The following is a 54309-nucleotide window of genomic DNA, read 5'->3' on the forward strand; positions in this document are numbered from 1 at the left end:
GACTGCCTGAAATTGCCGACTCCATTGAAAAGGAAACTACCTATGTCTAAGCGGTCGGAAAAAGCATATCTTCTGGATATTCAGGAGGCCATCAAAAGGACATTGAGCTATATTTCCGGCTTAGATTACTCTTCATTTGCCAGGGACTATAAAACCCAGGATGCTGTTATACGCAATCTGGAAATCATTGGTGAGGCAACCAAAAGCCTTAGCACAGACACACGCTTGCGCTATAGCGATGTACCCTGGAAAAGTATGGCTGGCATCAGAGATAAACTTATTCACGACTATTTTGGAGTGAACATTGATATCATTTGGTATGTATGTGTTGACGAGTTGCCAAAAGTTGCTGTTTCCATAGAAAAAATTCTGCAAAATGATCAAAATAATTGAAATGGTTAACCTTATGAAAGAAGAAATTCTAAAAGAAAAGCACCCGGGCCCAAAGCCTGACATCATGAAATACGCTGGCATGCTAAGTGACCTGAGTCCTGAAGACAGTGAGCTTTTTGAACAGGCTGTCCAGAGAAAGAGTATGTTTGGAGGCCGGGAAGTGGAGTTATGAACAAGGCGTTTTTTGATACAATCAAGGATAGTTCATGACAGACACAGGTCCGGCCCAGCTGTTCCATAACAGGCAGTGGGAGTACTCCTACAAAACTTCCTCCTTAAGACCAGACGGCAGTCCAGTCAGTATCCTTCACGATTTTTACATCCCTGTCCTTAAACGAAGTAAATCCTATGACCGGGTAGCAGGCTATTTCCGTTCATCATCTCTCGCTGTAGCCTCCCAGGGCTTTTCAGCATTTGCCGACTCCGGGGGCAGAGTGAGAATGATTGTGGGGGCAGACCTGGACCAGGAAGACGTTGCAGCCATTCTAAGAGGTGATGAACAACGGGCTATTCAGAAATTAAGCCATGAGCTTGATAGCCCACATAACTGGCCCGAAGATGTCAGGCGCGGAGTGGAGCTTTTGTGCTGGATGGTGGCCAGGGAGATACTTGAGGTGTGCGTTGCCTTCAGGGTGCATGGTCAAACAGGCAAGCCTGTTCCATTTGATTCAATTGAAGATGGCTATGTCCATGAGAAGTGGGCGGTTTTTACCGATGCCTCTGACAGCAGGATGTATATCTCAGGTTCTTTGAATGAATCCCGCAGGGCTCTCATGCATAACGCAGAGAACATCACCCTGCATACCGACTGGTGGGGACCTGCAGACCGGGAGCGTATTGACCAGGCGCAGAAATCATTCAACCAGCTCTGGAAGGATGAAAACCCGTTCATCAGGGTGTTTAAGCTGCCTGAAGCGGTCAGGCAGAAACTTATCCAGATAGGCCTGGATAATGACAAGCCGGTTGAAATTGATGGGTCCTCAGAGTCGGTTAGCGACACGCCCAGGCCTTCCTCAATGGAGCTCTTAAAGTGTGCCTTGATCAAAGACGGCCCCAGGCTTCCGGGTGGTCGATTTGTGGGCATGGAAACAGCGCCGGTCAAGCCCTGGCCGCATCAGGAAGTTGTTTCTAATCGGCTCATCAGCACCTGGCCTTACAGTTATCTTCTGTGTGATGAGGTCGGTCTTGGCAAGACCATTGAAGCTGGCCTGGCCATTCGCTCCCTTTATCTGTCCGGACTGGTCAAAAGGGTCCTGGTTGCTGCTCCTGCAAGTCTTACCCTGCAATGGCAAAGAGAGATGGCCGAGAAATTCTTTCTGCCGTTTGCCAGGGTCAAGGGTGGAAGTGGATTTAATCATGAGTGTATCTTCCCGGAAGAACAGGAGATGCAGTCCGCTCAAATGTATGGTCCAGACCTTTGTATTGTTTCCACAGGCTTGATGACCAGAACTGAACGTATAAACCAGCTCAAAAGAGCTGAGCCTTTTGATATTGTTCTTGTTGACGAAGCCCACTACGCCCGGAGGAAAAATCCCAGAGACGGAGAAAGGAGCTTTCCCCGTTTTGGCCGTCTTTATGAAACAATCAGGGGTGTTCTGAGTCCATCCGGCAAATGCCTGTGGCTGGCTACGGCCACGCCCATGCAGCTGGACTGGATAGAAGTTTTTGATCTCATCAGCCTTTCCAGGCGTATCGCACACTTTCAGAAAGATCCCGCCCTGACCTGGACATATTACAATGCCCTTGCCAGTCTTATTCATGAAGAGGAGCCTGATTCTCATGAGTGGGAGCTTTTACGTTCGTCCTTAAGCTCAGTCAAAAGGTATGATCCTCTTTTGTGGAGTTTTCTTGAAAATGCAGTCATAGACGGACGCATCAAGACATCAGTCAGGATCTGGCTGGAACACGGCCGCATCCCCCGCGGACTGGACCGCAAAAATATTCTTAAGGTGATTTTTGCCGCAGCTCCCCTGTCCAGAGTTATGCTTCGTCATACAAGGCCATTACTGGAAATCTACAGGCAGCAGGGAAAGCTTGAAGCCAACCTGGCCAGACGGGAGATTCTGCCTGTTCCTTCTCTGGTTTTGACTGGACCAGAAAAGGAAGTCTATGACGAACTGGAAAGTTACTGTCGTGAACTTACCAGAAAAATTTCATCCAATACCTCTCAAAAACAGTGGACAACCAGTCTTGGCTTTTACCTGAGCTTTCTTCGCCTGAGGCTTGCTTCGAGCACGTATGCCATCAAAGAAACCATCAGGCGCAGGCTGGATAAGGTCAGGACAACCCTGAGGAGCATTGATGCTAAGGATGTGCTTGCTGCTGATATTGAGGAGCATGACAATGTTTACGGGTACGGTGAAGACAGCGATGAAGTAATTGTGGAATCTCTTCTTAAAAACCGGACCAGTGATGATCTTATCTGGGAGGAAAAAAAGCTGGTCAAGCTGTTGGACTTGGCAGGCAATATATCAGACATGCCCCTGAAGATGGTAGAACTGCTCAGGGTGCTTGAGGGCAGACGCAGAAATGTCCCGGGCAGAATCAGGCAGACTGTAGTTTTTACCAGGTTTTACGACACCCTGACAGACATTGTAGGCAGACTGAGGGCCATCAATCCTGAAATGCGCATAGGTGAGTACTCCGGGCAGGGAGGCAGATATGTTCATCCCGAGTCATCCAGGTATACCGGCACAAATCGGGAGCATATCAAACATCTTTTTCTCAGGGATGAAATAGACATACTCATCTGCACAGATGCCGCAGCAGAAGGGCTCAATCTGCAGACAGCAGACCTGATCATTAACTATGACCTGCCATGGAACCCCATGAAAGTTGAGCAGCGCATAGGCCGCATCGACCGAATAGGACAGTCCCATCAGCGCATCTTTGTTCTCAACTTCTGTTATGCTGGTTCAGCAGAACAAATTGTTTATGACCGGCTGCTTAAAAGGCTGGCCCAGACAGTGGGAGTGGTGGGTCCACAACAGTTGTCCATGCTGCCGGTGACTGAAGACGAGTTTTCGCAGCTGGCCTCGGGAGAGCTGAAAGAGGATACACTGTTCAAAAGAGCGCTTAGACGCGCCAGAGAGCAACAGAGCAGGAGTGCCAATATAGAGGTGCCTGCCCAGGACCTTTATGAAATTTACCTGAGAATGAAGAGTATGCAGGACAAAGCAGCACTGCCGGTCAGCCTTGATGATATCTGGGATTTTCTTTCAGGTTCAGAATATCTACAGAGTCTTGGAGCCCGGATATCTAAAAAAAATATGCTCCATTTGGGTGGCGAGCATGGAGGTTATCCTGACACCATTCTGACTACTGACAGAAGCCTGTATGAAAAAGGGACACCGGACATTGAAGAGCCTATTCACTTTGCATCATATGGAGATCCGGTCTTTGATAAAGTAGTGACCTTGTTTGACAGCTTTGATTTGCCCCAGTGCGTTAAGAGGCTGGAACGACAGGTCCAGGATACAAACGCTAATCTTGTGGTGTATGTAGTCTGCTGCCTTAACAGCCAGGGGGAGCCGGAAACAAGGCTGGTAAAAAAATATTCAGACGTTAAAGACATGATTCTCCATGAAGGGGCCAGTCCTGATGATATCGCCCTGCAAAAGGCGCAGCATGAGCTGCATGGTATAATGCGCCAGGACTTTGATTCCACCCGCAGCATCGGCAATATTATTGAAGATAATGAAAGAGCAGGAACAGCGCATGAAGTTTTCAACCTGCTGGTGGCTGACAGCATGCTGCCTGGACTGAACTTCAGCATGAACGACAACTTCTGGCAGATGATAAGCTATATGGATGGCATTATTCCTGAAAGGGAAACACTGATTGCCCCGGATATATCCACGGATCTGCTTCGGATAATTCAAGACAGCCTGCTTTTTGATATTTCTGTTCCCAGAGCAGGCGACAAAGCTTCTCCGGTTCTGCCCTCATATTTGATAAAATCAGCTTTGGACCAGGCCTGCAGGGTGGCGGACAGCCTCAGGGAAAAGAAGTCTGAGCTGTCAATAGGTAAAGTCAAAACCAGAATTCAGGCAGAAATAAAAGATATCCTGCGAAAATAACCCTGATCAAAAGGCAAAAAAAATGACGACATTACTCATTATACTTATCACCCTCCTGTCCATGGCCGGACTCATGTACGCCTTTGTTAAAATACTGCCCATGTGCGGGCTCAAAGGCGGCTGAAATTTCGGCAGCTCTGAAGGTTCAGAGCGAGACGGGGATGAGGAAAAAATATGCCAGAACCGATCTGGTCAGGACCAGCGGCGAGATTAAGTGTTCAACGGGAATTAAGCCATTTTTAAGCTTCTTACCCGGGCGGCCCGGGACTGAACCAGTGAGTAACTTACACCCCTCGTTCCCAGGCTCCAGCCTGGGGACGTTTTGTTCTTGCGGCTCCAGCCGCTTCTTCAAAAAGTGGCTGGAGCCACAAAGAAAAGATGTAATAGCCTTAGCACGAGATTGCTTCGCTTCGCTCGCAACAAGGATTGCCGCGCTTGAAGACTCGCTCGCAATGACACCTGAGATGTCAGGGATGTAGTTGCTGAAAACCTGTCACCCACGAGGGAGCCTAAGCGAACGAAGCAATCTGTATGGCAAAAGCATAATGTCTTGATTTTATTGCCAAAACGACTGTAGTTACTTGTAAGCTCTTCACCCGGGCGGCCCGGGACCGAACCTGCGAGTAACTGAAAATGAGTCTCCTCTATGGACATTGGGACAGTCCCCGCGAGGAAACGTTAAAAAGTTTGATACTGCATTGGTTTTTGGCAAAAATCGGTTTTAATGAAAAAATTTACATAGCGAGGGACAGTCCCTGTGCCAAGCGCAAAGTTCCCATCTTTGACGGAATTTTTCAGGCAAATGTGCATCAATCATAAACAAAAATCGTAAAAATATGAAAATTGTAACCGTCTGATTTTATTATCAAAACGATTATAGTTACTTAGAAGTCTGATATTAGTCTTGAAGGTTGGAAATAGGGTTGGAAAATAAAAATGGGTTACTGCTGCATAGGCCGTAACCCATTGATTTTATTTGGCGTCCCCAAGGGGGTTTGAACCCCTGTTTCCGGCGTGAGAGGCCAGCGTCCTAGGCCACTAGACGATGGGGACTTGATGAAAAAATTATGATGGTCGAGCAGGGTTCAAATTAATTGCTGCAGCCCATATTAGCAAGGGGTTCATGTTGATTAAAAATTTTCCCTGACTCAAGAATTGACTCAATCAGATAAAAGCATAAACTTTTGGATGTCAAAATAAGAAAAAAGACTTTATGTTACCTGCAAAGAAAAAATTATCTCTTTTGACAAAGGATGTCAATAAAAATGTCAATGGAACATATGTGGCATGAACATGCGTTCTACTGCATCTTTATGGAAGTCAGGGGCCAGAAATCAGAGGTCAGAAGTCAGAGGTAAAACACCCCAAAGGGGATTCCGGGTTCTCCTGGTAATCATTCCAGTATCAACAATCCCAGCATTCCAGCTCGGACAGGGATAAAATCCACATAGTCCAATTGTCAATTATAACCCTATTTTTTCCAAGGTCGTCTGAATCTTAGCTGGTTCCGAGGCATTGTGTTTTCATGTGAGCCGATTAGGACATTTAATCGGCTCACAATTACTATTGATAGTGAGCCATTTGAATGATAAATTTGGTTCATGAGACATTAAGTAAGTTCTCGTTTCAGAAGTTGTTGCTTTCAGCGACAGACTAATTTACTCCAAAAGCAGGCATCAAGCCTTGTTTTTTTCTTCCAAAGGAATTTAAATCTTTTCGGAGTTGACCATGTCCGGACCATCCAAAAATAAAGATGAGCCTGCCCAAACCGTCTTTTCTGACCCTCACGACATCCTGATGAACGTCCCTATAGGTACCATCACCACCACTCCCGACGGCCGGCTTCTGTCAACAAACCCTGCCACGGCCAGGATGTACGGGTATGAATCACCAAATGAGCTGATTGAGTCTGTAAGTGGCATTACCACTCAGTTGTATGCTGACTCCTCTGACAGAGAAGAGCTCATGCGCCTTCTGAATTAAAATTGTGAAGTCTGGGCTGCTTTATAGTTAACAACTTGAAAGGAGGGGTTATGGCCAAAGACAAAAGAACCATCGATGACCTGACCATTTGGGACGATGCCAAAATGATGATCCGTAAGGCTCAAAAGGATGGGGTCGAAACCGTCTGGGACCGTCTGGAACAGCAGGAACCCCATTGTCCTTTTTGTGAGAAGGGACTGACCTGCAAGAAATGCGTCATGGGACCATGTCGAATCAGCAGTAAAAAGCCGCGAGGAGTCTGCGGAGCTGATGCTGATTTGACCGTGGCCAGAAATTTCGGCCGCTTTGTGGCTGCAGGTGCTGCCTCACATTCGGATCATGGTCGGGACCTGGTGGAGACTCTGCACGCCATTGGCAGAGGACAGACCAGTGATTACGAGGTGCGTGACCAGGCCAAGCTCAAACGCATTGCCCAGGAGATCGGGGTAGAGGCTGCGGACAAGAGTATACAGGAACTGGCCCTGGCCGTGGCCGAGTCCATGATCCAGGACTTTGGCTTTCAACACAATCACCTGGGCTTTCTGTCCCGAGTTCCCCAAAAAAGAAAAGACCTCTGGAAAAAACTTGGCATTACTCCCAGGGGCATTGATCGTGATATTGTGGAAATGATGCACCGCACCCACATGGGTGTGGATTCCGATGCCGTCAGCCTGTGTCTGAACTCGGCCCGATTATGTCTGGGCGATGGCTGGGGTGGTTCCATGATTGGCACGGAAGTTTCGGACATCATTTTTGGAACACCCACTCCAAGGGCAGGCAAAGTCAACCTGGGCGTGCTCAAGACCGACCAGATAAACATCCTCGTCCACGGCCATTCGCCCATTGTCTCGGAAATGCTTTTGAGCGCGGTCAATGACCCGGAGATAAAAAAAGAGGTGCAAGCGGCCGGAGCCGGGGGCATCAATGTGGCAGGGCTCTGCTGTACAGGCAATGAGGTGCTCATGCGCCAGGGAATTCCCATGGCCGGCAACCATTTGATGACCGAACTGGCAATCATCACCGGAGCAGTAGAGCTAATCCTGGTGGATTACCAGTGCATCATGCCCAGCCTGGTCCAGGTGGCTGACTGTTACCATACCAGATTTGTGTCCACATCGGACAAGGCCAGGTTTACCGGAGCCGAGCACGTGGAGTTCAACTATACCAACGCCAGGAGCCAAGCCCTTAAGCTGGTGCGCATGGCCATCGAGAACTATGGTCGACGCAATCAGGCCAGGGTGGACATTCCCCAGGGATCGGTAGAACTTATGACAGGCTTTTCCAATGAAGCGATTCTGGGCGCATTGGGCGGCACGCCCGGACCGCTCATCGAGGCCATCAAGGCCGGACAGGTGCGCGGCGCTGTTGGCATTGTTGGTTGCAATAATCCCAAGCTGAAGCATGACTATGTACATACTACTCTGGCCGAAGAGCTGATCAAAAAGGATATCCTGGTTCTGGTTACTGGCTGCGCCACGGTAGCCATGGGCAAGGCCGGCCTGATGATGCCTGCTTCCGCGGATAAGGCCGGACAGGGGCTTAAGGCTGTGTGTCAGTCTCTAAGCATCCCACCAGTACTGCATGTAGGTTCCTGTGTGGACAACTCGCGTATTCTGCATCTTTGCTCTGTACTGGCTAACGCCCTGGGTGTAGACATCTCAGACTTGCCCGTGGCTGCCAGCGCCCCGGAATGGTACTCTGAAAAAGCCGCTGCCATCGGTCTTTACGCAGTGGCTTCCGGAGTCTACACCCATCTTGGTCTGCCGCCAAATATTACCGGATCCGAGACTGTTACCAATCTGGCCCTGGGCGGACTGGAGGAATTGGTTGGGGCGTGCTTTGCAGTCGAACCAGATCCATTTAAAGCGGCTCAGCTCATCGATGCCCGCATCAGTGTCAAACGCAAAGCTCTGGGGCTTGGAGACTAACCTGTATTGCAGGTTTTACTTCTGTCCGGGGCAGGCCTAAGGTCTGCCCCGGTAAAACATATCTGAAAAAATGAGGCAAAGATGAAACTGGCATTTGCCGGCAAAGGCGGGGTGGGCAAGACAACCATCAGCGCCTGGCTTGGTGACTATCTGGCCAGAAAGGGCCATGATGTCTGGATGGTTGATGCCGACACTGCATTGTCCCTTGGTCAGGCCTGCGGGCTCCCGGCAGATGACCTGCCCGAACCCCTGGTGAGGCGCAAGGACCTCATCCGTGAGCGTATTGGTACGGGCATGATAAATTTGAACCCCGAGGTGGGTGATCTGCCCGCTGAACTGGCGGTTGATCTACCCCTGGGGAGTGAAGGGCAGTCCGGAGTCCGACCGGGCCGCAAGCGATTGCTGGTAATGGGCACGGTGTCGGCCACCGGAGGCGGCTGTGCCTGCGAGGCAAATACACTTTTAAAGGCTCTCTTACGCCATCTGGTTGTTGAGACCGGGGGATGGGTCCTGGTTGATCTGGAGGCCGGGGTGGAACATCTTGGCCGGGGTACGGTTGCCCATGTGGACGGCATGGTGGTGATCAGCGAACCGAGTATGCGCGGTTTGCAGGCCGCGGCCTGTATTGGAAGTCTGGCCAATGATCTTAAACTTGTCCGTCAAGTCCTGGTTCTGAACCGCTTCCTTAATGAAGAATCCATACCAAAGCTGGAGGGTTTGCCGGAATTGGCAGCAGCGATTCCTCCCTTGCCTGGACTCGTTGACAGACAGCTCCATTCGGCCTCGGTCCTGGGCCTGCCCGAACAGACACAGATAGATGGATTGCTCAAAAGGCTGCTGCTCTGTTTGCCAGCATAGGGAATTCATGAGTATCTATATTCATATCGCCTTGTGCTGTTCGTGTTCAACGTGAGGCTTGGCAGTTCAAAGCTGGACAGTTCAGGCATGTTTGGATTTATGTCAGAACATGCATAAAGTCTTGACCCTTTGTAATCAATAGAACGTCAATACACCCTGGCTAAAGGCAAATAAGGAAGCCTTTACCACTGGGCTGAGTTCATAAAGCTTGATTGTAATGGGGTGCGGGACAATGTAGGATGTTATGAAAATGTTTGGTGGTGGGCCGTGCAGGGATCGAACCTGCGACTCTCTGCTTAAAAGGCAGATACTCTACCGGCTGAGTTAACGGCCCACTGTCTGAAAAGACAATATCTATATGCAGATGAAAAAATATTGTCAACCAAAAATATTTTGGTTTTTTATCTTGAGCTTAAAGCATCCTGATTAACTCTGGCAAGCTTATCACGTTTTTCGAGAGAAGCAAAAAGGGTCTGGATATTTTCTTTAGCTGCAAGAAACTTTTCAAGCTCCTGTCCTTCAAGAGTTCGTCCGGGAGGTGTATCCACCGTGGCTGGGTTCACATGGCTTCCTCTGTGGTGAACTTCATAGTGTAAGTGTGGGCCTGTAGACAGACCAGTTGTTCCTACATAACCGATAATTTGCCCCTGGGTCACTCTGGCCCCCTGTCGGATGCCGGAAGCAAATCTGCTAAGATGAGCATACAGTGTTTGATACTCATTGGGATGCCTGAGTCTTATCAGATTGCCGTAATTTCCTCTTCTTCCTGCAAATTCAACCACTCCGTCCCCTGCTGCCATGATAGGTGTACCGGTAGGCGCTGCAAAATCAAGCCCCTGGTGCATCCTGCTGTATCCCAGAATGGGGTGTCGTCTCATGCCGTAGCCTGAACTGAGCCTTGCCCCGTCAATGGGGGTGACCATCAGAGTTTTACGGACGGATTCACCCTTACTGTTGAAAAAGTCCACCTCGCCATCCGAAGTTTCGTAGCGATAAATGGGCAATGTCCGTCCCCGTGTATTCAGATTGGCATAGAGGACATCTCCTCCCCTGATAAAGTTTCCGTCTTCATCAAGTTGTTCATTGAAAAGAACTTCAAAACTGTCTCCATGACGGATATCACGCTGGAAATCCACATCAAAAGAATAAGCCCGAATCATCTGCATGAGGACTTCCACAGGCATTCCAGCACTTACGGCAGCATTGTAGAGGCTGGAGTTGATTTCAGCATCAGCTCTGACTGGCCTTGTTTGCAGTTCTCGAACTATTTCCTGGGCAACAAAGCCGTTTTCTGGGCAGCGTTCTACCTGAACTTCTTTTGTGACTCCAAGCTTGAGGTTCATACTTTGAAACATGGGGTCGTATTGATCCATAGTTTCAAATGCAAGAGTGATCTCCTGTCCCTGTCTGATTCTTCTTGGATTAAAAACATCCTGCAGGGTGGAGATTATTGTATGGGCTTCTGCTCTTGGCAGTCCCTGTGCAGTTAAAAGCCCCATCAATGTGTCGCCTGATGATATGGAGACTATCTTTTCCTGAATGGAAGGTGATGAAGCGGCAACGGACTGAGTGTCTCTTTCCTGACTTAACGTGTCTTTAGCACTGTCCGAGGTGTCATCATCTGAACTGGGTTGCTGCGTTGCAACATGTTGAGAAACAGCATCAGGACGAGGGGTTTGATTGCTTTTTTCACTATCTGTGCTTTGATGTGATTCTGTTGGGACTTCTGCACCTGGTTGAAGCTCTGCTACGGTTTCAGTTTCTTGTGATTTTGAACTGAAGCCCATGAGCATATACGATAGTGCTAAGATAGAAAGAATAGATATGATCCACAGATGTTTTTTGGATTTTTTTCTTTTAAGACAAATACGGGAATTGTTTTTGTAAGAAGGAACATAATAATTCATAATTATCCTCACTGAAGTTGATAATGTCTTTCAGTGCTCAAGTACATACTGGAAATAAAAAAAAATTCAAGTACAAAATTGTCGCATTACGAGCAAAAAATTTGACAACGCAGACTTGGGACCGAAACTGCGAGTAGCTTATATCTCTCGTTCCCAGGCTCCTGCCTGGGGACGTTTTTCTCTTGCGGCTCCAGCCGCTTCTTCAAAATGTGGCTGGAGCCACAAAAAAAAAGTGTAATAGCCTTAGCGCGAGATTGCTTCGCTTCGCTCGCAACAAGGATTGCCGCGCTCGAAGACTCGCTCGCAATGACACCTGAACTGTCAGGGATGTAGTTTCTGAAAACCTGTCACCCACGAGGGAGCCTAAGCAACCGAAGCAATCTGTATGGTAAAATCATAATGCTCTGAATTTATTTCTAATTTGGTTTTAGCTACTTAGAAGCTCTTCACCCGGGCGGCCCGGGACCGAACTTGTGAGTAACTGTTTTTAAAGTGGAGCCTGCATCCTGCAGGCTATTTAACTCCGGGCGGCTGGAAGCCGCCTCCACCTTGAAGAACAGTCCCATATTTGGAAATTGGGACAATCCCCGCAAGGTACTATAAAAAAATGAGACCTGCTCTTACTCCACGACCCTGTTCTGACCTGTTCTGAAAAGAGGCCCTTTACATATTTTGGTCTTTAAAGCCTTCTCTGATTATTTTAAATTTCCCAGTTTCCAGATCAAGGTCGTAAATATTAAAATTTTTACGCATGTCAATGCCAGGATAGTGAACAGCAAAGTTGAGAGATGCTGATCCTTCCTCTCCACTTTGGATTCTATGAAAAACAAATTTTGGCCAGACCAGCATGGCTGGACCATCATATAGCAATTCACCTTGTTTTAAAATTTTTTGGGGTGTTACTGTGAAGCTGAGCATCCCGTGTTCTTTAATATATATATCAACATGCCTGGTGCCGTAAAGAACAATCAGATTGTCAGCCTGATGGGGATGCATGTACCATGGTCTCTTCACATCGTCCACCGGCCCTGGGGAGATTGCGGACTGATCGTGTAAAACCCTGTCCATGGCATCTATTTTAGGTAAATACTCCATGGGCACATTGTCAAAAAAGACACCCGGGGTATGCCTGAATTTAATTAAGGGAATGATTGTGTAAAAATTTTCCACTTCTTCAATTATTTCAACCTTAGACATACGACCTCCCGTAAATCATTGTTTATGCGTAATATTCAGAAAAGACGAATAAGAAGACCTTGAGCCCGGATCGAGACTGGGGTGAGGGTTAAATCAGACGGTTCTCCTTTTCCGCCATTCCGGCGAAAGCCGGAAGACTGGGTATTGCAAGAGCCTTATTGTAAATGTTGTGACTATTGCGTTTAAGCTTGTCTTGAAATCACAACATTAAAATTATGAACTTGTCAACTACCAGTGTATCTGATTGGGTGTTGGAATCATGAATCATGAAACAGGAAGCAGGAGGCATTAGTAGAATCATAGATGTTTAGAGGCGGTTTTCCTGGTTATTATTATCCCTTGTTATTTCCAGGTACATCTGCTCAATATTCTTAATAAAGCAGTCCTGTATCTTGTTGACTTGCATTACGGGACTGCTTAATTTGTGCTGCATGCTTTGCTGGCAATGTTCGCCTCAGGCGGGATGTGCCATTAAACCAGCTGTCATTTGTTACCCTTAAAAAATAACTGATAATTTTTCAACTCGCAAGCAAGGAGTTTTAAGTTGCATATTGTTACTGGAGGAGCAGGCTTTATTGGAAGCGGTTTTGTATACCAGCTGAACCGAATGGGCATTACTGATATTATTGTGGTTGATAATCTTGGGCTGACAGAAAAATGGAAAAATCTGGTTAACCTTAAGTTCAAGGACTATATTCACAAGGATGACTTTATCCCCCGTCTTGAACGTAAAGAGTTTGATAATGTGGAATCAGTGATTCATATGGGTGCGTGCTCGTCAACAACAGAGAGAAATGCTGATTATCTTATGATGAACAACCTAAATTATTCTAAAAGCCTGGCCCGTTTCTGCTTAAATGCCAACGCCAGATTCATTAATGCGAGCAGTGCAGCTACATATGGTGACGGCTCACTGGGCTTTTCTGATTCTCATGAGCACATATCTAAGCTAAAACCTTTAAACATGTATGGATTCTCCAAACAGCTTTTTGATTTATGGCTGCAGAGAAAAGGTTTGTTGAGCAAGGTAGTCAGTTTAAAGTTTTTCAATGTGTATGGTCCTAATGAGTATCACAAGGAAGACATGCAAAGTGTTGTGCGCAAGGCCTTCAGGCAAATCCAGGGAGAAGGCAAGGTTCGTTTGTTTAAGTCTTACCATCCTGAGTATGATCATGGAGAACAAAAAAGAGATTTTGTTTACCTTAAGGACTGTCTAAAGGTCATGGCCTGGTTTTTAGAAACAAGGGAGATCAATGGGATTTTCAATCTGGGATATGGAAAGGCCAAAACATGGAATGAACTGGTGCTGGCAGTCTTCAATGCTATGGGAATGAAACCTGAGATAGAGTACATTGAAATGCCCGAACATCTGCGCGGAAAATATCAGTATTATACTTGCGCTCCCATGGATAAGCTAAACAGCAGCGGTTGCGGGATCAGATTTCATTCTCTCCAGGAAGGGATCAAAGATTATGTTCAGAATTATCTTATGCATCATGATCCATATCTTGATGGTGGGAACTGATTGGTGAATTGAGGATTTGTGGATGTTCACAAGATCCATCTTAATTTCTTGTCATGCCTTTGGGGAATTGAAGCGTTTCACCCGGGCGGCCGGGTCCGAACCTGTGAGTAACTTATACCCCTCGTTCCCAGGCTCAAGTCTGGGGAAAAAACCTGGATTCCGGCTTTCGTCGGAATGATGACAAGAGTAATAGTTTGTTCTAACCGTCACCCCGGACTTGATCCGGGGTCCAGTTTTTTTGAAGTTACTTGTAAGCTCCTCACCCTGAAGTACTCAGACATACTCAGGGTCAATGGCTGCCTGTCCGTTATTCAGGATCAGCTTGATATACTGAGTGGTTGTGTTGTCAATGGGCACAACAGGAAACTGGCGTCCACAGGAATCGCAGTCACCCATGGCCGGTTCTGTAGGGGCCAGCAAAGGAACATTTCTCTGGCAGTAAGGGCATGGGTAAAACATCACCAGTTCCATGCCCACAGGCCTGACTGGAGAAACAAATTTTCTTTCTCCCATCTATTAATCCTCCAGCAGACTTTTACCGGTCATCTGCTCGGGTATTTTAATTTTAAGAATGTCCAGGATAGTTGGAGCAATATCCGCCAGGATGCCCTCAGGGCGCAATGTTTTTGTTTTACCATTGTTGCTTATAAAACATAGGGGTACTGGGTTCATGCTGTGTGATGTTTTTGTTTTACCATTGTCAGTTAACATGTCTTCAGCATTACCGTGGTCAGCAGTGAGCAGCATTGTTCCATCCTGTTCCAGAATCGCCTGAACCACCTTGCCAACACATTGGTCTACAACTTCGCAGGCCTTAATAGTGGCCGGAATGCTGCCGGAGTGTCCAACCATGTCCAGGTTGGCAAAGTTACATATATAGAGATTATGGGCTTTGCTGCTTATTTTTTTAGTTAAAATGCTGGTGACTTCAAGGACGCTCATTTCCGGCTTCTGGTCATAAGTACTTACTTCTCTCGGAGATGGTACCAGAATTCTGTCTTCTCCTGGAAAAGGATCTTCTGTTCCACCATTAAAAAAATATGTAACATGAGCATATTTTTCTGTTTCAGCCAATCGTAATTGCGTCAGCTTTTTTTCAGCCACGGCTTCAGCAAGTATGCCTTGCATCTCTTGCGGAGGAAATAAAACCGGAAGGTTAAAGTCCTTTTCATATCTTGTCATGGTCAGCATATGAATGTCAGGAGCTTTTTTCCGATTAAAGTTTTGAAAATTGCTGTCAGTAAGGGCCTGAGTCATTTGCCTGGCTCTGTCGGCCCGGAAATTGAAAAAGACAACCCCGTCACCATCCTGAATTGTAGCAACAGGGGTTCCGTCACTTTGCACCAGAACATGGGGTTTTACAAATTCATCGGTTTCACCTCTGGCATAAGATTCTTTAATCAGCTCAACCGGATCATTTGCAGTTGGCCCGGATCCCAGGGTCAAAGCATCGTAAGCCTGTTCAGTTCTTTCCCATCTTTTATCTCTGTCCATGGCATAGTACCTGCCTGCTACTGTGGCGATGCGTCCTGATCCCACTTTTTGTATATGGTCCTGCAGGTTCTGGACAAAATTTGCACCACTGTTGGGAGTAGTGTCACGACCATCTAAGATGCAGTGTACAAAAATACTGGTTATGCCTTTCTGGACAGCAATATCAAGTAAACTGTGCAAGTGGTCCTGAAGGCTGTGAACGCCTCCATCTGAAACCAGGCCCATAAGATGCAGTCGTCCGCCTGCTTCTATGCTGTTAAAGAGCTGGAGCAGTTCTGGATTTTGAGAAAGTTCATTTTTTTCAATACTCAAATTGATACGCATAATATCCTGATAAACAACTCTGCCTGCACCAATGTTCAGATGACCAACCTCGGAATTACCCATCTGTCCATCTGGAAGGCCGACATGAGAGCCGGAACACCGCAGCTGATTTGAAGGAAATGTTTTGAATATGTTGTCGAGGTTGGGAGTTGTGGCCTGGGATATAGCATTTCCTGGACCTTTCGGGGCAATCCCCCAACCGTCAAGGATTAATAAGAGGACAGGCCTGATTGAGGAGTTTTGCATTTTGTGCTCCATTAGTGCTTTAGCGATAGTTTGTGAGCATTATTGCCCGAGCCTCCGGAGGCTGGGGCTTTGTATTTATTTTTCCTGCACTGAATTTTCAGATTTTAGAAAAATAAATACGAGAGCCAGCCTTCTAAAAGGAAGTTTGGATAGCGTATCGCTGTCTTGTTAATTATGTTTTGATGCCTGCAGTGTTTGCACAGAGCGAGAATGAAAACTGTTTCTGAGTTGCAAATCTACGAATTAGTTCCAGGCGTTTCAGTTAGTTCAATTTTAGAACCTTTGGTCCAGAAACCTTCAAGGTTATAGAAGAGTCTGGTTTCCTCGGTAAAAAGGTGGATAATAATTTCATTCAGATCAAGAAGTATCCATTCACCTTCCTGATATCCTTCCATACCAAGGTACTCAAGGTTTTGCTTTTTGATCTCATCCAGAAGATGATCAGCAAGAGCTCTGCAATGTCTATTGCCGTGGGCTGTTGCCACAATAATACCTTCAAAGACACTGGAGTAGTTGCTGACGTTAAAGAGCAGGATGTCCCGGGCCTTTTTGTCAGAAAGCAAACCTCCAAGCATTTTCAGCTTATTGTTCAGTATGATGTTCACCTTTTTGAGGGATTCAGGTTTATCGTTCATTTTATCCTTTCTTGTATCTGTTTAAGGTTTTAAGCACCACACCCGGGCGGCCCGGGACCGAACCTGCGAGTAACTGTCTTCAAACGTGGAGCCTGCATCCTGCAGGCTATTAAAGACCAGGCGGCTGGAAGCCGCCTCCACCTTGAAGAACAGTCCCAATATTTGGAAATTGGGACAGTCCCCGCGAGGTACTATAAAACAGATTGATGCTGCATTGGTTCCTGAAAGAAATATGCTTTGATGAAAAAATCTACACAGCGAGGGACAGTCCCCCTCCGGGCAGGAAGCTGTGCCAGGCGCAAAGCTCCCATCTTTGACGGAACTTTTCTGGTAATTGAGAATCAAACATATGTAAAAATCATAAAAATGTGATAGCTGTAACTGTCTGAATTTATTAGCAAAATAATTATAGTTGCTTGTAAGCTCCTCCCCCGGGCGGCCCGGGACCGAACCTGTGAGTAACTAAAAAATCAGCCTTAGCACGTTTGAGATTGCCGCGCTCGAAGACTCGCTCGCAATGACACCTGAGCTGACAGGGATGTGGTAGCTGAAAACCTGTCATTGCGAGGGAGCCTAAGCGACCGAAGCAATCTGTATCGTAAAACCTTAATGCTTTGAATTTATTGCATATACGTTTGTAGTTACTTAGAAGCTCATTTTCTCGTGTCATATGTAAATCGCCTGGGCATATACCTTTCTTAAACCAGCATGGAATCAGGTGTTGATAATATTTCTCGAGCCAGGAAGCAATCTTTCTCAATCTGCTGTTTTAGCTCCTGGATACCGGAAAATTTTATTTCCGATCTCAGCCTTTGCACAAAATGAACCTTGAATGGTTGCTCATATATGTCCTGATTAAAGTCAAAGATATGGACTTCCACTGAAAGATAGTCATTGCTGAAGGTTGGGTTGTACCCGATATTAGCTACTGCCGGCCGGACCCTTCCCTTAACTTCAGACCATACAGCATACACTCCTGTTTTAGGAAAGAGTTCGTCCTTGAGGAGGATATTAGCTGTGGGAAAACCAAGCAGTGCCCCACCTCTTTGTTGCCCTGTTATTACCTTGCCTTCAGCGTTGTAAAATCTGCCCAGAAGAGGCCGTACCTCCCAAACCCGTCCTTCCTCTACAAGGTCCCGGATTCGGGTTGAACTGACAATGGCACCATCTACCATAACCGGCGGAAACTGATCAACAGAAAAGCCATATTTAAGCCCTAATTCGCGCAACAAGGCAAAATTTCCCTTACGTCCTTTGCCAAAAGCGTAATCATAGCCGATAATCAGCTCTTTGACCTTGAGATTATCCACCAGAAAAGTGCGGACAAAGTCTTCCGGTTCCAAAGCGGCAAGCTTGCGGTTGAAATGAATGCACAATGTATGATCAACCCCGATTTCATCTATCAGCTTGAGCTTTTGGTCCGTCAGAGTAATAAAGGGCGGGCTTTTCTTATCAACCAGCACCCGCATGGGGTGGGGATCGAAAGTCATGACAACACTGGACAAACCCATGAGCCTGGCTCTTTTTTTGACTTTGGTGATTAACTGATAATGTCCAACATGCACCCCGTCAAAGTTTCCAATAGTGAGGCAGGATGCATCAATTTTTCTTTCCAGAATGTTTATGTCATGAGCTATCATTAAGTATTTCAGCCGTTTGTTGAGGTTTAGGAAAGTCCAAGAGTCAATGCGGGCTGTGCCCACAACCCAAAAAAGATATTTTTACCGCCCGTTCGAAGACTCACTCAAGACGCAAAGGGCGCAAAGGAAGAAAGAAGTTTTTTCATTTGCCGGGGAACCCAGTTAAACCCGACTGCGACAGTGACTTCGTCTGTTTAACAAGGCAGGCGGCAAATGAAAAGGCAGCCTTTTTGAAAACCGATGCCCGGTTTTCAAAAAAATATCTTCTTTATTGTCTTTAACTTTGAGTCCTTTGCTGTTCAAATTTTCTTGTTTTTTTATGACAGGGTTTCAGGAGCAAGCTACTAAATCCAAGGGCCAAGGTCTAAGGTCCAGGTTTATCACTCTTAAGCCTTCAGTCTGTAGATTTTTATAATCACCATGACTTAATGATATTCTACATATTGTATAAAGAGTGAAACATGTTTCAGACCAGCTTTGCGTTTGAAAACAGCAACGCAACGACCTGAAGGTCAATTAATTATATTAAATTACGCTCCTCATCAAGCACTTGCACGCTTAGAATTTTTTGAAGTTTGGAAAAAAAAGCTTGTCAAGAAAATAGGTTTGGTATAATTTCTCCTTTTACGTGCCGAAGTGGTGGAATTGGTAGACACGCTAGGTTCAGGGTCTAGTGGGGGTTCCCCCGTGGGAGTTCGAGTCTCCCCTTCGGCACCATCAACAAATCCAGTCCAGTCAGACTGAACAAATAAAGTAAATAAATTCAAAGCTTAAGCCCGGGCAAGTTGTCCGGGCTTATCTTTTTTGTGCGTCTGCTTTCCTTAATACAGAGGCAGGTAAAAAGAAAAGGTTGTTCCCTTGCCCAGCTTGCTGTCCATCCTGATCTCTCCTTGGTGATCTTGAATAATCCTGTAAGTTACCGCCAGTCCAAGCCCAGTACCTTTGTCCTTTGTGGTGAAGAAGGGGTTGAATATTTCTTTTTGTTTATCTTTGGATATCCCTGCCCCGGTGTCTTCTACAGTCACTTGGATACGGTTGTTTACAAGGTTTGAGCTAATGGTGATGGACCCGCCTCCTGGAGTGGCTTCCCACGCATTTTTTACCAGGTTTATAAGCACCTGTTTTATCTGGGACTGATCAACTTTTGCTTCAGGAAGTTCAGGAGAAAGGTTGAGGCTAAGGTTAACATTGACAAGATCCAGTTCTTCCTTGACCAGCTTGACTGTTTCCTGGATAAGGTTGTTTATTTGAGATTTGGTTTTGCTGGGAGATTGAGGCCTGGTGAAATCTCTGACCTGGTTGAGCATTTTTTCCAGTCGTTTTGCTTCCTGGGAAACGATCTGCAGTTTTTCGCGGCCTGGATCATTCTCCTGTAGAGTGCGCATGACCTGCGTTGCAAAGCCGGACATAAGCATTAGAGGATTTTTTATTTCGTGGGAAAGATGAGAGGCAGCCTCCCCTATGGCTGCAAACCTTTCAGAACGTACAAGTTCCTGCTGGGTTTCCAGCAGGGCCTGAAGGCTGAGTTCCACCTTTTCCTTTTCCTTGCGTAATAAAGTTTCTGAAGTCATAAGATGCCGTGTTTTTTCTTCAACCTTTCCAGCAAGGTCCTGGTTCCAGCGCAGTGATATCAGGTAAAGCACCATAAGGCCGGCAACAAAAGTGAACATAAAGATTCCAGCAACTATCCACTGTCTGATGACAACAGGCTGAATCAGCCCGTAAACTTCACTCTCAGGAACTGCCAGGCCGACTGACCACAATACTGCATTGGACTCATCATTTTCTGCAGGTACAATTAACGCGGGACTGTAAGCAAAAAGCTTTTTCATCTCCCTTTTCATATTCCAGTGCCACCCGGAAATATACCAGTCAGTACCTTCCTTTCCCTTAAGCAGCTTGTCTGCAACCAGCGTGTTTATTCTCTGATATGATATGTCGGGGTTCCTTTCGCTGCGAACATTAAAAGAATTATTGCCGACAAAATCCTTCTCCACATGATACATGAAATAGCCCTTGTTATCTATAACCCATGGATATCCGGTGAGTCCTGAAACCACTCCGTGTGCGTAACGGTGGGCTATGCCCATGGCATCCACGAGGATAAAAGAAGCTGCAGATCCTAACGGAGGGTCTGCATTGACAGGAGCGCTCATCCCGGGTTGTGATACAGCAGCAATAAACTGGACATGGGTATGGGCAAATGGTCCATTTTCAGGCTTGATGGTCTGACTGTGAAAAAAAGGGCTGTGTGGGCCTGAAGACATGTGCTCCTTGAATTCATCCCAGGGAAATTTAAGACCCAGATCCTGCAAAGAATCAATTTCCGGGCTGGAAATCAAAAGTCCCTGATCTCCGGGGACAGCCAGTTTGCCAAGAGCCAATACCTGCCAACTCTTAAGTATCTGATATGAACTACGGGTTTTTGCCTGAAGATCGTAGTTGTCAGAACTCATATAGGTTGTCAGAGCTGTTTCAATGAACTCAAAATGGGTTTCAATGTCCAGAGCAATGTTGCGAGCTAAAAGAAGCTGCTGTGTATTGAACTGTGAAGTAACAATGTCCTGCAGTTCAGTATTGGCTCTGTATGCAATAAAAAAAACAGTAGATGTCAATAGAATTAAAAGAGCAATTCCAGCAAGTATCTGTTTGTGAATCATTGTGTGATTTTCCTGTAAATATAAGCGCTTAGCAGCACTACAGCGACATTTGGAATTAATTGTTACCTCGCCCACCGGAGACAGGCATTTTTGCCGATCTCAAACCGTAAACCAGCCGAAAGATCAGGCGTCAAAACGGCCAATACCCAGCTTGCGTTTAAATGAGCTTATCGGAAAAAGTTTTTTTGGGGTTTCGTCAACATATATAAAGATAGGCATCAGCTCTGTCCAGGGGATAAAATCTTATTGATTCTTTTCTGAATATTTGCAAGGTTGCATGTCTAATGTGGGCTGTCAGTCTAATGCGGGCTGTGCCCACAACCCTACTTAAACAACGGACGTTAAGTTAGGGGAGAGCTGTACTTTTGAAAGCTGAAAGCTGAAGGCTGAAGGCTGAAGGCTGAAGACTGAAGATTTACGATCTTGGACCTTATTGCTCTTATCAGTGTCAAATTTTTTTGTTTTTTACGACTCCGGAAAAAACTTGCTTTGCAGGAAATCCTTGGGATCTGCATCTTGGGGCAGGCAGGATTAAAGTGGTAAGTCTTAGATGGACCGGCCAGGTAAACTTAATATTTAAATTAATTATCGCTGTTATGCTTTATCAAAAATGAAACCATTTTTTTCAGTTATAATTCCAGTATATAACAAAGGCCGGTATTTGGACCGTGCAGTAAAGTCCGCCCTTAATCAGAGTTATGCTGATCTGGAGTTGATTCTTATTGATGATGCTTCAAGTGATGAGAGTTCTGATATTTCCCGAGGGTATAAGGATGAAAGGGTCAGGCGTTTTCGGCGCATGAGACCAGGCCCTGGTGGGTATGCAGCAAGAAATCTCGGTATCAGCCTGGCAAGGGGGAAGTGGGTTTGTTTTCTTGACGCAGATGATGAATGGCTGCAGGATCATTTAGCTATTGTCAGAAAAGCTGTTAAGGAACACCCCGGTTGCCAGGGAGTGTCTACGGGTTCTTATCTGCAAAAGGAGCAGAGCTGGGTTGCTGACAATTATGTCCGAAAACATTTTGAGAGCCATGTTTTTGAGCTATGCGAGTATTTACAGGCACGGCTTAAAGGGCTTGAGTTAATCACAACCAATACTATTGCTTTGAAAAGGAATTTTCTGACTGAAGGCAGTTTATTTCCTGAGGGCAGCGCTTTAAGAGGTGGAGATGAGGCAACATGGCTCAAACTGTTTCTGCAAGGTATGAAAATGGTCAGGCTGCCTGTGCCTACAGCTGTCTATCATCTTGATGCAGACAACATGGTTACAGCAAAGATATCCAATGCAACAGGCAAGCATCCGGTTTTAAGCAGGGTTGAGTCCGTCCTGCCTCAATTAGATGATCGTGAGGTTAAGAGACTATTATGCAGATTTGCCAATCGCAAAACCATAGCCTGGGCAAGGGTAATTAAAGAGTCAAAAGGTATTCCGCTGGCTCAGTTAAAAAGATTGAATTTTCAAGGCTTAGATATGTATTGTGTTTTTGCAGCTATGGCGATGCTATTTTTGCCTGGTCTGGTGTTTAAACAACTTATTGGTGGAGTAAAATCTCAGTTCTGGACCAGAAGATTTTTTTAGACTGATTTATCCCTGATGAGTAGACAACAGTCCTCTTGCAGAATGAAAAGGACTGAACTAACAGCCTCGGGGCAAACTTCAAGAGAGGTAAGATGAAAGCAATAATTTTAGCAGGTGGTAGTGGTACCAGGCTTTACCCGCTTACCAGGGGGGTAAGTAAACAATTAATTCCTGTTTATGACAAGCCCATGATATATTATCCCCTGTCGGTTCTCATGCTGGCCGGCATCCGGGAAGTACTTATTATCTCTACTCCGCGTGATCTGGCTCTGTTTGAAGATCTGCTGGGTGATGGCCATGATATTGGTATGAGTTTTTCGTACGCTGTCCAGCCTGCCCCTGATGGCCTGGCACAAGCTTTTATTATTGGGCGGGAATTTATTGGTGACGACGATGTCTGCTTAGTTCTCGGAGACAATTTATTTTATGGTCATAACTTGACCAGTATTTTGCGAAATTCTGTGCAGACTGTCACCAATGAGCGAAAATCAGTAATATTTGGTTACAGGGTAAGCGATCCACGCAGGTATGGGGTTGTGGAATTTGACAAAGATATGAATGCTTTGTCCATTGAAGAAAAACCAGAAACACCCAAGTCTGACTTTGCAGTTGTCGGGTTATACTTTTATACCAATGATGTGGTGCAGGTGGCAGAATCTGTGCAGCCTTCAGAACGTGGCGAGCTGGAGATTACTTCTGTTAATCAGGCTTTTCTGGATCAGGAACGGCTCAAGGTAGAACTTCTTGGTCGTGGCTATGCCTGGTTAGACACAGGAACCCATGAGAGCCTGCTGGAGGCCAGTAACTTTATTGAAGTTATTGAAAAAAGGCAGGGACTTAAAGTTGCCTGTATTGAAGAGATAGCTTTTGAGATGGGTTATATAACCAAAGATGAATTAATTGCTCTTGCTGCGCCGTTGAGCAAAAATCAATATGGACAATATCTGCTGCGCAGGGCAGGGCTGAGATAATCTGAAAAAAATTTAAGATGCACAACATATCATGACAGGTGAATTATGCCTTTAAATATAGCTGTATTATTATCAGGAAGCGGGTCCAACCTGCAGTCAATAATTGACAAGATCGAGCAGGGAGTCCTGGATGCCAGGATCAGGTTAGTGCTCAGTAATAAAAATGGAGTCTATGGCTTAGAGCGGGCAGAAAAACACGGTTTGCCTACAAAAGTAGTGAAGCATACAGCTTACGATTCAAGAGAAGACTTTGACGCCGCTCTTGTGCAGTTGATCAGAGAGTCAGGTGCTGAGGCAGTCATTCTTGCCGGGTTCATGCGTATTTTGACTCCTCATTTTATAAACAGTTTTCCTGATAAAATTCTTAATATCCATCCAGCTGTTCTACCCTGTTTTCCTGGAGTTAACGGCCAGCAACAGGCGGTTGACTATGGGGTTAAGATATCCGGCTGCAGTGTTCACTTTGTGGACGAAAAAATGGATCATGGACCTGTTGTCATTCAGGCTGCTGTGCCTGGTCTACACAGGGATGACGCCAAAACTCTTGGTGCCAGGATTCTGAAAATGGAACACCGTATTTTTCCCCAGGCGATTCAGTGGCTGGCTCAGGGAAGGCTTAGTATTGAAGGTAGAAAAGTGGACGTAAAAGACTGCCCGGCACCTATGGTTATCAACAGTCAGGAGGATAGCGCGCTTGTAAATCCTGGCCTTGAAAATGGGTTTTAATTGTATCTATTTACCATGCTGTGATGGCAGCCTGTACGGAAAAGTGAAAAATGTGGTGAACTGTTACTTTTAATTTACCTCAACGAAGGGGGAGGGAGCCTATGCCTTACGTAAATATCAGGATCACAAAAGAAGGGGCTACTGCAGAACAAAAAAAGAAATTGATGGAAGGGGTTACAGATCTTTTGCGTGATGTTCTGGGAAAAAATCCTAAAACCACTTTTGTAATTATTGATGAGGTGGATACAGATAATTGGGGTATAGGCGGTGAGACTGTGACAGAGCTTAGAAAAAAAGCATGAGCTTAAATAAGATTTACCTGTTTTAAAACAAGGCGCCCTGCTTTAATGCTTGAGCCTGATAAAGCAGGGCGCTGAATAAGTAAGTTTATTCAGGACTTTGGATTTCAAAAAGTTCAATTTCAAAAATCAGAGTGGAGCCTGGCCCGATAACAGGTCCGGCCTGCTGATCGCCATACGCGAGGTCTGGTGGAATGACCACTTCCCATTTGGATCCTTCAGGCATCAGCTGCAGAATCTCTGTCCACCCTGATATGACCTGATTCAGGGGAAAGGTGGCTGGTTCGCCTCTTTCCACAGAACTGTCAAATACAGTACCGTCAACTGTTCTTCCTGTATAATGCACAGTGACGATATCTGTTGCTGCCGGCCTTTCTCCATCGCCTTCAGTCAGAATACGATAAAGAATCCCTGAGTCGGTTTCCATTACATCATCCTGATCTCTATAATCGTCCATAAAGGTGGCACCAAGGTCAAGATTGTGCTGGGCCTGCTGCTGAGCTTTTTCCTGTTGAGCCTGCATGAACTCCTGCTGCAGAGCCATGAGGGCTTCAAACTGTTCTTCTTCAGTCATAAGGGGCTGCCTGTCTTCAAGAGCGTCCTGCAGTCCGCGGACAAGGATGCGGGTGTCAATGTCCATTTCACCCTGGGCAATGTTATTGCCTATATCAAGGCCGAGGGCATAGCTGGCCTTATCTTTGGATGTTTCCAGGGTGATGGGCGCTTCCTGCTGCTGTCCTGCCTGGGGTTCAGGGCTTGATTGATCGCAGGCAAAAAGAAACAGACAAAGACCTGCGAGAAATGCTGATTTTAATAATTTCATAAACTCTCCTTTATAATGTTGTTAATCTGTGCATAGATATTACTTATTCAACCGGAATGACTGTGGTGAACTCGTAAAAAAAATGCTTGCAAAAAAAACCAATACCTCCATACCGAGTAAAGCTGTTAATATTAATTCAGGTTGCCGCAACTGTCCAGCCATGAATATAGTTATCAGTTCAGACCATGGATTGACATATCAGTTCAGGGGGGCTAAATACCTGTGGTCAAGAGGTTTAATATGACAGACAGTATGCTTCCCCGTTACTCTCGAAATGAGGAAATAGCCAACAGCATAACACATGGACTGGGAATAGTCCTGTCTATTGCCGGGTTGGCAGTCTTAACTGCGTTTGCCGGGATTCTGGGCAGTGCATGGCACATTGTAAGCTGCAGCATTTACGGAGCCACCCTCATTATTCTTTACACGGCTTCAACTCTTTACCACACTGTGCAGGATCCAGCCAGGAAGCAGCTTTGCAGAATTCTTGATCACTCAGCTATTTTTATCTTAATCGCCGGAACATATACTCCCTTTACTCTTGTAAATCTGCGCGGCCCCTGGGGGTGGACTCTTTTCGGTCTGATCTGGGGGTTGGCCGTGCTGGGAATTATATTAAGCGCAGTATCGCAATGCAGAAAAACTGCCATTTCATTAGTCCTTTATGTGGGCATGGGCTGGGTAATAGTAGTTGCGGCCAAGCCATTGCTGGACTCAGTGCAACCGGGGGGCATTATCCTGCTTTTGGCCGGTGGCCTGTGCTATACTTCTGGTCTGGCTTTTTATGCATGGAAGAGATTGAAGTACCACCATGCTCTCTGGCATGTAATGGTTCTTCTCGGCAGTGTGTTTCATTTTTTTGCTGTACTTTTTTATGTTATACCCATTGCGTATTGAGGCTTATGCACCGAAGCGGGCTGTACCCGCAACGCCTATTGTGAAGGCTGAAGGTTGAAGGCTGAAGGCTGGAAGGTTAGAAGGCTGGAAGGCTGAAGGTTAGAAGGCTTAAGGCTGGAAGGCTGAAGGTTGAAGGTTGAAGAGTTCTGATTTTGGACATTATTGGTCTTGTCAGTGTTGAAAAATTTATTGTTTTTTACTAAAGGGTTGTAGTGGTAAGTTACTAAGGGTTTATTGGAAATTCATTTTAAAAGGAGCAAGTATGACCAAGACTCAGAAAAATTTAGAGGAAGCTTTTGCCGGTGAGTCCCAGGCAAACAGGCGATACCTGGCTTACGCCCGTCAGGCCGAGAAAGAAGGATTTACGCAAGTGGCAAAGTTGTTTAGAGCAGTAGCTGAAGCTGAGACAGTGCACGCCTTCACTCACTTAAAGCATTTGGGTGGAATCAAGAGCACTGCAGAAAATTTGAAAGATGCCATTGCAGGTGAAACACACGAGTTCAAGAGCATGTACCCACAGATGATAGAAGAGGCAGGTGAAGAAGGCAAAAACGCTGTTAAGAGGTCATTTGAATTTGCCAATGCCGTGGAAGAAATTCATGCAGGTCTTTACAAGGAAGCTTTGGATGGTCTGGACAATCAGCAGGATGTTGACTATCATGTTTGTTCTGTTTGCGGTTATACAGGCGCAGGCGATCCGCCTGACAAGTGTCCAGTATGCAATGCAGCCAAAAAAGCTTTTTTCATGGTAGATTAGTTTTCATCCAAAAGTTTTTTTGACATACTTTACTGTTCATTAAAAAAATGCTTGTGCAACTTCATGGATTTACTGCATTTTCCTAACCTTCTAAGTAACTGGAATCGTTTTGCTAACAAAATCAGACGGTTACAATTCTCATATTTTTACTATTTTTGCTTATGATTGATGCACATTTGCCTGAAAAATTCCGTCAAAGATGGGAACTTTGCACTTGGCACAGGGACTGTCCCTCGCTGTGTAGATTTTTTCATCAAAGCAAATTTCTTCCAGGAACCAATGCAGCATCAATCTTTTTTATAGTACCTCGCGGGGACTGTCCCAATTTCCAGAAAAGTGACAGTATCCTAAAGTTACTCGCAGGTTTGGTCCCGGGCCGCCCGGGGGAGGAGCTTACAAGTAACTACAATAGTATATGTAATAAATTCAGAGCATTACGGTTTTACTATACAGATTGCTTCGGTCGCTTAGCTTCCCTCGTGGGTGACAGGTTTTCAGCAACCACATCCTTGACACCTCATGTGTCATTGCGAGCGAGTCTTCGAGCGCGGCAATCTCTAACGTGCTAAGGCTATTACATCTTTTCTTTGTTGCTCCAGACACATTTTATTGAAGCGGCTGGAGCCGCAAGAGAAAAACGTTCCCAGGCTGGAGCCTGGGAACGAGGGGTATAAGTTACTTACAGGTTCGGTCCCGGGCCGCCCGGGTGGGGAGCTTACTAATGTCAAGAATTGCTTTGATCGTAATCGCTTGAAATTATTATTACTTTTCCTTCAACAATTAACAATTAACAATTAACAGTTAACTCTTAACTCTCATTATATTTTAGCTCAGGATGGCCGCAAGGCCTTAATAGGGAACTCCGGTGCAAGTCCGGGGCGGTCCCGCCGCTGTAAGTCCATAACAATTCTCTTTTTCGTCAATGGTCACTGCGCTGTTAATATTTTTTTCGCGTGGGAAGGCCCAAAGAGAAGGACGAGCCAGAAGACCTGTCCTGAGTCTTATCTGTAACTTAATTCCGGGGCGAGGACACTCGGAAAAAGACCTTCTGGCCCCATCATCCAGTTAGCGGGGTACTACTATGTTTGATGCTAATATTTCCGGTAAATTCTGGGACTATCTGTGCGGCTTTCAACCGGCAAGTCTTTGTGACTGGCCAGGCAAGGTGAGTGCAGTACTTTTTTTCGGGGGGTGCAATTTGCGCTGCCCTACCTGTCATAATGCTTCTTTTGCCTGGAAAAATTGTGTTTCTTCCAATATTGATCACCTTGAAGTTTTAAAGCGTGTTCAGAAAAATAAAAAATGGCTGGACGGCCTGGTGCTGACCGGGGGTGAAGTTACCATTATTCCAGGTTTTGAAGATTTGCTGCGCATACTTTCATCCATTGGACTTCCCATGAAGATTGACACCAACGGCCAGAGGCCGGATGCTGTTGAGCTGGCACTCAGGCAGTCCATGGTCAAAACAATTGCAGTTGATGTAAAAGGCCCCTGGAACAAGTATCCTCATTTATGCGGCGGTCTTGTCAGTTCTTCCGAGGCGCGTTACAGGGCTGATGAAATTTTTGGCCTGGCTCAAGGGTGTCCGGAGAGGTTCATGTTTCGCTGCACCAGGGTACCCGGTCTGACCAGTGATGACATTCAGGAGGTCAGGTCATATCTGCCTGGTGGTTTTGATCTTCACATACAGAAATATCAGGAATGTTTAGAAAATGGACTATCGTGATATTCATAAGGAAACCTAACTATGCCTAAACAAATAAGAAAAAGAGATGGAAGGCTTGAATCATGGTCTACAGATCGTATCGGTCTGGCAATCCTCAAGGCCTTAAAGGCCAGTGGTATCAAGGATCCTTTACTGGCCACCAGGCTAGCCCGCAGGGTTGAGCACAAGCTTGCAGAAATGGATGTGGCTGACCAGGAACTGGTCCAGGATATGGTGGAAATGGTGCTTATGGAGTCCAGACTTTTTGATGTGGCTAAAAAGTATATTATTTACCGTGAAAAGCGCCGTGAACTCAGATCACAGCATGAAGCTTTTCTGAACATCCGGGAAACCATAGACAACTATGTTAACAAGTCTGACTGGCGTGTTAATGAAAATGCCAATATGGGCCACTCATTTCAGGGGCTTATGCTGCATTTGTCCGGCTCGGTCCAGGCCCGGTATTCCCTTGAAAAGTATCCTGAGGAAGTACGTCTGGCTCATGAGCATGGATACTTTCATATTCATGATCTTTCTTTTGGGTTGGCTGGTTATTGTGCGGGATGGAGCCTCAGGGATCTTTTACTTGAAGGGTTTAATCTTGAAGGCAAATGTTCTTCCGGTCCAGCAAAACACTTTGACTCGGCCCTTGGTCAGATGGTGAACTTTCTGGGTACTTTGCAAAATGAATGGGCAGGAGCGCAGGCATTTAATAATGTAGATACCTATCTATCGCCTTTTATCAGGCATGACGGCCTTTCCTATCCGGAGGTCAAGCAGGCCATCCAGAAGTTTGTTTTTAACCTCAATACAACATCAAGGTGGGGAGGTCAGAGCCCTTTCACCAACCTGACTTTTGATCTTGTTCCTCCAAAACATATTGCCCGGGAAGGGGTGATTATTGGTGGTAAGATCATGGATGAAAGCTACTCCCTGTTCACGCCTGAAATGGAAATGATTAATAAAGCATTCCTCGAGGTGATGCTTGAAGGAGACTATCATGGCCGAATATTCTCCTTTCCCATTCCTACCTACAATGTAACAGCTGATTTTCCCTGGGATGGCGAGGTGGGTGGACTGTTGCTCGAGTTGACAGCCAAATACGGGGTTCCTTATTTTCAAAACTTCATTAACTCAGATCTGAGCCCTGAAGACGTGCGCTCCATGTGCTGCCGTCTGCAGATGGACCTCAGGGAACTGCGTAAAAGAACCGGAGGGCTGTTTGGTGCCGGTGATCTGACCGGTTCTATCGGAGTGGTAACATTGAACCTGCCCAAGCTGGCGTTTCTGGCACAGGGAGAGCAGGATTATCTGGACATTATTACTGAATACGCAGGATTTGCCAGAGATTCTCTTGAGTTTAAAAGAAAATTTATTACCGACAACATGGAACGAGGTCTTTTTCCATTTTCCAAAAGGTACCTGAAAAATGGATTGAAAAACCATTTCAGCACCATTGGGGTCATTGGCGGCCATGAAGCCTGCATGAATCTGCTGGGCAAAGGTATTCAAACCCAGGCAGGAACAAGGCTTATGCAAAAAGTTCTTAATCACTTAAGGGATCTGACGGTTGGTTATCAGGAACAGACAGGCAATCTTTACAACCTTGAAGCAACTCCGGCCGAGGGAACCAGCTATCGCTTAGCCAAAATAGACAAACAGCTTTACAATTCAATTTATGCTTCAGGTAACGGCGTGCCATACTATACAAACTCAACCGCTATGCCAGTGGGAGCGACCTCGGATGTTTTTGAAGCTCTGGAGCACCAGGATAAGCTTCAACCCCTTTACACAGGTGGAACGGTTTTTCATACTTTTCTGGGAGAATCTGTGGCAGATTGTGGTTCCTTGCAAAGTTTTATTGTTAAAGCCATGTCCATGACCAAACTGCCTTATATTTCCATTACCCCCACATTTTCAGTCTGCAAGAAGCATGGCTATATTGTGGGTGAACATCCTGAGTGCCCTGATTGCGGCAAAGACACTGAAGTTTATACAAGGGTGGTGGGGTATTACAGGCCGGTAAACATGTGGAATAAAGGCAAACAGGCTGAATATCAGGACCGGGTGGTATTTGGATTGTAGCAATCCGGATCAGGATATGGGGGGGCACAAGGTTCCCCCATCAGATACATATTCTCAGTGTCTAAGGCGGGCTTTGCCCGCAAGCCAATTTAAAAAAGGATCGTTAAGTTGGGGCGATAACCATAATTTTCAGTCTGAAGTCTGAAGGCTGAAGGCTGAAGACTGAAGACTGAAGAATAAGGATCTTGAATATTATTGCTCTTGTCAGGGTAATAAATTTTATTGTTTTTTTCTACAGGATTGAGGCAGTAAGTTACTAATGCTGCATTACGTTTTGAGGCTGAGTGATTATCAGTCGATGCTCACCTTTAAATACATTTTTCTTGAGCAGTTTGTCTTCACACGAAGAAAAGTTCCCCTCACTTAGCAATTTGTAAAACTCCTTTTCATAAGTCACCTTTCCAAAATCAACAGTTGTAAGAAACTTGAGCCTGGGTTTGACAAACTCCATAAGTTTGGACTTGTTTTTAAACATTGTCTGGAAGAAAACAACCTTGCCTTCAGGTTTGAGCCATTGCTTGGTTTTTTCCAGTATTTCCTTTTGTTCACTCATAAGCATGAAGCTTTGTCCGAAAAAAACATAGTCAAAGTTGATGTTATTGGGCGGGGTGAACTTCAAAACCGACTCCTGGATAACCTGAACCTGGTTTTCCAGACTATACTCACTGATAAGCTTGCGACAATGCTCCAAGTAGTGTTTGTTTATATCCAGTCCAATTATCTGAAGGTTTTTTTCTTTAATGAGTTTGTGGTTTTTCTTAATCATGACGCCATTGCCGATACCAACATCCAGGATTTGAGCTTTCTCAGGATAAAGCTGAAGACAGTTTGTATAGCACAGCTTTGACATGTCGCTGAATATTAAGTTGTAAAGATTATTGACCATGTTTTTTAACTCCGGGAATTTATTAATAAATTAGTCTGTAATGCTGAATAGAGCATGAGGTCCAAGGTCCAAGGTTAAAGGTCTTAAGCCAGATGCAAACAGTCTAAGGTCTTTCATCTGAGGCTGGTTTTGTCAGCAACCAAAACAAAATTTAACCTCCAGCTCGCCCCTGTTGAATGGCTACGCTTAGACTTAGTGTATTCAACTGAATAAAATGTCTCAGTCAAAATGCAAAGGTCACAGTCGACTTTTGCCATTTGTGTCAATCGTTATTATTATCATCATTTATCTTTTTTTGCAAATCAAACCATTCAATTGATATTTTTTTGTATTTATTTAGTAACTTAGCGCTCCTATCATGTAGCAAAAAACAATAAATTTTTGTAATAGTTTAGCCCTTTTTTAAGGAAAGCAGGGGACAGGCACTCTGGACCCAACTTGAGGATCAACCGATGATTTAAACGTCTCACTTTTGAGACAAGTGGGTCCCAGAAGAGCCAGTCCCCCTCCGGGCTGTATGCCTCCGGGCAGGAAGCCGTGCCACATGCAAATGGCTAAACTATTACAAATTTTTAAACACTGACAAGACAAATAAGGTCCGAAATCCGAATTCTTCAGCCTTCTACCTTCTACCTTCAACCTTCTACCTTCAGCCTTCAGCCTTCAGCCTTCAGCCTTCAGTCTTTTGCCTTCTACTTTCAGCCTGAAAAGTCCAGCTACAGCCACAACTTAACGATGTCTGTTTAAACTGGGTTGCGGGCACAGCCCGCATTAGATAAATATTTCTGTTACTTATGGTCGTCTTTGATGCTGCAGTGTGCCTGTCATTTGCTTCCCCTGTGCATAAGGTTTAATCAATCCCGATTTTTCAATCTTTACAAGTGATGAATCATGAGGCATAATAATTCTTTTGTCGAAAAAAATACATCATGCATCATTATAGTTGCAAAATTTTCAAGGCATTGCCAGTTATCATCAAGCTGGCACAGTCTGGGAGCAATGAATGAAAAAAGATTTTCTGACGATATTGGATCTTAAGCGTAATGAGGCCCATGAGCTTGTTAAGCGGGCTGCTGAGATGAAAAAAAACAGCCTCAGGTCAGACATCTTAAGGAGCAAGTCTTTTATACTAATATTTGAAAAGGCTTCCACCAGGACCAAAGTGTCTTTTGAAGTGGGTATAAGTCAACTTGGGGGGCATTATGTTTTCATGTCTTCTAAAGACTCGCAGCTTGGCAGAAGCGAACCTCTTGAAGATACAGCCAGGGTTCTGTCCAAATATGCAGATGGTCTGATTGTCAGAACTTATGCTCAAAATAATCTCGAGGTCCTTGCACGGCACAGCACAATTCCGGTCATTAATGCACTTTCTGATGAATATCATCCCTGTCAGGTAATGAGTGATCTTCTGACCATTTACGAAAGAACTCCCAACTTCAGTGATCTGACAGTGGCCTGGGTTGGGGATGGCAATAACATGGCTCATTCCTGGATAAATGCTGCTGTTTATTTTCCTTTTCAACTTAATGTAGCTGTTCCACGTCGCTATGAGCCCAAACAGGATATTCTGGAAAGGGCTTTACACATGGGGGCCAGAATATACGTAACTCATGATCCAGCTGAAGCGGTGCAGGGTGCACATTATGTAAATACAGATGTGTGGGCCTCCATGGGGCAGGAAAGTGAGCAGCAAAAACGAGAAAAGGCCTTCTATGGTTTTTGTGTGGATGACAAGTTGCTTTCATATGCTGATGATAATGTAAAAGTTCTTCATTGTTTGCCGGCACATCGGGGAGAGGAAATTTCAAAAGAGGTTATTGAGGGAAATCGTTCTCTGGTCTGGGATCAGGCGGAAAACAGGCTGCATATGCAAAAGGCAATCTTAGAGTGGATTGTGCAGTAGGCACTGCCCGTAAGCGTAATTTTAGTTACATAAGAGCGCTTTACCCGGGGGGACCGGGACCGAACGTGTGAGTAACTTATACCCCTCGTTCCCTGAGGCTCCAGCCTGGGGACGTTTAGTACTTGCGGCTCCAGCCGCTTCTTTGAAATGTGGCTTAAGCCACAAAAAAAGAGGTAACAGCCTCAACACGTTAGAGATTGCCGCGCTCGAAGACTCGCTCGCAATGACACCTGAACTGTCAGGGGTGTAGTTGCTCAAAACCTGTCACCCGCGAGGGAGCTTAAGAGACCGAAGCAATCTATATGGTAAAACCATAATGCACTGATTATATTGCAGATACATTTGAAGTTACTTGTAAGCTCCTCACCCGGGGGGACCGGGACCGAACCTGTGAGTAACTTTACGAGTCTGTCACTTTTCTGAAAATTGGGACAGTCCCCGCGAGGTACTATAAAACAGATTGATGCTGCATTGGTTCCTGGTAGAGATTTGTTTTAATGATAAAATTTACACAGCGAGGGACAGTCCCTGTGCCAGGCGCAAAGCTCTCATCTTTGACGGAACTTTTCTGGTAATTGAGAATCAATCATATGTAAAAATCTTAAAATTGTGAAAACTCTAACCGTCTGATTTTGTTGAGAATTTGGTTTTAGTTACTTAGAAGCGCCTCACCTGGGCGGACCAGGACCGAACCTGCGAGTAACTTTAAGACTCTGTCACTTTTCTGGAAATTGGGACAGTCCCCGCGAGGTACTATAAAAAAGATTGATTCTGCATTGGTTCCTGGAAGAAATTTGCTTTGATGAAAAAATCTACACAGCGAGGGACAGTCCCTGTACCAGGCGCAAAGCTCTCATCTTTGACGGAACTTTTCTGGCAAATGTGCATCAATCATGAGCAAAAATCGTCAAAATATGAAAACTGTAAACATCTGATTTTATTGGCAAAAACATTGTAGTTACTTGTAAGTTGTTAAGCTGATACAATCTGACTCTTTTCATCATTTATTTTGGAGAATCTGAAATGACGGATATAAAAAAAGTAGTGCTGGCCTACTCAGGAGGTTTAGATACCTCTGTGATATTGAAGTGGATTAAAAATACTTATTCATGCCAGGTTATTACCTTTACAGCAGACCTGGGTCAGGAAGAAGAGCTGGACGGTCTTGAGGAAAAGGCTCTCTCAACCGGAGCTTCCAAAGCTTATATTGAAGATTTGCAGGAAGAATTTGTCCGGGATTTTGTTTTTCCCATGTTTAGAGCCGGTGCTGTATATGAAGGACGTTATCTTCTTGGAACATCCATTGCCAGGCCGCTCATTGCCAAAAGAATGGTGGAAATAGCTGTAGCAGAAGGTGCCCAGGCCATTGCACACGGTGCTACTGGCAAAGGCAATGATCAGGTCCGTTTTGAACTGACTGCAATGGCCCTGGAACCTTCTTTAAAGACCATTGCCCCGTGGCGTGAATGGGATCTGCACTCCAGAAAAGATTTAATTGCTTTTGCCCGCGAAAATAATATTCCTGTCCCTGTAACCAAAGAAAAACCTTACAGCTCTGACCGTAATCTTTTACATCTGTCATTTGAAGGTGGTGAGCTGGAAGATCCATGGATGGAGCCGGGCCCGGGAAGTTATCATCTTGCAGTGGCGCCTGAAAATGCGCCTGATGAGCCCGAAGTTATTACCCTGGGTTTTGAAGCTGGAGATCCGGTCAGCATTGATGGACGAAAGATGACTCCTGCCAGGCTGCTCAAGCAGCTCAATTTGCTGGGAGGAAAGCATGGTATTGGTCGTCTTGACATGGTGGAAAACAGGTTTGTGGGTATGAAATCCAGAGGTGTTTATGAAACCCCGGGAGGTTCAATTCTTTTCATTGCTCACAGGGATCTCGAAGGTCTTTGTCTGGACCGTGAAAGTATGCATCTAAAAGACGAATTCATTACTAGGTATGCGGGCTTAGTTTATAATGGTTTCTGGTTTTCTCCGGAGCGCGAGGCCATGCAGGCCTTAGTGGACAAAACCCAGGAAAAGATTACTGGTGAAGTCAGGCTAAAACTTTACAAGGGGGGGGTATATCCCATAGGCAGACGTTCTGATTATTCACTTTATAATCCTGACCTGGCCACCTTTGAAGAGGATGAGGTATATGATCAGCGTGATGCAGAAGGCTTTATCCGTCTCAACGGCTTGAGGCTGATGACTCTGTCCCGGATGACCAAGAGGGGTTAGTGACTGCCTTGAAGAACAAGAATTTAAAACTTTGGGGCGGCAGATTTAAGGGCTCAACTTCTTCTATTGTGGAGGAGTTCACTCAGTCTCTGGACTATGATAGCCATCTTTATGTGCATGATATTGCGGGATCGCAGGCCCACGCAGCTATGCTGGCTGATCAGGGAGTGTTGACTGAGGAAGAAGCCCGGCAAATTAAATCAGGTCTTGATCAGGTTCGTGAAGAAATTGAAAATGGATCTTTTGTCTGGGAAAAAGCTCTCGAGGATGTTCACATGAACATTGAAAAGCGCCTGACAGAAATCATCGGACCTGCCGGTCAGAAACTGCATACAGGTCGCAGCCGAAATGATCAGGTTGCCCTTGATTTCAGACTTTATACAGCTGAGTGCCTGACTACCTGGCAAGTTGAGTTAAAATCACTAATGCAAGTTTTTCTAACCAAGGCCAAGGCCGGTCAGGATGTGCTTTTGCCAGGGTATACTCATCTGCAGCCGGCACAGCCGGTCAGTCTGGCACACCATCTGCTGGCCTATGTTCAAATGTTTAAGCGCGATTATGAGCGTGTGACAGAAATCCTGCAAAGGACAGGAATATCACCCCTTGGGGCAGCTGCTCTGGCCGGAACAACGTATCCGGTGATACCTGAGAGTATTGCGTCGCAACTTGGTTTAAAGGGCGTATTTGCCAACAGCATGGACGCGGTAAGTGATCGGGATTTTGTCTTGGAAGCGCTGTTTGCCGGATCCCTGATCATGACTCACTTAAGCAGATTCTGTGAGGAAATAATTCTCTGGTCAAACCCTGGATTCGGATTTATAAATCTTTCTGACGCATACAGTACCGGTTCTTCCATTATGCCCCAGAAAAAAAATCCTGACGTAGCTGAACTCATCAGGGGTAAAACAGGATCAGTATATGGCAGGCTCATGGCACTTCTAACCACCATGAAGGCCCTTCCCCTAACATACAATCGTGACATGCAGGAAGACAAGGCCCCTATGGTGGAAGCGCATCAGACGGTTAATTCGTGTCTGAGAGTTATGACAGGAATGATTGAGGAAATGACATTCAATGACGACTCAATGCGAGCTGCTTTGAAAAAGGGATTCCTCAACGCTACTGAAATGGCAGACTATCTGGTCCTGAAAGGCATTCCTTTCAGGGAGGCTCACCACATTACAGGCCGGGCAGTTGCTTACGCTGAACAAAAAGGCGCGGGGCTGGAAGATCTTTCCCTTGATGAGCTTCGTAGTTTTGATGCAAGCATTGGTAAGGACATTTATATGGTGCTTGACTATCATGAGGCAGTCAAAAGAAGAGGGACACCTGGTAGCACAGGCCCGGAATCAGTGTCGGCTCAGATTGACGCGGTTGAAAAGTGGCTTATGAGTGAAGGTGAAGGAGTTGTTTAGAGATATTTCTAACAGACAAGGTGAGTAAAAGCGGAGATGGCGGAAGCGTATAGGAGTCGAACCTACCGAACGGGACTAACCGTTCCACTGGATTTGAAGTCCAGGCGCCACACCGGTGACGAAACGCTTCCGTTAAAAGAAAACTTACCAGCAAGCGTGTGGTATGGCAAGATAAATTAACACTATAGCAAAAATTATACATTGGCACATTGGGGCTCGATTCCCATTGCATTTATTTTTTACGGTAGAGAGGTAAAGACTTGAATAATTTTTCTAGAAATCTGTTGCTTTGGGCAACAATATCTTTGGTTCTGATTATTTTGTTTAATCTGTTCAACCAGCCTCAAACTCCTCAGCATACCCTGACATACAGCGAACTGCTGACCAGGATCAATCAGGGTGAGGTTGTTGCTGTGAAGATTCAGGGTCAGAAAGTTACAGGAAGACTCATAGATGATCGCAGATTTACCTCATTTGTTCCTGATGATCCGAATTTTGTGGATATGCTCATAACCAACAATGTCCAGGTTGAAGCGGAACCAGAAGACCAGGCTTCCTGGCTGACTACGATTTTTATATCGTGGTTTCCCATGTTGCTTCTAATTGGTGTCTGGATATTTTTTATGCGACAGATGCAGGGTGGTGGCGGAAAAGCCATGTCGTTCGGCAGGTCCAAGGCCAAGATGATATCCCAGGAAGATACAAAAGTAACTTTTGCAGACGTAGCAGGCGTGGACGAGGCCAAGGATGAGCTTAGCGAGGTAGTGGATTTTTTGAGCAATCCCAAGAAGTTCACCCGCCTGGGGGGGCGCATCCCCAAAGGTGTTCTGCTTGTGGGGTCTCCAGGAACGGGTAAAACTCTGCTGGCCAGAGCAGTGGCTGGTGAGGCCGGAGTTCCCTTCTTTTCCATTTCCGGTTCTGACTTTGTGGAAATGTTTGTTGGTGTTGGAGCATCCAGGGTCAGAGATCTTTTTGTTCAGGGTAAGAAAAATGCTCCGTGCCTGATTTTTATCGATGAGATAGATGCTGTTGGCAGGCAAAGGGGAGCAGGCCTTGGCGGAGGACATGATGAAAGAGAGCAGACACTTAATCAGCTTCTGGTTGAAATGGATGGTTTTGAATCCAACGAAGGGGTAATTCTGATAGCCGCCACTAACCGACCTGATGTTCTTGACCCGGCACTCCTGAGGCCCGGACGTTTTGACAGGCAGGTTGTTGTGCCAAATCCGGATGTGGCGGGGAGAAAACGAATATTGGATGTGCACAGCCGCAAGACTCCTCTGGCGCAGGGAGTGGATATGGAAGTTATTGCCAGGGGAACACCGGGATTTTCCGGAGCTGATCTTGAAAATCTTGTCAATGAGGCTGCTTTGCACGCTGCCAAACTCGGTAAAGAACATGTCAGTATGGAAGATTTTGAAGAGGCTAAGGATAAGGTGCTTATGGGCAAGGAAAGGAGAAGTTTAATTTTAAGTGATGAAGAAAAGACCACAACGGCTTACCATGAAGCCGGGCATACCATTGTGGCCAAGCTTTTACCTGGTTCTGATCCAATACATAAAGTAACCATTATTCCGAGAGGACGTGCTTTGGGTGTGACCATGCAGCTGCCTCAGGATGAACGCTATAATTATTCCAAAACATACCTTGAAAATAATCTTGCTGTGCTGCTGGGCGGCAGGGTAGCGGAAGAACTGGTTTTTAACCAAATGACCACAGGAGCGGGCAATGACATTGAGCGTGCTACTAAAATGGCGCGAAAAATGGTTTGTGAATGGGGCATGAGCGAAACATTGGGGCCCTTGGCGTTTGGCGGAAAAGGAGAAGAGGTATTTTTGGGCAGGGAGTTTACTCAGCATAAAGAATATAGCGAAGAGACAGCCAGGCTCATTGATGATGAAGTCAAAAAGATTGTACGTGATGCTTATGAAAAAGCCAAACAGCTTCTGAAAGATAATCTGGATAACCTTAAAAACTTGTCAGAGGCCCTGCTTGAAAGAGAAACATTGTCCGGAGCTGAAGTGGAGATGGTCATGAATGGTGAAGAGTTGCCTCCCCTTGCAGATAAAATGAGGGCTCCAGAGGAAAGTCGGGATTCAAGCAGAAAAAAGTCTGATGAGGCCCCGAAAAAAGCTGAAAAAGCTGAAAAAGATGAGTTTAAGATAGAAGAGTAAATATTGAAGTCTCCAAAAATTGAGGGGAAATTACAGTTGATCAGGTGGAAAGTGAAGGGGGGCGGGGTCATAGGCCCTGCCCCTTTTTTGATTGCAGGTATTTTGAACGTCACTCCAGATTCTTTTTATGATGGAGGAAAATATGATGAGCACTCCAGAGCGCTTGATCATGCCACTGCAATGCTTAAGCAGGGAGCGGACATTATCGATGCAGGCGGAGAAAGTACAAGACCTTTTTCCGAGCCAGTTAATGCCCAAACTGAACTTGCCAGGGTTTTACCGGTTATCTCGGATGTTTTATTGAGACATCCTGATGCCCGGGTATCTGTGGATACTTATAAGGCTAGTGTGGCCTCAGCGTGCCTTGAAGCCGGTGCTTCGATTGTTAATGATGTTTCTGCCTGTCGCTTTGATCCTGGACTGATGGATGTTATCGTTCAATACAAACCAGGGTATGTCTTGATGCACAGCAGCAGTCGACCTCAAGATATGCAGAAAAATCCAATTTATTCAGATGTAGTGGACCAAATCAAATTTTTTTTTCAAGAGCGGCTGAATGCACTTACCGCGGCCGGTATGAACATGTCCCGTATAGTTCTGGATCCCGGCATAGGTTTTGGTAAGACGCTTGAACATAATCTTGAAATATTAAAGAGAGTAAATGAATTCTTGAGTTTTGGTCTGCCACTGTATCTGGGGGTTTCCAACAAATCATTGTGGGGTACCTTGTCAGGACTGAAAATGGAAGAGAGAGGTACATCCACCCAGGTGGCTGTAGCGCTTACTGCTCTTAAAGGAGTGGGCATTCACCGGGTTCATGATGTACCCGCAACCGTTAATACATTGAAGATACTAAGAAAAATATGGTACTGAATCTTGGAATTTTACAGTTCGCCTGGCGGGACATAGTTGATATTGTTGTTGTAGCCTTTATCATTTACAGGGTAATTATTCTGGTAAAGGGTACACGGGCTGTGTCTGTATTTTACGGACTGCTTCTTTTGCTGGTAATATTTTATTTTTCCGGAGAATTGGGGCTTTATACTCTGCACTGGCTGCTGGCAAATTTTCTTGGTTCCCTTTTTCTGGTTATTATTATTTTGTTTCAGCGCGATATCCGTAAGGCTTTGGCTGAAATGGGCGGAGGAAGGCTATGGTTCAGGTCGCGTCCAGGTCTTGCAATTCTGGATGAGCTTATCCTGGCGTCAATAACCATGGCAAAAAAAAGGATAGGCGCATTAATGGTCATAGAAAAAACAACGCCCCTAGGTGATGTGGTTGAGTCCGGCGTTGAGGTTGACTCTAAATTTTCCAAAGAAATTGTTGAAACTATTTTTTATCCGAATACTCCCTTACATGATGGCGCTGTTATAATCAGGGATGATAAAATTCTTGCAGCAGGATGTATTTTGCCCCTAGCTGTAGGCATCAAGTCAAGATGGGATTATGGAACCAGGCACAGAGCAGCTCTTGGCATCACGGAAGAAACAGACGCCATTGCCATAGTTGTTTCAGAGGAAAGGGGGGTTGTTTCAGTAGCTATAGGCGGGAAGCTTATTGGTCCGTTGGATGAAGTTCGTCTTAGAAGAGTGCTTTCTTCAGCCTGGGAAAAGTAGAATATGTTTAAATTTAACTGGCAGTATAGAATCATAGCAGTAATCCTGGCATTGTTTTTCTGGTATCTTGTAAGTGGTCAGGAAAAGGTTGATATCTGGCTGAATGTGCCTGTGGAGGTTGTTAATCTTCCTGCGGAACACGTTTTGCGCACTGGTATGGTCAGTTCTGTCAGGGTACGCGTACGCGGAACCAGTACTGTACTCAACAGGGTTGAGACAGCCCGACTGCATTACAGCCTGGACCTTTCCAGTGCACATCGCGGAACCAATATGGTTCAGCTTGATCCAAAAAACATCAACCTGCCGAGAGCTGTGGAGGTGGTTGAGATTGAACCGCCAGTACTTGAGCTGGAAGTGGACAGAAGGGTATCCAGGCTTGTACCGGTCAATGTCAACTGGCAGGCCCATATCAGCCCTGATTTTGAGTTGCTTGAGGTGAGTGTTGAACCTGAAACTGTTCAAGTCCGGGGTCCGGAAAGGATATTGGAAACCCTGGAGGAAATTGAAACAAACTACATTGAGATCAGAGAGGAAACTCCCCGCAGGATAATAAAAAGGGCAGGACTTGATCTTTATCCAGATATAGAATCAACTGTGGGTGAAGTACTGGTGGAATTTTCATTCGGACCAGTTCTTGAAGAGATATGGGTCAGGAAGGATATACTTGTTCTGGCCGATGAAGGTATGGAATTTACACTTGAACAAAAATATGCCAGAGCCAACCTGGCCTTGCCGGGCTTCCTGCTTCGTTCAGCCAACTGGCGAGACCGTATAACTTATTATATCCGACTGGAACAGGATATGGAACCAGGTGAGCATGAAGTAGAGGTTCTTTTTGAACTTCCCAGGGATGGCAAGGTTGTAGAAAGCAGGCCGGAAAAAATTCTTGTTGAAATTAAATAAGCAATTACAACATGGTATTCAGTTTCTGGCATGTACCGCACCGGAAGATCCAGTCCCCGTGCAACATGCAAAGAACTGAACAATTACAATAATTCTTACATGGAGTTTGATATGCGCAGAAAGCTTTTTGGAACTGACGGATTAAGAGGTCAGGCCAATATTTTTCCCATGCTGCCTGAGATTGTACTCAGACTCGGCCTGGCAGCGGGTCAGTATTTTCGTAATGGACATAGAAGACACAGGGTGCTTATAGGTAAGGACACCAGGCTGTCAGGTTACGTGTTTGAAAATGCTTTGACATCAGGTTTTTGCGCTTCAGGAATGGATGTTTTCATGGTCGGCCCCATGCCTACACCAGCCATTTCCTTTCTGACCAAAAATATGCGGGCTGATCTTGGTGTGGTTATTTCAGCCTCTCACAATCCATTTATGGATAATGGCATTAAATTTTTTGATCATATGGGCTTCAAACTATCAGACCAGGTGGAGGATGAGATTTCTGAAATGGTTCTATCACCTGATATAAACTGGTCGCATCCACAGCCGGAATTTATGGGTAAGGCAAGAAAGATTGTGGACAGTCCCGGCAGATATATTGTTCATCTCAAAAACAGTCTGCCCAGTTCCATGTCTCTGCAGGGCATGAAGGTAGTTATTGATTGTGCCAATGGCGCCACTTATAAAGTTGCCCCCCTGATATTTGAGGAGCTTGGAGCTAAAGTGATTGCCACAGGAGACGATCCGGATGGGCTGAATATTAATAAAAAGTGCGGATCGTTGTATCCTGAAGTGGCAGCAGATATGGTTATGCGTCATGGAGCAGATATCGGTCTGGCCTTGGATGGTGACGGAGACCGGCTTATTGCCATTGATGAAAATGGTGTAATTCTGGACGGAGATCAGATCATGGCCATTTTTGCCAGAGATCTGATGGATATTGATGCGCTTCCAGGTAAGCAGCTTATATCTACTGTTATGAGTAACCTGGCTCTGGAAGTTTTTATGAAATCAGCAGGTGGAGAATTGATTCGTACAAAAGTGGGTGACAGGTATGTGGTTGAAGAAATGCGGCGCAGAGGGGCCATTCTGGGTGGTGAACAGTCCGGACATCTGATTATGATGGAATATTCCACTACAGGAGACGGAATTCTTGCGGCCATCAGGCTTTTGCGCATTATGCTGGAGCAAAATAAATCATTGTCAGAACTTGCAAAGATTTTGACACCATTTCCTCAGAGACTTATTAATGTACACGTGGAGAGAAAGATACCTTTTGATCAGGTTCCATCAATTAATCAAGCTGTTAAAAGCGCTCAGGAAGATCTTGGAGAAAAAGCCCGCATTCTTTTAAGGTACTCAGGCACAGAATCAGTTGCCAGAATCATGGTTGAAGGCGATAATGAACAGCTTGTTGAAAAATGGGCCGATAACCTTGCCATGGAGGTGGAAAAGGGTTTAAAAACTCATTAGCGCTACACCCAAAGTATCTGGTCGCCGTTTTCATGAAAAGCAGGGAACAGGCACTCCGGGGCCCACTTGAACATCATTTTGTGCTTAAAATATCTCATTTTTTGGGACAAGTGGGTCCCGGAAGAGCCAGTCCCCCTCCGGGCTGTATGCCTCCGGGCAGGAAGCCGTGCCACATGCAAAGCCCTAAACATATATTATCAGAATTATTTTACACATGGAAAATGGTCTGCCACGACTAAAGAACTGGCAGTTTGATTTGCAATACAACTAAGATAAGGAGTTATCTATGGAAGCAAAAAAAGTTATCATCCCAGTGGCTGGATGGGGTACAAGGTCCTTGCCTGCAACAAAAAATGTCCCCAAGGAGATGCTTCCAGTCTACAGAAAACCGGCTGTTCAGTATGTTGTGGAAGAGGCCATTGATGCGGACTTAAATGATGTTGTTTTTGTGACCAACCAGCAGAAAAGGATCATAGAAGATCATTTTGATTATAACCTTTCCCTTGAAGCTGCATTGAGAAGGTCTGGCAAGGAACATCTGCTCAAGGATGTCCGTCAGGTGGCTGAGATGGCCAATATTATCACAGTCAGACAGAAAGAGCAGTTAGGGCTCGGCCATGCAGTGCTGTGCGCTCGCGAGGTTGTTAAGCAGGAGCCGTTTGCTGTAATGGTTGGTGATGATCTGATGTTCAGCAAAAGACCGGCCATTAGCCAGCTTATGGAAGTTGCCAAGACTGAGCATATGCCTGTGGTGGGTGTTGTAGAAGTTCCAGGCGAAAGAGTTTCAAAGTACGGAATTATTCAAGGAGAAGAGTTTGCCCCGGGGCTTTTTCGAGTCAGACAGGTTTTTGAAAAACCTGATCCTAAAGATGCTCCTTCAAGGCTGGCTCTGGTAGGCAGATATGTTTTGACTCCTGAGATATTTGAGTATCTTGAGAACCTGGAACCTGGCTACGATCTGGAGTATCAGCTGACAGATGCTTTGCAGGCCTTAGCCGAAAACAAAAGACTTCTCGCGGTTAAGCTGGATGGAAGAAGATTTGATATAGGCGACTGGGCTGACTACCTGACTGGTAATATCTACTTTGCCCTGAAAGATCCTGAATTAAAGGATGAGCTTAGATCAATGCTTGGAGAGCTTCTGAATTGCAAGTAATGACTTGAGAGCTCAAAGTTCCTTGATCTTCGTTCCTGGTTTTAAGCTCCTCACCAGGGCGGCCCGGGACCGAACGTGTGAGTAACTTTACGAGTCTGTCACTTTTCTGGAAATTGGGACAGTCCCCGCGAGGTGCTACATACAAAACTGATGCTTCATTGGTTCCTTGAAGAAATTTGATTTAATGATAAAATTTACACAGCAAGGGACAGTCCCCCTCCGGGCAGGAAGCTGTGCCAGGCGTAAAGCTCTCATCTTTGACAGAATTTTTCAGGCAAATGTGCATCATTCATAAGCAAAAATCGTAAAAATATGAAAATTGTAACCGTCTGATTTTATTAGCAAAACAATTATAGTTGTTTAGAAAAATTCAAGAAATGGCAGTTATCCAAAACCGTTGTCAGTCTTGGATAACTGCTTTATTATCACGTCCCGGCACATGATACAATGTTTTCTGAATTAAGTTGACTACCTCCTGTTTTATTGTGCTTCCAGCAAGAAACGCATTATTTTTTTTTGAAACACAAGTCCTACCTCTCTCTAAGCTTATATGGAAGTAACACAAATTTTATGGGCAGCTACATTACTTGTTCCGCCCTATAAAAGCCTAACCTATTCCATTCCGGCATATTTTCCACCTGATATCTGGAAGCCAGGACTGCGTGTGCTGATCCCCATGGGTGCAGGTAACCGGCTCTGTCCAGCTGTTCTTGAGAATACCGTCAGTTTAGACCGACCTGCAAGGTTGAAGTTTATACATTGGCCTCTGGAAAGGGAGCCTTTACTTGACTCTTCATACATTGCAATGGTGAAAGAACTTTCCAGCAGAAACCTGGTAGAACCAGGGCGTATTATGGCTGGCATTCTGCCGGCGTCCTTGCGCAAAGTGCGCGATATTCTTGTGGGCGACAGTGACCAGCGCAGAATTCCTCTACCAGGGAAAGGTCAGGAATTTGAACACCTCAGAGAGCTTGCCAGGCTATGGCAGGCAGGAGATCTGGATTTTAAAGTTCCCAGAAAAGTATCCAGGAAGATAGTCAGCATTGAAAAAGATCCTCCCTGGTCAATTCTCCCCAATGCAAGGGTGCAATGGAAGGTTATGGATGTTCTCTGGGAGCAGGGGCAAATGCCGGTTCAACGTTTAAAAAAACTTGTGGGCCCTTCATGTGTTTCCAGCTTGCAGTCATTGCTTAACAAAGAGTTGATCAGTATCAAGGAAGAAGATGCTGTTGACATGTCAGAGGTTGGATTGTCAACGGCTTCCAGTTTTCAGCCATCATCGGATCAACAGAAGGTTCTTGACGAGCTTGTTCCAATACTGCATGAGAACGTGTTTCATGCAGCAATACTGCATGGCATCACAGGAAGCGGCAAAACTCTTGTTTATATTAGCCTTGCCCGCCAGACCCTGGAATCAGGGCGTTCCGCCATATTGCTGGCTCCTGAGATAGCCATAGCCAACCAGCTTTACCTGGAAGCGCGGGCAAGAATGCCCGGTATGAATGTCCACCTGCATCATGGCCTGAAAAGTCCATCTGACAAGGAAAACCTTTTTAATCTCATCAGAGCTGACTCCAGGCCTGTACTATTGGTTGGCACAAGGTCGGCTCTGTTTATGCCTGTCAGTAATGTGGGGCTAATGGTCATAGATGAAGAGCATGATGAGTCATTCAAACAGGATCAAGGTTTTATTTACCAGGCCAAGGAGATAGCCCACTACATAGCGCGACGCGATAGCTCTCTTCTCCTGCTTGGGTCTGCCACCCCTGACATCAAGACATTTTATGCGGCTATGCAAAACAGGATAAGCCTGTACACCATGGAAAACCGGGTAGGACAAAGCATCCTTCCAGAGGTGAACTTTGTTGACCTGAAAGTTGATCCACCTGCTGGTGGACCTTTGTCAAAGACTGTCAACCAGGCCTTGATTGAAGTTCTGAAAAAAGGTGAGCAGGCCGTAATTATGCATAATCGCAGGGGGTATTCTCCAGTAATTATGTGCAATGACTGCTCTGAAACAGCCAAGTGCAAGGACTGTCAGGTCAGTCTCACATACCATAAAAGTCGGCAGAGGCTTGTTTGTCACTATTGCGGTACGTCTATGCCCTTTTCCATTATTTGTGAGCATTGCCATGGTTCAGAATTTTTACCGGTAGGAGATGGTACTGAAAAAATTGAAGAGTTTTTTGCAGATAAGTTGCCAGAAATCAATGTGTTGAGGTTAGACAGGGACAGTGCAAGGAATCCAGCCATAACAGAAGAAATTTTATCAAATTTTGCTGCAAACAAAGCGCAGATACTCGTGGGCACTCAGATGATCGGTAAAGGTCATACTTTCCCAAATGTAACATTGGGAATTGTGCTGGATGGAGACCTGGGACTGGGGTTGCCTGACTACAGATCATCTGAAAGGATTTTTCAATTGCTGGTGCAGCTTTCAGGGCGTGCCGGCAGGGCGCAAAAGCCTGGAAGGGTTTTCATTCAGACCAGAAATCCCAAGCATTATTGCTGGAAATATGTTAAGAACTGTGATTATCAGGGATTTTTTGATCAGGAAATCAGCAAGCGAAAACTTTTTGGCTATCCTCCGTTTGTGCGTCTTGGGCTCATCAGGATATCTTTTCCTTCAGGATGGAGCGGTCAGGATCAGTTAATAAAAACATTGAGGACAGAAGCCCGGAATATTGCCACACGTTATGGCATCAGAATAATGGGGCCTGCCCCGGCGCCTTTATCCCGTCTGAGAAAAAGGGACAGGCATCAGTGTCTGATAAAAGCTGATTCGTGGCAAAAGATCAGAAGTGTTTATAAGGAGTTGCTTCCTGTGCTTGGCAGCAATAAGGAGATCCGCTGCGGGCTGGATCTTGATCCAGTTAATATGCTTTAGAAGGGCTTATTTAAAAGTCATCAAACAACTTACAAGGAGAATGATGTGCGAGTAAAGGTTAAGGATGCCCTGTGTGCGCAGAGTGCAGAAGAAAAGATAAATGTAAAGGGATGGGTTCGAACCAAAAGACAGGCCAAAGGTTTCAGTTTTCTTGAAATAAATGACGGCAGCTGCCTTAAGAATCTGCAAGTGGTGGTTGACCAGGGCATACCCGGGTATGATCTCCTGGAAAAGACAAGCACTGGAGCAGCTGTGAGTGTTACGGGTGATCTGGTATCATCTCCTGGAAAGGGCCAGACATGGGAGATGAAAGCAGTCAGCCTTACTTTGCTGGGTGAAGCTGATCCTGAAAAGTATCCATTGCAGAAAAAACGGCATTCAGATGAGTTTTTGAGGACTATTGCCCATTTAAGGCCCAGAACAAACAAGTATGGGGCCATGAATAGAATTCGTTCCGAGCTAAGTTTCGGAGTGCATAAATATTTTCATGACCTTGGTTTTAAATATATCCATACTCCGATCATAACCGGTTCTGACTGCGAAGGAGCCGGTGAAATGTTTACTGTTACATCGCTTGACCTGGAAAAAAATTCATCACCTGATACACAGAATGTGTTTGAAAATGATTTTTTTGGTCAGAAAGCGCACCTGACTGTCTCTGGACAACTAAGCGCAGAAAATATCGCATGTGCTATTGGTGATGTATATACTTTTGGACCTACATTCAGAGCGGAGAATTCCAATACACCGAGACACGCAGCTGAATTTTGGATGATTGAACCGGAAATGGCTTTTGCTGATTTAAATGACAATATGGATTTGGCCGAAGATATAACCAGAAAAATGATTGAGCATGCTTTGGAGCATTGCTCTGACGACATGGAACTGTTCATGAAATTTGTTGACAAAAATCTCAAGGCCAAACTGGACAGCATACTTAATCAGACATTTCAGCGTTTGCCTTACCTTGAAGGCATTGAGATTTTGCAAAAATCCGGTCGAAAGTTTGAATATCCAGTGGAGTTTGGACTGGATCTTCAGACTGAGCATGAAAGATATCTATGTGAAGACTATTTCAAAAAACCCGTCATTTTGTTTGATTACCCCAGAACCATTAAACCCTTTTATATGAGGTTGAATGATGATGGCAAAACTGTGGCAGCTATGGATGTTCTTGTGCCCGGAATCGGCGAACTCGTGGGGGGCAGTCAGCGGGAGGAGCGATTGGATATACTCAGGTCAAGAATATCCGAGACAGGATTAGATGAAGATGATTACTGGTGGTACCTGGACTTGCGCAGGTTTGGAACTGTTCCGCATGCGGGCTTTGGTCTTGGATTTGAAAGACTGCTCATGCTTGTTACAGGAGTCACCAATATTCGCGATGTGATCATGTTTCCCAGGACTCCCAGAACCCTTGATTTTTAGCCTTTTGGTTTGCATTCTATAAAAAAAATATTTTTTCTTGAAAAAAGTTGTTGACACCGGAAAGGATAAAACATAGTTACACGTTCTTTCGGCGACAAGATGTCGATTCAGTTCTTTGCGAAGATTTTCAGAAAGAAAAAAAATATGAAAATGACGAAAAAATGCTTGACTGTGTTTTTGCGTTAGACTAAATACTGAAATTTCCGCGAGGATGTTCCTTGACAATTAAATAGTGAGTCAGCCAAATAATCCAGTAGGTTTTTTTTGAAATAGGAAGAAGCTTACGGGTCCAAATTAGTTTTGTAGAGTTATGTATATATAGCTTTCTAGTTATTTTAACTGGAGGGTTTGATTCTGGCTCAGAATGAACGCTGGCGGCGTGCCTAACACATGCAAGTCGAGCGAGAAAGAGAGCTTCGGCTCTTGAGTAAAGCGGCGCACGGGTGAGTAACGCGTGGATAATCTGCCTTAAGGACCGGGACAACTTTGCGAAAGCGGAGCTAATACCGGATGGTCTGCATTTGTTTATTACATATGTAGTAAAGGATGGCCTCTGATTTAAGCCATTGCCTTGAGATGAGTCCGCGTCTCATTAGCTAGTTGGTGGGGTAAGAGCCTACCAAGGCGACGATGAGTAGCTGGTCTGAGAGGATGATCAGCCACACTGGAACTGGAACACGGTCCAGACTCCTACGGGAGGCAGCAGTGGGGAATATTGGGCAATGGGGGCAACCCTGACCCAGCAACGCCGTGTGAGGGAAGAAGGTTTTCGGATCGTAAACCTCTGTCAGAAGGGAAGAAGTGCATGCCAAGTAATATGTGGTATGTTTGACGGTACCTTCAGAGGAAGCACCGGCTAACTCCGTGCCAGCAGCCGCGGTAATACGGAGGGTGCGAGCGTTATTCGGAATTACTGGGCGTAAAGCGCGCGTAGGCTGCGCGGCAAGTCAGATGTGAAATCCCCGGGCTCAACCTGGGAATTGCATTTGAAACTGCCGTGCTTGAGTGAGGTAGAGGGTGGCGGAATTCCCGGTGTAGGAGTGAAATCCGTAGATATCGGGAGGAACACCAGTGGCGAAGGCGGCCACCTGGGCCTTTACTGACGCTGAGGTGCGAAAGCGTGGGTAGCAAACAGGATTAGATACCCTGGTAGTCCACGCTGTAAACGATGGATACTAGGTGCTGGGATAGAATTTCGGTGCCGTAGCTAACGCGTTAAGTATCCCGCCTGGGGAGTACGATCGCAAGGTTGAAACTCAAAGAAATTGACGGGGGCCCGCACAAGCGGTGGAGTATGTGGTTTAATTCGATGCAACGCGAAGAACCTTACCTGGACTTGACATCCTGCGAATTTTGTAGAGATACGAAAGTGCCCTTCGGGGAGCGCAGAGACAGGTGCTGCATGGCTGTCGTCAGCTCGTGCCGTGAGGTGTTGGGTTAAGTCCCGCAACGAGCGCAACCCCTATTCTTAGTTGCCATCAGGTAAAGCTGGGCACTCTATGGAGACTGCCGAGGTTAACTCGGGGGAAGGTGGGGACGACGTCAAGTCATCATGGCCCTTACGTCCAGGGCTACACACGTACTACAATGGTGGGGACAGAGGGCAGCGAGACTGCGAGGTGGAGCTAATCCCAAAAACCCCATCACAGTTCGGATTGCAGTCTGCAACTCGACTGCATGAAGTTGGAATCGCTAGTAATCGCGGATCAGCATGCCGCGGTGAATACGTTCCCGGGCCTTGTACACACCGCCCGTCACACCACGAAAGTTGGTTCTACCCGAAGCCGCCGGGCTAACTCGCAAGAGAGGCAGGCGTCCACGGTAGGGCTGATAATTGGGGTGAAGTCGTAACAAGGTAGCCGTAGGGGAACCTGCGGCTGGATCACCTCCTTTACGGAAAGAATAAGGCTGACTCACTATTTAACATCAAGGAACATTTTTAATGATCAGTGACATATAATCAATCGGGCCTATAGCTCAGTTTCGGTTAGAGCGCACGCCTGATAAGCGTGAGGTCGGTGGTTCAAGTCCACCTAGGCCCACCACGCATCAGGCCAAGTAGGCTAAATGGGGGTGTAGCTCAGCTGGGAGAGCGCCTGCCTTGCACGCAGGAGGTCATCGGTTCGATCCCGTTCACCTCCACCAGTTAAACGGCGTTGGAAGATTGATTATGTAGTTATTAGAGTTTCATGTTTTTTATTATATGTAATGATGCAAAACATGGAGCTTTAATAGAAGTTCCTTGACGCAGATAGTAAGGTGTTTGGTCATGATTAAACGCATGGTTCAAGCTTAAGGTCTGCAGGTTCATTGACAGTTAAATAGGGGTAAGTTTTTTTAAGTAAGTAAAGGTTAAGATATTAAGGGCAATTGGTGGATGCCTTGGTGCCAAGAGGCGAAGAAGGACGTGGAAGGCTGCGATAAGCCACGGTGAGCCGTCAAACAGGCTTTGACCCGTGGATTTCCGAATGGGGCAACCCACCTGAAGTAATGTTCAGGTATTCCCACTTAGTGGGAAGGCGAACCCGGGGAAGTGAAACATCTCAGTACCCGGAGGAGAAGAAATCAAGAGAGATTCCCTAAGTAGCGGCGAGCGAACGGGGATTAGCCCAAACCCCGCACTTACTTTATGACCGACTGTTGAGTTTAATAATATAAGCATGTCGGTAATAAAGTAAGTGCGGGGGGTTGTAGGGCCTCAATATAGTGATTCATTAGTAGATAGAGGAATTATCTGGGATAGGTAAGCCATAGAAGGTGAAAGCCCTGTACTCGAAATCGAAAGTGACGCTAAGAGGTACCTGAGTACCACGGGGCACGTGAAACCCCGTGGGAATCTGGGAGGACCATCTTCCAAGGCTAAATACTCCTTGGCGACCGATAGCGAACTAGTACCGTGAGGGAAAGGTGAAAAGAACCCCTGTTAGGGGAGTGAAATTAGAACCTGAAACCAATTGCCTACAAGCAGTTCGAGCCTGTTTTCGGACGGGTGAGAGCGTGCCTTTTGCATAATGAGCCAGTGAGTTAATTTAAAGTGCGAGGTTAAGCCGTGGAGGTGTAGCCGTAGCGAAAGCGAGTCTGAACAGGGCGATAAGTACTTTGGATTAGACCCGAAGCCGAGTGAGCTATCCATGGGCAGGGTGAAGCTTGGGTAAAACCAAGTGGAGGCCCGAACCAGTAAAGGTTGAAAACTTTTTGGATGACCTGTGGATAGGGGTGAAAGGCCAATCAAACTCGGTGATAGCTGGTTCTCCCCGAAATATATTGAGGTATAGCCTCGGATGTTCACTTGCGGAGGTAGAGCACTGAAAGGGCTAGGGGCCCCACCAGGTTACCAAACCCTATCAAACTCCGAATGCCGTAAGTTTAAAGTCCGGGAGTCAGACTACGGGTGAGAAGGTCCGTGGTCGAAAGGGAAACAGCCCAGACCGTCGGCTAAGGTCCCTAAATATGTGCTAAGTGGGAAAAGAGGTGGGACTACTCAGACAGCCAGGAGGTTGGCTTAGAAGCAGCCATCCTTTAAAGAAAGCGTAATAGCTCACTGGTCTAGTGGTTCTGCGCTGAAAATGTACCGGGGCTCAAGCACATTACCGAAGCCACGGGTGCCATGTTTACATGGCGCGGTAGGGGAGCGTTCTCTAATGGGAAGAAGGCAGATCGTAAGGTCTGTTGGACTTAAGAGAAGTGATTATGCTGGCATGAGTAACGATAAAACGGGTGAGAAACCCGTTCGCCGTAAACCCGAGGTTTCCTGGGTAAAGCTAATCTGCCCAGGGTTAGTCGGCCCCTAAGGCGAGGCTGAAAAGCGTAGTCGATGGGAAACAGGTTAATATTCCTGTACCTGCTGATTGATCGTTTGAGTGATGGGGGGACGCAGGAGGGTAGGTCATCCGGGTGTTGGACATCCCGGTTCAAGCCAGTAGGCTGAAGATTCAGGCAAATCCGGATCTTCGTTAAGGCCAAGAGGTGATGACGAGTCTTTATAGACGGAAGTGACTAATCCCATGCTGCCAAGAAAAGCCTCTAAGCGAGATCAATTAGTGGACCGTACCGCAAACCAACACAGGAGGGTGGGGAGAGAATCCCAAGGCGCTTGAGATAACTCTAGCTAAGGAACTCGGCAAAATGACCCCGTAACTTCGGGAGAAGGGGTGCTTCTTTTGGTGATTGAATTTACTTTATGAGCCAGGGGAAGTCGCAGCGAAATGGCGGTGGCGACTGTTTACTAAAAACACAGGTCTCTGCGAAGTCGCAAGACGACGTATAGGGACTGACACCTGCCCGGTGCCGGAAGGTTAAGGGGAGATGTTAGGAGCAATCCGAAGCATTGAACCGAAGCCCCGGTAAACGGCGGCCGTAACTATAACGGTCCTAAGGTAGCGAAATTCCTTGTCGGGTAAGTTCCGACCTGCACGAATGGTGTAACGATCGCCGCACTGTCTCGGCTAGAGACTCAGTGAAATTGAAATCTCGGTGAAGATGCCGAGTACCCGCAGAAAGACGGAAAGACCCTGTGCACCTTTACTACAGCTTGACATTGGACTTTGGGCTATGATGTGTAGGATAGGTGGGAGGCTTTGAAGCAGTCACGCTAGTGATTGTGGAGCCATCCTTGAAATACCACCCTTTGTATTCTAGAGTTCTAATCCCGACCTGTGAAGCCAGGCGGGAGACATTGTCTGGCGGGTAGTTTGACTGGGGCGGTCGCCTCCTAAAGAGTAACGGAGGCGTGCAAAGGTTCCCTCAGGCTGATTGGAAACCAGCCGTTGAGTGCAAAGGCATAAGGGAGCTTGACTGTGAGAGAGACATCTCGAACAGGAACGAAAGTTGGTCTTAGTGATCCGGTGGTTCCGCATGGAAGGGCCATCGCTCATCGGATAAAAGGTACGCCGGGGATAACAGGCTGATCGCGTCCAAGAGTTCACATCGACGACGCGGTTTGGCACCTCGATGTCGGCTCATCACATCCTGGGGCTGGAGCAGGTCCCAAGGGTACGGCTGTTCGCCGTTTAAAGTGGTACGCGAGCTGGGTTTAAAACGTCGTGAGACAGTTTGGTCCCTATCTTCTGTGGGCGTAGGAGACTTGAGAGGGTCTGTTCCTAGTACGAGAGGACCGGGATGGACGATCCTCTAGTGGGCCTGTTGTCGCGCCAGCGGCACAGCAGGGTAGCTATGATCGGTACGGATAACCGCTGAAAGCATCTAAGCGGGAAGCCAGCCTCAAGATAAGGTCTCCCTTCATATCTTCGGATGTGACTGAAGGACCCTGGAAGACTACCAGGTAGATAGGCCGGAAGTGTAAGCATGGCGACATGTTCAGCTAACCGGTACTAATAGTCCGTGAGTCTTAACCTAACTATTAAAAAACTTACCCTTATTAACTATACATTTTGTTTCGGTGGCCATGGCGGAGGGGTCACACCCGACTCCATTTCGAACTCGGAAGTTAAGCCCTCCAGCGCCGATGATACTTGGGGGCTACCCCTGGGAAAGTAGGTCGCTGCCGGAACATCTCTTAAATGCCTTAAGGC

Annotated in this window: 35 protein-coding genes, 6 tRNA genes, 3 rRNA genes and 1 riboswitch; of the genes, 32 read left to right on the forward strand and 12 right to left on the reverse strand. The window is 45.9% G+C overall.

Translation table 11 applies throughout. The annotated features are described in order from the left end of the window. From LZ23_RS05645 to LZ23_RS05655, 3 genes are all read left to right on the forward strand, one after another. The coding region (locus LZ23_RS05645) for a HepT-like ribonuclease domain-containing protein (protein ID WP_232300423.1) at nucleotides 1-393 on the forward strand (393 nt) is incomplete at its 5' end. Continuing rightward, nucleotides 377-565 carry a hypothetical protein gene (locus LZ23_RS05650; RefSeq protein ID WP_045212357.1) on the forward strand — a complete coding sequence of 63 codons (189 nt, stop codon included), beginning with the start codon at nucleotides 377-379 and terminating at the stop codon, nucleotides 563-565. The genes LZ23_RS05645 and LZ23_RS05650, both read left to right, overlap by 17 nt. Before the next feature lie 34 nt (nucleotides 566-599). Continuing rightward, nucleotides 600-4472: a helicase-related protein gene (locus LZ23_RS05655; RefSeq protein ID WP_045212358.1), complete on the forward strand. Its 3873-nt coding sequence runs from the start codon at nucleotides 600-602 to the stop codon at nucleotides 4470-4472. 977 nt (nucleotides 4473-5449) lie between these two features. Here LZ23_RS05655 and LZ23_RS05660 read toward each other — a convergent pair. Then, nucleotides 5450-5525 (reverse strand) — tRNA-Glu (locus LZ23_RS05660). 675 nt (nucleotides 5526-6200) lie between these two features. Between LZ23_RS05660 and LZ23_RS05665 the strand changes: the two genes are divergently transcribed. The 3 genes from LZ23_RS05665 to LZ23_RS05675 all read left to right on the forward strand — a co-directional run bounded on the left by LZ23_RS05665 (nucleotide 6201) and on the right by LZ23_RS05675 (nucleotide 9241). Further along, nucleotides 6201-6455: a PAS domain-containing protein gene (locus LZ23_RS05665; protein ID WP_045212360.1), complete on the forward strand. Its 255-nt coding sequence runs from the start codon at nucleotides 6201-6203 to the stop codon at nucleotides 6453-6455. 50 nt (nucleotides 6456-6505) lie between these two features. Further along, the gene (gene cooS, locus LZ23_RS05670; protein WP_045212362.1) at nucleotides 6506-8383 is read left to right on the forward strand and encodes an anaerobic carbon-monoxide dehydrogenase catalytic subunit; all 1878 of its coding nucleotides are present in this window, start codon (nucleotides 6506-6508) and stop codon (nucleotides 8381-8383) included. Between the two features lie 81 nt (nucleotides 8384-8464). Then, nucleotides 8465-9241, forward strand: coding sequence for an ATP-binding protein (locus tag LZ23_RS05675; RefSeq protein ID WP_045212363.1), 777 nt, complete (start codon nucleotides 8465-8467; stop codon nucleotides 9239-9241). Nucleotides 9242-9499: 258 nt separating this feature from the next. Here the strand turns inward: LZ23_RS05675 and LZ23_RS05680 are convergent. The 3 genes from LZ23_RS05680 to LZ23_RS05690 all read right to left on the reverse strand — a co-directional run bounded on the left by LZ23_RS05680 (nucleotide 9500) and on the right by LZ23_RS05690 (nucleotide 12345). Continuing rightward, nucleotides 9500-9575 (reverse strand) — tRNA-Lys (locus tag LZ23_RS05680). 67 nt (nucleotides 9576-9642) lie between these two features. Beyond that, entirely contained in the window at nucleotides 9643-11148 is a 1506-nt protein-coding gene (locus tag LZ23_RS05685; protein WP_052507143.1) for a M23 family metallopeptidase, read from the reverse strand. 663 nt (nucleotides 11149-11811) lie between these two features. Continuing rightward, on the reverse strand, nucleotides 11812-12345 hold the full coding sequence (locus LZ23_RS05690) for a hypothetical protein (RefSeq protein ID WP_045212365.1): 534 nt from the start codon (nucleotides 12343-12345) through the stop codon (nucleotides 11812-11814). A gap of 544 nt (nucleotides 12346-12889) precedes the next feature. On the opposite strand from LZ23_RS05690, the gene rfaD reads away from it, so the two are divergent. Beyond that, the gene (rfaD, locus tag LZ23_RS05695) at nucleotides 12890-13870 is read left to right on the forward strand and encodes an ADP-glyceromanno-heptose 6-epimerase (protein ID WP_045212367.1); all 981 of its coding nucleotides are present in this window, start codon (nucleotides 12890-12892) and stop codon (nucleotides 13868-13870) included. Between the two features lie 273 nt (nucleotides 13871-14143). On the opposite strand, the gene LZ23_RS23915 is transcribed toward rfaD, so the two are convergent. The 4 genes from LZ23_RS23915 to LZ23_RS05720 all read right to left on the reverse strand — a co-directional run bounded on the left by LZ23_RS23915 (nucleotide 14144) and on the right by LZ23_RS05720 (nucleotide 18209). Next, nucleotides 14144-14383 (reverse strand): hypothetical protein, encoded by a 240-nt coding sequence (locus LZ23_RS23915; protein WP_045212368.1) that lies wholly within the window; start codon nucleotides 14381-14383, stop codon nucleotides 14144-14146. 3 nt (nucleotides 14384-14386) lie between these two features. After that, on the reverse strand, nucleotides 14387-15934 hold the full coding sequence (gpmI, locus tag LZ23_RS05705) for a 2,3-bisphosphoglycerate-independent phosphoglycerate mutase (protein WP_045212369.1): 1548 nt from the start codon (nucleotides 15932-15934) through the stop codon (nucleotides 14387-14389). A gap of 236 nt (nucleotides 15935-16170) precedes the next feature. Beyond that, a complete protein-coding gene (rsfS, locus tag LZ23_RS05710; protein WP_045212371.1) occupies nucleotides 16171-16569 on the reverse strand; it encodes a ribosome silencing factor in 399 nt (132 codons plus the stop codon). Between the two features lie 698 nt (nucleotides 16570-17267). After that, a complete protein-coding gene (locus LZ23_RS05720; RefSeq protein WP_045212375.1) occupies nucleotides 17268-18209 on the reverse strand; it encodes a bifunctional riboflavin kinase/FAD synthetase in 942 nt (313 codons plus the stop codon). 630 nt (nucleotides 18210-18839) lie between these two features. Between LZ23_RS05720 and LZ23_RS05725 the strand changes: the two genes are divergently transcribed. After that, nucleotides 18840-18926, forward strand: a tRNA-Leu gene (locus tag LZ23_RS05725). 104 nt (nucleotides 18927-19030) lie between these two features. On the opposite strand, the gene LZ23_RS05730 is transcribed toward LZ23_RS05725, so the two are convergent. Then, nucleotides 19031-20869, reverse strand: coding sequence for an ATP-binding protein (locus tag LZ23_RS05730; RefSeq protein ID WP_052507144.1), 1839 nt, complete (start codon nucleotides 20867-20869; stop codon nucleotides 19031-19033). Nucleotides 20870-21479: 610 nt separating this feature from the next. Between LZ23_RS05730 and LZ23_RS22360 the strand changes: the two genes are divergently transcribed. The 4 genes from LZ23_RS22360 to LZ23_RS05750 all read left to right on the forward strand — a co-directional run bounded on the left by LZ23_RS22360 (nucleotide 21480) and on the right by LZ23_RS05750 (nucleotide 24447). Further along, nucleotides 21480-22448, forward strand: coding sequence for a glycosyltransferase family 2 protein (locus tag LZ23_RS22360; RefSeq protein ID WP_052507145.1), 969 nt, complete (start codon nucleotides 21480-21482; stop codon nucleotides 22446-22448). Nucleotides 22449-22540: 92 nt separating this feature from the next. Next, nucleotides 22541-23419, forward strand: coding sequence for a glucose-1-phosphate thymidylyltransferase RfbA (rfbA, locus tag LZ23_RS05740; RefSeq protein ID WP_045212377.1), 879 nt, complete (start codon nucleotides 22541-22543; stop codon nucleotides 23417-23419). A 45-nt stretch (nucleotides 23420-23464) separates the two neighbouring features. Then, complete coding sequence (purN, locus tag LZ23_RS05745; protein ID WP_045212379.1) at nucleotides 23465-24145, forward strand: phosphoribosylglycinamide formyltransferase; 681 nt, start codon at nucleotides 23465-23467, stop codon at nucleotides 24143-24145. A 101-nt stretch (nucleotides 24146-24246) separates the two neighbouring features. Then, a complete protein-coding gene (locus LZ23_RS05750; protein WP_045212380.1) occupies nucleotides 24247-24447 on the forward strand; it encodes a 2-hydroxymuconate tautomerase family protein in 201 nt (66 codons plus the stop codon). Nucleotides 24448-24532: 85 nt separating this feature from the next. On the opposite strand, the gene bamJ is transcribed toward LZ23_RS05750, so the two are convergent. Beyond that, nucleotides 24533-25267 (reverse strand): BamJ family beta-barrel-assembly machinery protein, encoded by a 735-nt coding sequence (bamJ, locus tag LZ23_RS05755; protein ID WP_045212382.1) that lies wholly within the window; start codon nucleotides 25265-25267, stop codon nucleotides 24533-24535. 240 nt (nucleotides 25268-25507) lie between these two features. On the opposite strand from bamJ, the gene trhA reads away from it, so the two are divergent. The 4 genes from trhA to LZ23_RS05775 all read left to right on the forward strand — a co-directional run bounded on the left by trhA (nucleotide 25508) and on the right by LZ23_RS05775 (nucleotide 30711). Continuing rightward, a complete protein-coding gene (trhA, locus tag LZ23_RS05760; protein WP_045212384.1) occupies nucleotides 25508-26164 on the forward strand; it encodes a PAQR family membrane homeostasis protein TrhA in 657 nt (218 codons plus the stop codon). 262 nt (nucleotides 26165-26426) lie between these two features. Beyond that, nucleotides 26427-26921 carry a rubrerythrin family protein gene (locus tag LZ23_RS05765; RefSeq protein ID WP_045212385.1) on the forward strand — a complete coding sequence of 165 codons (495 nt, stop codon included), beginning with the start codon at nucleotides 26427-26429 and terminating at the stop codon, nucleotides 26919-26921. A gap of 816 nt (nucleotides 26922-27737) precedes the next feature. Further along, nucleotides 27738-27932: riboswitch (cobalamin riboswitch) on the forward strand. A 70-nt stretch (nucleotides 27933-28002) separates the two neighbouring features. Continuing rightward, nucleotides 28003-28647, forward strand: coding sequence for a radical SAM protein (locus tag LZ23_RS05770; protein WP_045212387.1), 645 nt, complete (start codon nucleotides 28003-28005; stop codon nucleotides 28645-28647). A gap of 21 nt (nucleotides 28648-28668) precedes the next feature. After that, nucleotides 28669-30711, forward strand: coding sequence for a ribonucleoside triphosphate reductase (locus LZ23_RS05775; protein WP_045212388.1), 2043 nt, complete (start codon nucleotides 28669-28671; stop codon nucleotides 30709-30711). A gap of 256 nt (nucleotides 30712-30967) precedes the next feature. Here the strand turns inward: LZ23_RS05775 and LZ23_RS22365 are convergent, their stop codons facing one another. Beyond that, nucleotides 30968-31597, reverse strand: coding sequence for a class I SAM-dependent methyltransferase (locus LZ23_RS22365; RefSeq protein WP_052507146.1), 630 nt, complete (start codon nucleotides 31595-31597; stop codon nucleotides 30968-30970). Between the two features lie 1003 nt (nucleotides 31598-32600). Between LZ23_RS22365 and argF the strand changes: the two genes are divergently transcribed. The 3 genes from argF (at nucleotide 32601) to argH (ending at nucleotide 37144) form a co-directional block, all read left to right on the forward strand. Then, nucleotides 32601-33500, forward strand: a complete 900-nt coding sequence (argF, locus tag LZ23_RS05785; RefSeq protein ID WP_045212390.1) for an ornithine carbamoyltransferase — start codon at nucleotides 32601-32603, stop codon at nucleotides 33498-33500. Nucleotides 33501-34523: 1023 nt separating this feature from the next. Continuing rightward, nucleotides 34524-35729, forward strand: a complete 1206-nt coding sequence (locus LZ23_RS05790) for an argininosuccinate synthase (RefSeq protein ID WP_045212392.1) — start codon at nucleotides 34524-34526, stop codon at nucleotides 35727-35729. Nucleotides 35730-35737: 8 nt separating this feature from the next. Then, the gene (gene argH, locus LZ23_RS05795) at nucleotides 35738-37144 is read left to right on the forward strand and encodes an argininosuccinate lyase (RefSeq protein ID WP_045212411.1); all 1407 of its coding nucleotides are present in this window, start codon (nucleotides 35738-35740) and stop codon (nucleotides 37142-37144) included. Between the two features lie 37 nt (nucleotides 37145-37181). Here the strand turns inward: argH and LZ23_RS05800 are convergent. After that, a tRNA-Sec gene (locus tag LZ23_RS05800) sits at nucleotides 37182-37275 on the reverse strand. A gap of 129 nt (nucleotides 37276-37404) precedes the next feature. Between LZ23_RS05800 and ftsH the strand changes: the two genes are divergently transcribed. From ftsH to rrf, 13 genes are all read left to right on the forward strand, one after another. Further along, on the forward strand, nucleotides 37405-39318 hold the full coding sequence (gene ftsH, locus LZ23_RS05805; RefSeq protein WP_045212394.1) for an ATP-dependent zinc metalloprotease FtsH: 1914 nt from the start codon (nucleotides 37405-37407) through the stop codon (nucleotides 39316-39318). A gap of 99 nt (nucleotides 39319-39417) precedes the next feature. Beyond that, on the forward strand, nucleotides 39418-40191 hold the full coding sequence (gene folP / locus LZ23_RS05810) for a dihydropteroate synthase (RefSeq protein ID WP_232300425.1): 774 nt from the start codon (nucleotides 39418-39420) through the stop codon (nucleotides 40189-40191). Continuing rightward, nucleotides 40182-40934 carry a diadenylate cyclase CdaA gene (cdaA, locus tag LZ23_RS05815; protein WP_045212396.1) on the forward strand — a complete coding sequence of 251 codons (753 nt, stop codon included), beginning with the start codon at nucleotides 40182-40184 and terminating at the stop codon, nucleotides 40932-40934. The genes folP and cdaA overlap by 10 nt, the downstream gene beginning before the upstream one ends. Nucleotides 40935-40937: 3 nt before the next feature. Further along, a complete protein-coding gene (locus tag LZ23_RS22370; RefSeq protein WP_052507147.1) occupies nucleotides 40938-41837 on the forward strand; it encodes a CdaR family protein in 900 nt (299 codons plus the stop codon). Between the two features lie 111 nt (nucleotides 41838-41948). Continuing rightward, a complete protein-coding gene (gene glmM, locus LZ23_RS05825) occupies nucleotides 41949-43307 on the forward strand; it encodes a phosphoglucosamine mutase (protein ID WP_045212415.1) in 1359 nt (452 codons plus the stop codon). Between the two features lie 286 nt (nucleotides 43308-43593). Beyond that, a complete protein-coding gene (galU, locus tag LZ23_RS05835; protein WP_045212400.1) occupies nucleotides 43594-44463 on the forward strand; it encodes a UTP--glucose-1-phosphate uridylyltransferase GalU in 870 nt (289 codons plus the stop codon). 550 nt (nucleotides 44464-45013) lie between these two features. Beyond that, nucleotides 45014-47350 carry a replication restart helicase PriA gene (gene priA, locus LZ23_RS05840; RefSeq protein WP_045212401.1) on the forward strand — a complete coding sequence of 779 codons (2337 nt, stop codon included), beginning with the start codon at nucleotides 45014-45016 and terminating at the stop codon, nucleotides 47348-47350. 45 nt (nucleotides 47351-47395) lie between these two features. Further along, nucleotides 47396-48778, forward strand: a complete 1383-nt coding sequence (gene asnS, locus LZ23_RS05845; RefSeq protein WP_045212403.1) for an asparagine--tRNA ligase — start codon at nucleotides 47396-47398, stop codon at nucleotides 48776-48778. 336 nt (nucleotides 48779-49114) lie between these two features. Then, nucleotides 49115-50671, forward strand: a 16S ribosomal RNA gene (locus LZ23_RS05850). A gap of 73 nt (nucleotides 50672-50744) precedes the next feature. Continuing rightward, nucleotides 50745-50823, forward strand: a tRNA-Ile gene (locus LZ23_RS05855). 24 nt (nucleotides 50824-50847) lie between these two features. Then, nucleotides 50848-50923: transfer RNA gene (locus LZ23_RS05860), tRNA-Ala, on the forward strand. A gap of 205 nt (nucleotides 50924-51128) precedes the next feature. Next, nucleotides 51129-54133 (forward strand): 23S ribosomal RNA (locus LZ23_RS05865). A gap of 39 nt (nucleotides 54134-54172) precedes the next feature. After that, a 5S ribosomal RNA gene (rrf, locus tag LZ23_RS05870) occupies nucleotides 54173-54287 on the forward strand. Together the 16S, 23S and 5S rRNA genes with 2 tRNA genes alongside form the textbook arrangement of a ribosomal RNA operon. Nucleotides 54288-54309 lie beyond the last annotated feature (22 nt).

Source organism: Desulfonatronovibrio magnus, assembly GCF_000934755.1.
Taxonomy (GTDB): domain Bacteria; phylum Desulfobacterota; class Desulfovibrionia; order Desulfovibrionales; family Desulfonatronovibrionaceae; genus Desulfonatronovibrio; species Desulfonatronovibrio magnus.

What these genes read in the sequence shown, in the direction of transcription:
- LZ23_RS05650 (WP_045212357.1), top strand. Translation starts at nt 377, where the DNA reads ATGATCAAAATAATTGAAATGGTTAACCTTATGAAAGAAGAAATTCTA.
- LZ23_RS05655 (WP_045212358.1), top strand. Translation starts at nt 600, where the DNA reads ATGACAGACACAGGTCCGGCCCAGCTGTTCCATAACAGGCAGTGGGAG.
- LZ23_RS05665 (WP_045212360.1), top strand. Translation starts at nt 6,201, where the DNA reads ATGTCCGGACCATCCAAAAATAAAGATGAGCCTGCCCAAACCGTCTTT.
- cooS (WP_045212362.1), top strand. Translation starts at nt 6,506, where the DNA reads ATGGCCAAAGACAAAAGAACCATCGATGACCTGACCATTTGGGACGAT.
- LZ23_RS05675 (WP_045212363.1), top strand. Translation starts at nt 8,465, where the DNA reads ATGAAACTGGCATTTGCCGGCAAAGGCGGGGTGGGCAAGACAACCATC.
- LZ23_RS05685 (WP_052507143.1), bottom strand. Translation starts at nt 11,148, where the DNA reads ATGAATTATTATGTTCCTTCTTACAAAAACAATTCCCGTATTTGTCTT.
- LZ23_RS05690 (WP_045212365.1), bottom strand. Translation starts at nt 12,345, where the DNA reads ATGTCTAAGGTTGAAATAATTGAAGAAGTGGAAAATTTTTACACAATC.
- LZ23_RS23915 (WP_045212368.1), bottom strand. Translation starts at nt 14,383, where the DNA reads ATGGGAGAAAGAAAATTTGTTTCTCCAGTCAGGCCTGTGGGCATGGAA.
- gpmI (WP_045212369.1), bottom strand. Translation starts at nt 15,934, where the DNA reads ATGCAAAACTCCTCAATCAGGCCTGTCCTCTTATTAATCCTTGACGGT.
- rsfS (WP_045212371.1), bottom strand. Translation starts at nt 16,569, where the DNA reads ATGAACGATAAACCTGAATCCCTCAAAAAGGTGAACATCATACTGAAC.
- LZ23_RS05720 (WP_045212375.1), bottom strand. Translation starts at nt 18,209, where the DNA reads ATGATAGCTCATGACATAAACATTCTGGAAAGAAAAATTGATGCATCC.
- LZ23_RS05730 (WP_052507144.1), bottom strand. Translation starts at nt 20,869, where the DNA reads ATGATTCACAAACAGATACTTGCTGGAATTGCTCTTTTAATTCTATTG.
- LZ23_RS22360 (WP_052507145.1), top strand. Translation starts at nt 21,480, where the DNA reads ATGAAACCATTTTTTTCAGTTATAATTCCAGTATATAACAAAGGCCGG.
- rfbA (WP_045212377.1), top strand. Translation starts at nt 22,541, where the DNA reads ATGAAAGCAATAATTTTAGCAGGTGGTAGTGGTACCAGGCTTTACCCG.
- purN (WP_045212379.1), top strand. Translation starts at nt 23,465, where the DNA reads ATGCCTTTAAATATAGCTGTATTATTATCAGGAAGCGGGTCCAACCTG.
- LZ23_RS05750 (WP_045212380.1), top strand. Translation starts at nt 24,247, where the DNA reads ATGCCTTACGTAAATATCAGGATCACAAAAGAAGGGGCTACTGCAGAA.
- bamJ (WP_045212382.1), bottom strand. Translation starts at nt 25,267, where the DNA reads ATGAAATTATTAAAATCAGCATTTCTCGCAGGTCTTTGTCTGTTTCTT.
- trhA (WP_045212384.1), top strand. Translation starts at nt 25,508, where the DNA reads ATGACAGACAGTATGCTTCCCCGTTACTCTCGAAATGAGGAAATAGCC.
- LZ23_RS05765 (WP_045212385.1), top strand. Translation starts at nt 26,427, where the DNA reads ATGACCAAGACTCAGAAAAATTTAGAGGAAGCTTTTGCCGGTGAGTCC.
- LZ23_RS05770 (WP_045212387.1), top strand. Translation starts at nt 28,003, where the DNA reads ATGTTTGATGCTAATATTTCCGGTAAATTCTGGGACTATCTGTGCGGC.
- LZ23_RS05775 (WP_045212388.1), top strand. Translation starts at nt 28,669, where the DNA reads ATGCCTAAACAAATAAGAAAAAGAGATGGAAGGCTTGAATCATGGTCT.
- LZ23_RS22365 (WP_052507146.1), bottom strand. Translation starts at nt 31,597, where the DNA reads ATGGTCAATAATCTTTACAACTTAATATTCAGCGACATGTCAAAGCTG.
- argF (WP_045212390.1), top strand. Translation starts at nt 32,601, where the DNA reads ATGAAAAAAGATTTTCTGACGATATTGGATCTTAAGCGTAATGAGGCC.
- LZ23_RS05790 (WP_045212392.1), top strand. Translation starts at nt 34,524, where the DNA reads ATGACGGATATAAAAAAAGTAGTGCTGGCCTACTCAGGAGGTTTAGAT.
- cdaA (WP_045212396.1), top strand. Translation starts at nt 40,182, where the DNA reads ATGGTACTGAATCTTGGAATTTTACAGTTCGCCTGGCGGGACATAGTT.
- LZ23_RS22370 (WP_052507147.1), top strand. Translation starts at nt 40,938, where the DNA reads ATGTTTAAATTTAACTGGCAGTATAGAATCATAGCAGTAATCCTGGCA.
- glmM (WP_045212415.1), top strand. Translation starts at nt 41,949, where the DNA reads ATGCGCAGAAAGCTTTTTGGAACTGACGGATTAAGAGGTCAGGCCAAT.
- galU (WP_045212400.1), top strand. Translation starts at nt 43,594, where the DNA reads ATGGAAGCAAAAAAAGTTATCATCCCAGTGGCTGGATGGGGTACAAGG.
- priA (WP_045212401.1), top strand. Translation starts at nt 45,014, where the DNA reads ATGGAAGTAACACAAATTTTATGGGCAGCTACATTACTTGTTCCGCCC.